Source organism: Nodosilinea sp. LEGE 06152 (assembly GCF_015207525.1).
In the GTDB taxonomy this organism is placed as follows: Bacteria; Cyanobacteriota; Cyanobacteriia; order Phormidesmidales; family Phormidesmidaceae; genus Nodosilinea.
In genome coordinates this window covers 171,434-228,072 of the sequence record NZ_JADEWR010000003.1, presented here as the reverse complement: position 1 = coordinate 228,072, position 56,639 = coordinate 171,434, and the positions used below count along the sequence as shown (strand labels likewise).

General features: G+C 58.1%; 54 protein-coding genes, 2 tRNA genes and 1 pseudogene (2 of these 57 running past the window's edge). 28 read left to right on the top strand and 29 right to left on the bottom strand.

All coding sequences use genetic code 11. The annotated features are described in order from the left end of the window. Both hemB and IQ265_RS05820 read right to left on the bottom strand, forming a co-directional pair. Positions 1-163: the start of a porphobilinogen synthase gene (gene hemB, locus IQ265_RS05825; RefSeq protein WP_194051473.1), read on the bottom strand. It extends 818 nt beyond the left edge of the window; only the first 163 of its 981 coding nucleotides appear in the window; the start codon lies at positions 161-163; its stop codon lies beyond the left edge, outside the window. Positions 164-321: 158 nt separating this feature from the next. After that, the gene (locus IQ265_RS05820; RefSeq protein WP_194051472.1) at positions 322-822 is read right to left on the bottom strand and encodes a hypothetical protein; all 501 of its coding nucleotides are present in this window, start codon (positions 820-822) and stop codon (positions 322-324) included. Positions 823-992: 170 nt separating this feature from the next. Between IQ265_RS05820 and IQ265_RS05815 the strand changes: the two genes are divergently transcribed. From IQ265_RS05815 to IQ265_RS05805, 3 genes are all read left to right on the top strand, one after another. Continuing rightward, positions 993-1,064, top strand: a tRNA-Lys gene (locus IQ265_RS05815). A gap of 241 nt (positions 1,065-1,305) precedes the next feature. Beyond that, complete coding sequence (fba, locus tag IQ265_RS05810; protein ID WP_194051471.1) at positions 1,306-2,385, top strand: class II fructose-bisphosphate aldolase; 1,080 nt, start codon at positions 1,306-1,308, stop codon at positions 2,383-2,385. Positions 2,386-2,655: 270 nt separating this feature from the next. After that, complete coding sequence (locus IQ265_RS05805) at positions 2,656-3,537, top strand: inositol monophosphatase family protein (RefSeq protein WP_194051470.1); 882 nt, start codon at positions 2,656-2,658, stop codon at positions 3,535-3,537. A gap of 13 nt (positions 3,538-3,550) precedes the next feature. Here the strand turns inward: IQ265_RS05805 and IQ265_RS05800 are convergent, their stop codons facing one another. From IQ265_RS05800 to IQ265_RS05790, 3 genes are all read right to left on the bottom strand, one after another. Next, positions 3,551-7,537: a hypothetical protein gene (locus IQ265_RS05800; RefSeq protein ID WP_194051469.1), complete on the bottom strand. Its 3,987-nt coding sequence runs from the start codon at positions 7,535-7,537 to the stop codon at positions 3,551-3,553. 85 nt (positions 7,538-7,622) lie between these two features. After that, entirely contained in the window at positions 7,623-8,588 is a 966-nt protein-coding gene (gene hpsN / locus IQ265_RS05795; protein WP_194051467.1) for a hormogonium polysaccharide biosynthesis glycosyltransferase HpsN, read from the bottom strand. A 388-nt stretch (positions 8,589-8,976) separates the two neighbouring features. Continuing rightward, complete coding sequence (locus IQ265_RS05790) at positions 8,977-9,894, bottom strand: NAD(+) kinase (RefSeq protein WP_194051465.1); 918 nt, start codon at positions 9,892-9,894, stop codon at positions 8,977-8,979. 293 nt (positions 9,895-10,187) lie between these two features. On the opposite strand from IQ265_RS05790, the gene IQ265_RS05785 reads away from it, so the two are divergent. Beyond that, positions 10,188-10,448, top strand: coding sequence for a DUF3146 family protein (locus IQ265_RS05785; RefSeq protein WP_017297340.1), 261 nt, complete (start codon positions 10,188-10,190; stop codon positions 10,446-10,448). Between the two features lie 176 nt (positions 10,449-10,624). Here IQ265_RS05785 and IQ265_RS05780 read toward each other — a convergent pair whose 3' ends face one another. The 3 genes from IQ265_RS05780 to IQ265_RS05770 all read right to left on the bottom strand — a co-directional run bounded on the left by IQ265_RS05780 (position 10,625) and on the right by IQ265_RS05770 (position 13,498). Continuing rightward, entirely contained in the window at positions 10,625-10,885 is a 261-nt protein-coding gene (locus IQ265_RS05780) for a hypothetical protein (protein ID WP_194051463.1), read from the bottom strand. A 230-nt stretch (positions 10,886-11,115) separates the two neighbouring features. Beyond that, complete coding sequence (locus tag IQ265_RS05775) at positions 11,116-12,249, bottom strand: glycosyltransferase family 1 protein (protein ID WP_194051461.1); 1,134 nt, start codon at positions 12,247-12,249, stop codon at positions 11,116-11,118. A gap of 94 nt (positions 12,250-12,343) precedes the next feature. After that, a complete protein-coding gene (locus tag IQ265_RS05770; RefSeq protein ID WP_194051459.1) occupies positions 12,344-13,498 on the bottom strand; it encodes an NAD-dependent epimerase/dehydratase family protein in 1,155 nt (384 codons plus the stop codon). Between the two features lie 261 nt (positions 13,499-13,759). Between IQ265_RS05770 and IQ265_RS05765 the strand changes: the two genes are divergently transcribed. The 5 genes from IQ265_RS05765 (at position 13,760) to IQ265_RS05745 (ending at position 17,397) form a co-directional block, all read left to right on the top strand. Continuing rightward, the gene (locus IQ265_RS05765; protein WP_347404917.1) at positions 13,760-14,233 is read left to right on the top strand and encodes a MarR family transcriptional regulator; all 474 of its coding nucleotides are present in this window, start codon (positions 13,760-13,762) and stop codon (positions 14,231-14,233) included. A 113-nt stretch (positions 14,234-14,346) separates the two neighbouring features. Next, on the top strand, positions 14,347-15,144 hold the full coding sequence (locus IQ265_RS05760; RefSeq protein ID WP_194051457.1) for an ATP-binding cassette domain-containing protein: 798 nt from the start codon (positions 14,347-14,349) through the stop codon (positions 15,142-15,144). 10 nt (positions 15,145-15,154) lie between these two features. Then, entirely contained in the window at positions 15,155-15,937 is a 783-nt protein-coding gene (locus IQ265_RS05755) for an ABC transporter permease (RefSeq protein ID WP_347404926.1), read from the top strand. Between the two features lie 121 nt (positions 15,938-16,058). Further along, positions 16,059-16,640, top strand: a complete 582-nt coding sequence (locus IQ265_RS05750) for an NAD(P)H-dependent oxidoreductase (protein WP_194051455.1) — start codon at positions 16,059-16,061, stop codon at positions 16,638-16,640. Between the two features lie 202 nt (positions 16,641-16,842). Beyond that, entirely contained in the window at positions 16,843-17,397 is a 555-nt protein-coding gene (locus tag IQ265_RS05745; RefSeq protein ID WP_194051453.1) for a hemerythrin HHE cation-binding protein, read from the top strand. A 197-nt stretch (positions 17,398-17,594) separates the two neighbouring features. Here IQ265_RS05745 and IQ265_RS05740 read toward each other — a convergent pair whose 3' ends face one another. Together IQ265_RS05740 and IQ265_RS05735 are read right to left on the bottom strand one after the other, a co-directional pair. After that, positions 17,595-18,776 carry an esterase-like activity of phytase family protein gene (locus IQ265_RS05740; protein ID WP_228037617.1) on the bottom strand — a complete coding sequence of 394 codons (1,182 nt, stop codon included), beginning with the start codon at positions 18,774-18,776 and terminating at the stop codon, positions 17,595-17,597. 103 nt (positions 18,777-18,879) lie between these two features. Continuing rightward, positions 18,880-20,787, bottom strand: a complete 1,908-nt coding sequence (locus IQ265_RS05735; RefSeq protein WP_228037616.1) for an FAD-dependent oxidoreductase — start codon at positions 20,785-20,787, stop codon at positions 18,880-18,882. 341 nt (positions 20,788-21,128) lie between these two features. Between IQ265_RS05735 and IQ265_RS05730 the strand changes: the two genes are divergently transcribed. The 3 genes from IQ265_RS05730 (at position 21,129) to IQ265_RS05720 (ending at position 23,106) form a co-directional block, all read left to right on the top strand. Continuing rightward, entirely contained in the window at positions 21,129-21,578 is a 450-nt protein-coding gene (locus tag IQ265_RS05730; protein WP_228037614.1) for a PPC domain-containing protein, read from the top strand. Positions 21,579-21,664: 86 nt separating this feature from the next. Then, a tRNA-Phe gene (locus IQ265_RS05725) sits at positions 21,665-21,737 on the top strand. Between the two features lie 325 nt (positions 21,738-22,062). Continuing rightward, positions 22,063-23,106: a pentapeptide repeat-containing protein gene (locus IQ265_RS05720; protein ID WP_194051449.1), complete on the top strand. Its 1,044-nt coding sequence runs from the start codon at positions 22,063-22,065 to the stop codon at positions 23,104-23,106. Positions 23,107-23,311: 205 nt separating this feature from the next. Here the strand turns inward: IQ265_RS05720 and IQ265_RS05715 are convergent, their stop codons facing one another. From IQ265_RS05715 to IQ265_RS05695, 5 genes and pseudogenes are all read right to left on the bottom strand, one after another. After that, on the bottom strand, positions 23,312-23,548 hold the full coding sequence (locus IQ265_RS05715) for a hypothetical protein (protein ID WP_194051447.1): 237 nt from the start codon (positions 23,546-23,548) through the stop codon (positions 23,312-23,314). Positions 23,549-23,817: 269 nt separating this feature from the next. After that, positions 23,818-23,946: pseudogene (locus IQ265_RS29830) on the bottom strand (MFS transporter); the annotation flags it as partial. Positions 23,947-23,957: 11 nt separating this feature from the next. Beyond that, complete coding sequence (locus IQ265_RS05705) at positions 23,958-24,575, bottom strand: ABC transporter substrate-binding protein (RefSeq protein WP_194051445.1); 618 nt, start codon at positions 24,573-24,575, stop codon at positions 23,958-23,960. Continuing rightward, positions 24,539-24,979 (bottom strand): ABC transporter substrate-binding protein, encoded by a 441-nt coding sequence (locus tag IQ265_RS05700; protein WP_194051443.1) that lies wholly within the window; start codon positions 24,977-24,979, stop codon positions 24,539-24,541. Before IQ265_RS05700 ends, IQ265_RS05705 begins: the two co-directional genes overlap by 37 nt. Before the next feature lie 108 nt (positions 24,980-25,087). Then, positions 25,088-25,903, bottom strand: a complete 816-nt coding sequence (locus IQ265_RS05695) for a TonB-dependent receptor (RefSeq protein ID WP_347404925.1) — start codon at positions 25,901-25,903, stop codon at positions 25,088-25,090. A gap of 59 nt (positions 25,904-25,962) precedes the next feature. On the opposite strand from IQ265_RS05695, the gene IQ265_RS05690 reads away from it, so the two are divergent. Both IQ265_RS05690 and IQ265_RS05685 read left to right on the top strand, forming a co-directional pair. Then, positions 25,963-26,118: a hypothetical protein gene (locus IQ265_RS05690; protein WP_194051439.1), complete on the top strand. Its 156-nt coding sequence runs from the start codon at positions 25,963-25,965 to the stop codon at positions 26,116-26,118. Between the two features lie 589 nt (positions 26,119-26,707). Continuing rightward, on the top strand, positions 26,708-27,460 hold the full coding sequence (locus IQ265_RS05685; protein ID WP_194051437.1) for a fatty acid desaturase: 753 nt from the start codon (positions 26,708-26,710) through the stop codon (positions 27,458-27,460). A gap of 69 nt (positions 27,461-27,529) precedes the next feature. On the opposite strand, the gene IQ265_RS05680 is transcribed toward IQ265_RS05685, so the two are convergent. Further along, positions 27,530-27,808: a hypothetical protein gene (locus IQ265_RS05680; protein WP_194051435.1), complete on the bottom strand. Its 279-nt coding sequence runs from the start codon at positions 27,806-27,808 to the stop codon at positions 27,530-27,532. Between the two features lie 861 nt (positions 27,809-28,669). On the opposite strand from IQ265_RS05680, the gene IQ265_RS05675 reads away from it, so the two are divergent. The 5 genes from IQ265_RS05675 to IQ265_RS05655 all read left to right on the top strand — a co-directional run bounded on the left by IQ265_RS05675 (position 28,670) and on the right by IQ265_RS05655 (position 35,163). Then, a complete protein-coding gene (locus IQ265_RS05675) occupies positions 28,670-29,455 on the top strand; it encodes a peptidoglycan-binding domain-containing protein (RefSeq protein WP_228037612.1) in 786 nt (261 codons plus the stop codon). 68 nt (positions 29,456-29,523) lie between these two features. Beyond that, complete coding sequence (locus tag IQ265_RS05670) at positions 29,524-31,068, top strand: hypothetical protein (protein ID WP_194051433.1); 1,545 nt, start codon at positions 29,524-29,526, stop codon at positions 31,066-31,068. 96 nt (positions 31,069-31,164) lie between these two features. Next, the gene (locus tag IQ265_RS05665; RefSeq protein ID WP_194051431.1) at positions 31,165-33,300 is read left to right on the top strand and encodes a carboxypeptidase-like regulatory domain-containing protein; all 2,136 of its coding nucleotides are present in this window, start codon (positions 31,165-31,167) and stop codon (positions 33,298-33,300) included. A gap of 383 nt (positions 33,301-33,683) precedes the next feature. After that, positions 33,684-34,277, top strand: coding sequence for a DUF1517 domain-containing protein (locus IQ265_RS05660; RefSeq protein ID WP_194051429.1), 594 nt, complete (start codon positions 33,684-33,686; stop codon positions 34,275-34,277). A gap of 61 nt (positions 34,278-34,338) precedes the next feature. Continuing rightward, positions 34,339-35,163: a hypothetical protein gene (locus IQ265_RS05655; RefSeq protein WP_228037611.1), complete on the top strand. Its 825-nt coding sequence runs from the start codon at positions 34,339-34,341 to the stop codon at positions 35,161-35,163. Positions 35,164-35,304: 141 nt separating this feature from the next. Here IQ265_RS05655 and IQ265_RS05650 read toward each other — a convergent pair whose 3' ends face one another. The 3 genes from IQ265_RS05650 to IQ265_RS05640 form a co-directional block, all read right to left on the bottom strand. Then, positions 35,305-35,802, bottom strand: a complete 498-nt coding sequence (locus IQ265_RS05650) for a hypothetical protein (RefSeq protein WP_194051427.1) — start codon at positions 35,800-35,802, stop codon at positions 35,305-35,307. A 20-nt stretch (positions 35,803-35,822) separates the two neighbouring features. Next, positions 35,823-37,130 (bottom strand): tetratricopeptide repeat protein, encoded by a 1,308-nt coding sequence (locus IQ265_RS05645; RefSeq protein WP_194051425.1) that lies wholly within the window; start codon positions 37,128-37,130, stop codon positions 35,823-35,825. A gap of 163 nt (positions 37,131-37,293) precedes the next feature. Continuing rightward, entirely contained in the window at positions 37,294-38,451 is a 1,158-nt protein-coding gene (locus IQ265_RS05640) for an aminotransferase class V-fold PLP-dependent enzyme (protein WP_194051423.1), read from the bottom strand. 6 nt (positions 38,452-38,457) lie between these two features. Here IQ265_RS05640 and IQ265_RS05635 point away from each other — a divergent pair, with 6 nt between their 5' ends. Next, positions 38,458-39,027 (top strand): hypothetical protein, encoded by a 570-nt coding sequence (locus tag IQ265_RS05635; RefSeq protein WP_194051421.1) that lies wholly within the window; start codon positions 38,458-38,460, stop codon positions 39,025-39,027. A 46-nt stretch (positions 39,028-39,073) separates the two neighbouring features. Here IQ265_RS05635 and IQ265_RS05630 read toward each other — a convergent pair whose 3' ends face one another. After that, entirely contained in the window at positions 39,074-41,128 is a 2,055-nt protein-coding gene (locus IQ265_RS05630; protein WP_194051419.1) for a diguanylate cyclase, read from the bottom strand. Between the two features lie 604 nt (positions 41,129-41,732). On the opposite strand from IQ265_RS05630, the gene IQ265_RS05625 reads away from it, so the two are divergent. Continuing rightward, positions 41,733-43,181 (top strand): Rieske 2Fe-2S domain-containing protein, encoded by a 1,449-nt coding sequence (locus tag IQ265_RS05625; protein ID WP_194051417.1) that lies wholly within the window; start codon positions 41,733-41,735, stop codon positions 43,179-43,181. 105 nt (positions 43,182-43,286) lie between these two features. Here the strand turns inward: IQ265_RS05625 and IQ265_RS05620 are convergent, their stop codons facing one another. Then, positions 43,287-44,063, bottom strand: a complete 777-nt coding sequence (locus tag IQ265_RS05620) for a DUF2993 domain-containing protein (protein ID WP_194051415.1) — start codon at positions 44,061-44,063, stop codon at positions 43,287-43,289. A 2-nt stretch (positions 44,064-44,065) separates the two neighbouring features. Continuing rightward, a complete protein-coding gene (locus tag IQ265_RS05615) occupies positions 44,066-44,242 on the bottom strand; it encodes a hypothetical protein (RefSeq protein WP_194051413.1) in 177 nt (58 codons plus the stop codon). A gap of 335 nt (positions 44,243-44,577) precedes the next feature. Here IQ265_RS05615 and IQ265_RS05610 point away from each other — a divergent pair, with 335 nt between their 5' ends. The 4 genes from IQ265_RS05610 (at position 44,578) to IQ265_RS05595 (ending at position 48,476) form a co-directional block, all read left to right on the top strand. After that, positions 44,578-45,891, top strand: a complete 1,314-nt coding sequence (locus tag IQ265_RS05610; RefSeq protein ID WP_194051411.1) for a DUF4912 domain-containing protein — start codon at positions 44,578-44,580, stop codon at positions 45,889-45,891. 176 nt (positions 45,892-46,067) lie between these two features. Beyond that, positions 46,068-46,799 carry a 2-phosphosulfolactate phosphatase family protein gene (locus IQ265_RS05605; protein ID WP_194051410.1) on the top strand — a complete coding sequence of 244 codons (732 nt, stop codon included), beginning with the start codon at positions 46,068-46,070 and terminating at the stop codon, positions 46,797-46,799. Positions 46,800-47,176: 377 nt separating this feature from the next. Beyond that, positions 47,177-47,905, top strand: a complete 729-nt coding sequence (locus IQ265_RS05600) for a 16S rRNA (uracil(1498)-N(3))-methyltransferase (protein WP_194051409.1) — start codon at positions 47,177-47,179, stop codon at positions 47,903-47,905. Between the two features lie 115 nt (positions 47,906-48,020). After that, the gene (locus IQ265_RS05595) at positions 48,021-48,476 is read left to right on the top strand and encodes a Fur family transcriptional regulator (protein WP_106922745.1); all 456 of its coding nucleotides are present in this window, start codon (positions 48,021-48,023) and stop codon (positions 48,474-48,476) included. A 191-nt stretch (positions 48,477-48,667) separates the two neighbouring features. Here the strand turns inward: IQ265_RS05595 and IQ265_RS05590 are convergent, their stop codons facing one another. After that, positions 48,668-49,123, bottom strand: a complete 456-nt coding sequence (locus IQ265_RS05590; protein ID WP_194051408.1) for a hypothetical protein — start codon at positions 49,121-49,123, stop codon at positions 48,668-48,670. Positions 49,124-49,300: 177 nt separating this feature from the next. Then, a complete protein-coding gene (locus IQ265_RS05585; protein WP_194051407.1) occupies positions 49,301-50,797 on the bottom strand; it encodes a cryptochrome/photolyase family protein in 1,497 nt (498 codons plus the stop codon). A 166-nt stretch (positions 50,798-50,963) separates the two neighbouring features. On the opposite strand from IQ265_RS05585, the gene IQ265_RS05580 reads away from it, so the two are divergent. Together IQ265_RS05580 and IQ265_RS05575 are read left to right on the top strand one after the other, a co-directional pair. Beyond that, positions 50,964-51,635: a hypothetical protein gene (locus IQ265_RS05580; protein ID WP_194051406.1), complete on the top strand. Its 672-nt coding sequence runs from the start codon at positions 50,964-50,966 to the stop codon at positions 51,633-51,635. 76 nt (positions 51,636-51,711) lie between these two features. Next, positions 51,712-52,266: a pentapeptide repeat-containing protein gene (locus tag IQ265_RS05575; protein WP_194051405.1), complete on the top strand. Its 555-nt coding sequence runs from the start codon at positions 51,712-51,714 to the stop codon at positions 52,264-52,266. Here IQ265_RS05575 and IQ265_RS05570 read toward each other — a convergent pair. The 5 genes from IQ265_RS05570 to ureE form a co-directional block, all read right to left on the bottom strand. Continuing rightward, the gene (locus tag IQ265_RS05570; protein WP_194051404.1) at positions 52,263-52,883 is read right to left on the bottom strand and encodes a precorrin-8X methylmutase; all 621 of its coding nucleotides are present in this window, start codon (positions 52,881-52,883) and stop codon (positions 52,263-52,265) included. The two genes, IQ265_RS05575 and IQ265_RS05570, sit on opposite strands and share 4 nt — an antisense overlap. 233 nt (positions 52,884-53,116) lie before the next feature. Beyond that, entirely contained in the window at positions 53,117-53,455 is a 339-nt protein-coding gene (locus IQ265_RS05565; protein WP_347404916.1) for a beta-eliminating lyase-related protein, read from the bottom strand. A gap of 1,099 nt (positions 53,456-54,554) precedes the next feature. Beyond that, complete coding sequence (locus IQ265_RS05560) at positions 54,555-55,124, bottom strand: DUF3124 domain-containing protein (protein WP_194051402.1); 570 nt, start codon at positions 55,122-55,124, stop codon at positions 54,555-54,557. A 59-nt stretch (positions 55,125-55,183) separates the two neighbouring features. Then, positions 55,184-55,897, bottom strand: coding sequence for an urease accessory UreF family protein (locus IQ265_RS05555; protein ID WP_194051400.1), 714 nt, complete (start codon positions 55,895-55,897; stop codon positions 55,184-55,186). Further along, positions 55,884-56,381, bottom strand: coding sequence for an urease accessory protein UreE (ureE, locus tag IQ265_RS05550; protein ID WP_194051398.1), 498 nt, complete (start codon positions 56,379-56,381; stop codon positions 55,884-55,886). Before ureE ends, IQ265_RS05555 begins: the two co-directional genes overlap by 14 nt. Positions 56,382-56,565: 184 nt before the next feature. Here ureE and IQ265_RS05545 point away from each other — a divergent pair, with 184 nt between their 5' ends. Continuing rightward, positions 56,566-56,639 carry the 5' end (the start) of a hemolysin family protein gene (locus IQ265_RS05545; protein WP_194051396.1) on the top strand. 1,285 nt of this gene lie beyond the right edge of the window, so the window shows 74 of its 1,359 coding nt (coding positions 1-74); the start codon lies at positions 56,566-56,568; its stop codon lies beyond the right edge, outside the window.

Here is a 56,639-nt window from a genome sequence, read left to right as displayed (position 1 = left end):
GCTGGTAGACTCCCGGCATCGACGATACTTCTTTGGCGAAACCTTCGCCGGGCACGGCAAACAGCGGATAGATCAAATCGGCCTGGGTGACCAGGGTTTCTTGCACCATGCGGCGAAGTTGCGGGTGCTGGCGCAAACGGCGAGGGCGATGGGTGGGGAACATGGCCTGGGGTGAGAGGTCTCTAAGAATGAAGCTTCATTAAACTAAAGCTTCATTTTGGAACGAAAACAAGCGCTTGGTTACGTTCCGTAACGTCTATTTTAGAGATGTAGGCCGTCAGCATTCCCTTCGCCCTGACTTTTAGACTAAGCCGGGAAAACCTAAAAAGTGGGGTCGTGCTCAAAGTCGAGGCATTCGCCGTTTTGCCAGGTGCGGCCACTGTGTTCGCAGGCGGTGCGATCGCCTAAAAAAGGAACAGCCGCCGGGCTGGCCTGGGGGCGATCGCCCGCGCCAGTCTGGTGCTGGGTGAGGTGCATCAGCACTGCCAAAAGGCCAAGGCTAAGGCTCGTAACCGCTACCGCCACCGCCATCTGCCCCGAAACCGATCGCGTGGTTTGGTCCTGCTGGCGGCGCTCCTGAGAGCGTTTTTCTGGACCCGCCACCACGACCAGGTAGTACCGCCTGAGCACCAGGGGAATAGATAGGCGAAGATCAATCGCATGCTTTTGCCAAAAGGTAGTGACTAGAGCGGCCTGGAGCGCCTCTCGCTGGCTCTCAGTGAAGGAGCGGGCAATTGCCGGGCTCATTTGCCCCAGCAGCCGCTCCAACGCCATGCTAGCTTGGGATGAGGACTGGTCAGAACCGCCGGGTAGTTTATCCATGGGGGGTGGTTGGAGCCGATCTACAGGGAAGGGTGTGCCTAAGGTTTCCCTCCCCGCGAACCTGCGATCGCGGCTTCACCCAACATTTATTTTTCTGTCAGCGTCATTAAGCGAAAACTATGTGCTAGGATTCTTAATCGTGCTCAGAGATGAGTACATCACCAAATCACGGGTCGCTAGCTCAGCGGTAGAGCACTCGGCTTTTAACCGATTGGTCCTGGGTTCGAATCCCAGGCGACCCATTTTTTCCTTGCCTGCTTCCTAAACGGTAGAACTCGTGGTCTGTGTCCCACAGTGTTTTATGATGGGGCAGAGTGGAGGGGTGAACACATCCCTACTAGGTGGGGAGGTCTTTTAAGCTTGACTTTAGCTTTTGCAAACATTTCGTCATACATCATCCGATCTATCCTAAGATTGATGAGTAAGGCTACCTACTTAAACGACTCAAAGGCCTAACGGCGAGAACACACTAGGAGGAATTTTATGGCGCTTGTCTCACTGAGGCTACTGCTGGATCATGCCGCTGAGAATGGCTACGGCATCCCGGCTTACAACGTAAACAACCTGGAGCAAATTCTAGCCATCATGAAGGCTGCGGATGAAACCGATAGCCCCGTGATTCTGCAAGCATCTCGCGGTGCCCGCTCCTACGCTGGCGAAAACTTCCTGCGTCACCTGGTGCTCGCCGCGGTTGAAACCTACCCCCACATTCCCGTGGTCATGCACCAAGACCACGGCAACTCTCCTGCCACCTGCTACTCGGCTCTGCGCAACGGCTTCACCAGCGTCATGATGGATGGCTCTTTGGAAGCTGACGCCAAGACCCCCGCTAGCTTTGACTACAACGTGGCCGTTACCCGCGAAGTGGTGAAAGTGGCTCACTCCATTGGCTGTAGCGTTGAGGGTGAACTGGGCTGCCTCGGCTCCCTCGAAACCGGTGCTGGTGAAGCGGAAGACGGTCACGGCTTTGAGGGTACCCTCAGCCACGACCAGCTGCTGACCGACCCCGACGAAGCGGTACAGTTTGTCGAAGCTACCCAGGTGGACGCTCTGGCCGTTGCCATTGGCACCAGCCACGGCGCGTACAAGTTTACCCGCAAGCCCACGGGCGAAATTCTGGCCATCAGCCGCATCGAAGAAATCAACCGCCGCCTGCCCAACACCCACCTGGTCATGCACGGGTCTTCTTCGGTGCCCCAGAAGTGGCTGGATATGATCAACCAGTACGGTGGTCAAATTCCTGAGACCTACGGTGTGCCCATCGAAGAAATTCAAAAGGGCATCAAGAGCGGTGTGCGCAAGGTCAACATCGACACCGACAACCGTCTGGCCATCACCGCTGCCATTCGTGAAGCCGCTGCGAAGGATCCTTCTAACTTCGATCCTCGCCACTTCATGAAGCCTTCGATGAAGTACATGACCGAAGTGTGCGCCGAGCGCTACGACGCCTTTGGCACCGCCGGTCAGGCCAGCAAGATCAAGCAAGAGCCTGTGGATGTCTACGCCGTTAAGTACGCCAAGGGCGAACTCGACGCTAAGACCGCCAAAGCTGCTGCGGTTTAGAAACTGCGCGATCGCTTGGATTCTCTAGGGAATCTGGTCTAGCTTGAAATGAAGCAGGGTTTCTTCGTTGAGGAGGCCCTGCTTTTGTTTTTTATGAATGTTGGAGCGAAGTAAGTGGGTCTGATTATCTATAGGCCGCATTTCGACTCCGCTCAATGCTCGATCCGCTACTTGGCCAGCCTACAAATTGGGGGCTAAGATCCACAGCGGGAAAACAAATTTGCCGCCCTTGGCGTACATTAGGGGTGCTCTGCCGCCAAAACATGTTCTATGCTGCCCCCGACTACCCCCCGAGAAATTCTGGCGGCTCTGCTGCCTTACCTCAAAACGGCTGGTGCCTATGCCCAGCAGATTCAGGCTCAGATTGTGGCCCAGCCCGACAAAGACGGTAAGGGCGACAATTTTTTTGCCTCGGCGCTCAGTGATGCCGATCTGTCGATTCAAACCATGATGGAGGTGGTGCTGCTGGGGCTGTTTCCCCAGGTGCGCTTCTACGGTGAGGAGTATGAGCAAACCTACAACACCAAGTACTTTCGCGCCATTGACCTCGGCCCAGCGGGTGACTACCTGATCACCCTTGACCCCATCGATGGCACTCAGTTTTACCTGGATGGCCACTCGAACTATCAGATTATTTTGGCGGTTCTCAATGCCGATGAGTACGAGGCGGCGATCGCCATTACCCCCGGCCAGGGCATCTACTACTACACCCTGCGGGGCGAGGGCACCTTTAAAGGCAGATTGGATCAATCCCTAGAAGACTGCACTCGGATCGAGGTTGCTGATCCGGCCCCAGCGATCTGTCTGGGCTGGCAAATGGGGGCGGTGGTACCGCATATTGGCGATCGCTACCGGGTTTACCACACCAAAACTGACTATTCCAAAGAGACTCAGATTCCCAACTTTAATGGGTTGCTCAGCGGCGACCTGGCCGGGGCGGTGCTGGCCAAGGGGCAATTTATCGATGGGGCAGTGCTGGCCTTTATGGCCCAGGAGATGGGCTACATTGTGACCACCTTTGCGGGCGACCCGCCCCCGCCGCTGCACACCTGCCGCGATTACCTCCGCCCCGGTATGGTGATCGGCTGTTCTAAGGCTGTGCATGCCGATCTATTGGCTGCCGTCACCGCCGCTAGGGTAGTGGGATGCTAAAGACTTGGCTTTCTCACTGCCACTGATCTAAATCTTGGCCCCAGCTCTGGGTGAGCTGTAGCCACTGGCCGCGGCGGCGCTCGACATCGGCGGCAGCCCAGATCAGGGCAATGCCCACGACAATGCCCACCACCCACTTGATGAAGGGAAAGGCGGCGTTGAGCAGCACCAGCTGGTTGAGGGCGTTGAGGGCGAAAACCAGGGTGCCGACGTAGAGCGGAGCGCGCATGCGGAGCAGCAGGCCCGCCGCGATCGCCCCCAGCGCCAGCGCCCCCACCGGCAGCCCTGCCCACCGTTCGGTGACCAGGGCGGTCAGCAAGATTAGCGCCAGGGCGATCGCGCGCAGCCAGTGGCGCTGTTCCTTGCGTTCGGCCAGCTTTAAACCTGGGTCTACCTGGGCGATGTAGAGCAAAGCCAGCCCCAGGGGCAGTACCCAGGCCACGCTGTCGTCTATAGATTGGGTTTCTAGCCAGACCCAGATCGCCCAGGCGGCGTAGAATACCGACAGGTATGAAATCCGAATTTTGTAGCTGTGCCAAGCTAGCCAGCCGTAGAACCCGACCAATACCCACAGGGTAGGAATGTGGTCGAATCCTCCCGTCAGGATTGCGATCGCTAGGGGCACCCCCACCGCCATTACGCGCCAGGGTCGCTGGGGCCAGCTCCAGGTGCCCCAGGGCACCCAGTACACTGGCACCGCCACGGCACAGGCCACCACGCCCCACCAGTTGTCGAGAACGTTTAGGGCAGGAAAGAGCGATCGCCCCAGGGCAAACCAGCCGACCAGCTCTAGGAGTCCGGCGTAAACCCAGGCGTGCTGAACTGGGTCAGACTCACCCAGTCGCCCCTGGCTGAGGGCGTAGAGGAGGAGTGCAGCCGCGATCGCTAACCCCAGCCAGCCCAAGGTCGCTTGACCAGAACCCATCCCTATACCGCCACCCAGCATGAGCAGACTGCCGATCAGCCAGTGCAGGTGCGCCGCCCAAATTAACTCTGTCTGGGGCAGACCCAGGGCGCGATCGAGCTGTCCGGCGAGCAGACGGTAAACGGCCATAATTAACGCTGCTACTCCAGCCAGTATCAGCAGGGCATCCGCTGCTTCTCCCCCAGAACCCAGCAGCATCTGGTAAATCACCAGCTCGTACCAGCCCACCGATAGCAGCCCCAGGGCCAGCCAGCGCGTCAACGGAGTCTGAGTACGCCGCCCTACTTCCAGGATGAGCAGGGCGGCTGCGACTACCAGCCAGCCCGTCCAGGCTGTAGCCGTGTAGCATCGCAGCGCCAGGGCCAGTCCAGCATAGGCAATAGTAAGCGTGTGCAGGGGAGCGGCTAGAATAGGCCGCGATCGCCCTGTGGTAGCGGCAAAAATCAGGGCGATCGCCCCCAAGCCCAAAGTTGGCACCGCCAGGGAAACTGGAGCCGGGTAGCGATCGACCAGCAGCCCCGCCACCAGCAGTTCTACCCCCCAGCCCGCCAGGTAGATCGTCACGGGGCGCAAATTTCCCCAGTAGCGCAAGCCTAGGGCCACCAGAAAGCTGGCGAGAACAGCGACGATCAGCGGGCGAGGGTCGCGCAGCTCTAGGTAATAGAGGGAAATTGCCGCAGTGGAGAGGGCCAGGACGCCAACGGCGAGAATGTGACCCCAGCGATCGCAGGCTACCCGATACAGCGTCGCCAACGCAGGCAAATTGTCAGCATGTTCTGGTGGGCTGGACCGTTCAAGGGCCAGGGGCGCTGGAGGGAGCGATTCGCGCAGCGCTCCCTGCGGGAATCGCCAAATTCCCCAGAGCACCGCCATTAGCCCCACCGTCACCAGGCCCCAATCGGCCAGGTGGCGCGGAAAACTGGGCACCCAGTCGGCCAAACTGCTGTAGACCCAGCCCAGGGCAAAGGCCACGGCCAAAAACGCCACCCCAGGCCGCCGATAAAAGGCGCTATTCACCCCCGTCAGAGCCGTAGCCGTACTCAGCCCCACCAGCCGAGTCCAGGGCAAGCCCAGGGTGAACGGCAGCGCAATTCCTGTGGTCAGCACGCTAGCCGGATGACGGCCAATCAACGCCAGCACCACCGGAATCACCAGCCCCAGCCAGCTCAGCCCAAAGCCAAAGCCATCGTCAATGAAGTAGCCCCACAGCAGGGCGTAGGTCATCGCTGAGAGCCCCACGCCGTAGAGCCAGGCGCTGCTGCCCCAGAGCCCAGGCAGCGCTTTGCTCAGCAGCAGGGCAGCCGTGGCCAGTGCGACAATTACCCCCAGCCAGCGATCGAGGGGCAGCGTTGGCCAGTAGTTACCAATCGCAACCAGAATGCTTACCAGGGCCAGCCCATAGACGACGACAATGCGCCAGCGGGCTAGGGCGCGACGCAGCGTTACCACCAGGGCCGTGAGTGTAGACGCAATCAGGTTTACTACCAACACCGGGCCGCTGAGCACGCTGATAGTTGTTAGCAGCGCGTTAGTACCCAGGGCAATACCATCGCTCAAGTGGCTCAGCTTAAGCTTGCCTCGGCGCAAGTACCAATCGCCTAGGGCCACCATGCTCACGACGTAGGGAAACAGCGAAATTCCCAGGAGCGCGTCGGGGCTACTGTCGGGGCCAATCCAACCGACCAGAGGAGCCATGATCGACTGGCGTAGGGACAGGGGAATTAGTTCCCAACCGACAAAGGCCAGCTGGACGGCGATCGCATAGGCGACCAGCAAATCGCGCCGCTTACCCAGTTTGCCAAGCGCCTGAATCCGCAGGGCCAGCCCCAGCAGACCAATGCCGAAAGCCTGCAAAAACCAGTTTGCGAGCGCAATCAGCCAGCCCCACCACAGCAGCCCCCGACCAATGGCAATACCCCAGCGAGAGGTGCGATCGATCGGTGTTTCTGGTGCTGGCGCTGGGCTTGTAGACGCGTCTAAATTTGCAGCTGGCTGAGGTTTTGGCCGCAATCGCCGCTGCCCCAGCCAAACCCAGGTCGCCCCGTAAAGCCCAAAGGCCAGCCCGAACTGACCAAACTGATATGACGGTAGCGTGGTTAACCCCCGCGCCAGCAGCAGCCCCAGAGCCGCGGTAATGGCAATGGTGGGCCAGCGCAGACCGGGGGATACTCCCCGCCGTCGCTGGTCGTAGATCGTAGCGGCGGCACTGCCCAAAGTTCCGGCATAGACCGCCAAAATGGGCACCGAGCCCAGCGCCCAACCGGTGTGCAGGTAGGCCAGCCCCAGAGCGTTGGCCTGCTCTAGAGAAGTGCTGGCTTGCTGGCGCAGCACGTGCAGCGCCGCCAGGGTGAGCAGAATGGTGGCGATCGCCCCCACAACCAGGCCCCCGCCCCGCCATACCCCCAGCCCATCCAGCGCCCAAAAGTTGAGCGGCACCAGCAGCAGGGTAATCATTTGCAGGGTTTTGGCCGTGAGCTGCAAATTGGGGCGGCGATGGCACCACAGCCCCACTGCCCAAAACACCAGCGTGTAGGCCAGCAGCACCAGGTACTGGCCTACCGCGCCAAACCGCTCCCACTGGGTAGCCGCCAGCACCGCCGACGACAGCACGACGAGAAATACTCCCAGCCCCAGCAGCCACACCACGCTCAGCTCGCTCATCAGGCGGTTGAGCCACTGCTGAGTAGGCGAGGGGGATCTGGGCTGAGTTGGAGCCGACTTTTGACCTTGTTCAGGGCGCGAAGTGGGGCGCGAAGTGGGGCGCGATTGACGCGACCTCTGGCGGGGCGGCGCTGGTGCAGCGGGGACGAAATCAGTGATTGGGGCACGACCCGCGACGGCCCCAGCAGTTTCTTCAAAAGGATTAACCGTATCGGCTAAAGTCGGTTCTGGTGCGGCTACCGGGTCTAGCTCGGGCGGCAGGTCACAACTGAGCCGCGTTTGGGCAATCTCTCGCACCTGTGACTCAGAGATTAGCCCCAGTTGCAGCCAGGTATCTAGCCCGGCAAGCAGCCCTGGCTGATCGGGCAACAGATCCAGCTGTAATCGAATCGTGGGGTCGCGATCGTCAGCCATGGGCTGCCTACAGAAAAGGTTTTTAGAATTATGATCGCTGACAGAGCCAGCCGATTCTTCCCCCTGAGATTCTTAACTTCTGGTTCTACTCTACATGGGGGTAAATGCGCCCGTGCTGGCCTGCCGTAGTGAGCAGGGTATAAACCGTATAGAGCCAGCCCACCACAAAAAATATCCCCCGGCTAAGCACTTTGAGCGGATGCCCGTCTTTATTGCAGGGGGGGTGCCCCAGCACGTGGCAGTCGAACAGGCGGCCGTAGAGGCGCAGGTTTTGCCCCAGGGTGAGGTTTTTGAGGGCCAGCAAAAAGTGGTTGTGGTAGAAGTTCATTTGGTAGCTGAGCGATCGCGTTGTTATGTCATGGCAGCCGCCAGTCTCCTCGCCCAGATGTACCAGATGGGCCGCTGGGTTGTACCAAATGATGTAGCCGGTGGAGCGAATGTGCAGGCAAAAGTCAGATTCTTCGCGCACCGCACTGCCGTAGAAGCGCTCGTCAAACCGCAGCCCGTGCTGGTCAAATAGTTCGCGCCGAAACGACATATTACACCCCCGCGCCGTCAGCACTCGCTGGGGCTGGGTGGTATGCACCAAATCTAAGTGGTACCAGGCAATGCCGGGGTCCATCGCCTCTGGCGGCAAGTAGTCGATTTCGAGTTCCTTTTGTTCCGCCAGCTTCATGCGGTCAAACACCCGACCCGCCACTGCCCCCACCTCAGGCCGTTCCACAAAGGTGCGGGCGTGGGCGTAGAGGTAGCCGGGGGGCAGCACCACATCGTCATCGAGAAAGAGGACGAGATCGGAATGCGATCGCTCAATTCCCACATTGCGCGCCGCTGGCAGGCTGGCCCAGGGTACTTGGTACCAGGTAATTTCCCCTGCCTTGGCCCAGGTCTCTAGCTGGCGCTGGGTGTCGCTCTCGTGGATCTGGGTTTGGTCTACCACCACCACCCGATAAGCCGGATAGTCCTGGGCCAAAACGCTGCACAGGGTGTCGCACAGCACCGCCTCCCGCTGGTAGGTGGGGATGATCACAGCAATGGTAGGCCAAGTCATAGCGGTGGGGGCGTAGGGGTTGACAGCAGTATTCCCACTGAGATGAGCTAAGGACAACCTATGGGTGTGGCTGAATTGATGTAGTTCCTTTCGACTTCGCTCAAGGAAGGGTGATTCCTATTGGCGCTGTTCCTTTCGACTCCGCTCAAGGAACGGGGACGCCGCTCAAGGAAGGGTGATTCCTGCTGGTTCCTTTCGACTCCGCTCAAGGAACGGGGACGCCGCTCAAGGAAGGGTGATTCCTATTGGCGCTGTTCCTTTCGACTCCGCTCAAGGAACGGTGACTTCGCTCAAGGAAGGGTGATTCCTGCTGGTTCCCTTCGACGCCGCTCAGGGAAGGGTGACGCCGCTCAAGGAACGGCTGAGGTTACTTACCTCGGTGGAACGGCTAGGGCAGCTCCACCGAGGTTGGCTTGGCGATGTGGGGCAGCCCCCAGCCCAGTTTCTCCCGCAGCACCTTGAAGAACTCTGGCGGCTGCAGGCGAATAAACCGAGCCGGGTAGGGGGCGCGACAGGCGCTTACCCGGTCTTTGGGCATGACGTAGCAGCCCGCATTGCCGTCCACAATCAGCACCAGGGGGTCGGGGTTGGCCGAGTGAATGGTGACCTGCTCGCGATCGGGAAACACCAGCCCCCGCGACGCCAGCGAGTGAGGGCAAATGGGGATTAGCTGGGTGACCGACACCCCAGGGGCAATGACTGGCCCCCCGGCCGAGAGCGAGTAGGCGGTTGACCCCGTGGGCGTAGACACAATAATGCCGTCAGCGGCAATATCGACCGGGGCATGATAGCCAATTGCGACCTCAAAGTGGCACATGCTGGTGAGCGGTTCGCGGTGCAGCACCATTTCGTTCAGGCACAGCGCCTCCCAGACCAGGTCAGCGCCATGAAAAAGCTTGACCGCCAGCATGCCCCGCTCTTCGACTTCGTAGTCGCCCGCCAGCACCTGATCCATCGCCTGGGGCAGTTGGTTCAAGTAAGCTTCGGTCAAAAAGCCCATGTGGCCAGTGTTTACCGTTAGCAGAGGTACCCCAATCGGGGCCAGCTGACGAAAGGCCGATAGCACCGTGCCATCGCCCCCTAGCACCACCGCAAAGCTCATGTCGGCGTCGAAGTGGGGCGGCACTAAACTGTCGAGCGGGGTATGGCAAACGGGGCGTTCGGGCTGGGAATATCCCAAAATGCCGCCCATACCTGTGGCCAGCCTAACGGTGTAGCCAAGGCCAGTCAGCTTTTCCTCCCATTCGAGAGCAGCCTGGCAGGCTACAGGCTTAACGTCGTTGTAAATAATGCCAACCTTGGGCACAGGCAGGGTCCAACCTTAAAATCGGTGAGGCTAGGGTAAACAAAACGTGCTCTACACCGCTAAGATGCCGAACACGCTACTGGGGATCGTAGTTTACCTTTTCCCTAGGCTACCGTTTTTTCGTCTACGGTTAAACAGCCTGCCTCGAATTGCTCGGTTAACCCTACATATTTAAGGCCTAAGGTCGTATCGTTGCCCACACTTTTGGGGTAGACCACGGCCTACGCTACGGTTATCGTACCTGTGAGGGCTGATTCAGCCCCGCCAACTGCCCACTGCTTGCTTTTACCACTGTGACCCGTCGCCAATCTGAAACCACCGCTTACGTTCGCATTACCCACCAGTCGTGGAGCCAGGGCCGCATCGAAGGGGAAGTGCGGGCCAGCACCTATGAATGGCAGTTTCAATGGCGCTTCCGCCAGGGCCAGCTCAGGGTAGAGCCTTCGCTGGGGCGAGCGCTGATCTGCGAACCGCTCAGCCGCTTTCTAGAACGCTTCGACTACCAGCTCGAACCCGGCGGCGACTACTCATTTACGATTCGGGCCAAGCTGTAGGGGGCACTGCGATGCGTAAACTCCATGTTCTAAGCTAACTAAGCCAGGGCAAACCCCTTAACTGTGGGGACAGCGCAGTATCTCATTGATTGAAAAATGATGACCACTGTTAGCAGGGTTTGAATAATCAAAGGTGGCTAGCGCTCGCTAACCACCTCTAACTTGCACGGAATCTATTAGCAACCCGCACTGGTTGCTATACCAAGACTGTTAAGCCCGCTCTCAAATTTGCCGAAGTTCATTGAGCAGCAGGGCCGGATGTCTTGATTTCGTTGGGGAGGCAAAATTTTTTTGGTGGCTGAAAACACTGCGCCTGCCACTTCTTCTGGAGAAACCTCTTCGGGTAGGGTACCTTCCTGCTTTAGGCGCAGCATAAAGGTGTCGGGCTTAATATGCAGATTTTGGGCAGGACTAATACGGCTGAAGAACGCAACCATAACGCTAAGATCTGGACCTGGTATCGTCCCAGGACTCAGCTTTTCAACTATTAGCTGATGGCCTTAGCTACCAAGCTAACTCGATGGGTAACACTGACCCAAAAACCTACTACGGAAGCTGGCAAGCTAAACATTGGGGCGCTATCTGACTCGATAGCACCCCTCCAAAGTCGCTGTCTTCAGCTTGTACTCACCGCGAAATGACGATATGACTAACCCACTGAGGCGGGCTAAGCCGCCATTGGCAGCGATCGCTGCGCCAGCACCTGCCGGTAAAACTGCTGTAGCTGACGGGTGGCAGCGGCCCAACCCCACTGTTCGGCCTCGGCGACAGCGTTGCGGCGCATCAGCTCGCGCTCGGCCTTAGCCTCAATTAGGCGGCGGGTAGCGACAATCGCCCCCTCTTCATTCGTCGGGTCAAACAAAAAGCCGTTGACCCCGTCAGTGACGATATCGGGAATGCCGCCCGAGTTTGCCGCCACCACCGGACAGCCTGCCGCCATCGCTTCTAGCAAAACCAGCCCCAGGGTTTCGGTGCGGGAGGGGAAGACAAAGGCATCGGCGGAGGCGTAGGCCGAGGCCAAATCTTCTCCGGCTAAATAGCCAACAAAGTTAGTGAAGGTACCCTCAAAGTGGGCCTCTAGCTCGGTGCGGTAGGGTCCATCGCCCACCAGCGCTAGCCGCGCGTTGGGTATAGCCTCTAGCACGGGTTTAATGCGGTCAATTTCTTTTTCGGCGGAGAGGCGACCGATGTAGAGGAGTAACGGGGCTTCGGGGTGACCTTGAGAGAGGCGATCGCGCATCTCGGCACTGGCGAGTTCTGGGCGAAACAGCTCGGTATCCACGCCGCGCTGCCACACCTCAATATTCTCGACGCCGTGCTCTGACAGCTCGGTCTGCATGGCGGTAGAGGTGACCAGGTTGATCTGGGCCTGGTTGTGCATCGCCTTGATCAGCTCCCACATCAACCCTTCGAGCATACCGAGGCCGTAGTGCTCCAGGTATTTAGGCAAATGGGTATGGTACGAGGCCACCAGGGGCAAATCTAGGGTTTTGCTATAGTAAATGCCCGCCAGTCCTAAGACTGCCGGGTTTACCACGTGCACCAAATCGGGCTGAAAATCTTCTAGCGCCTCGCCAATGGAAGGTCGGGGCAGCGCTAGCTTTAGCTCTGGGTACAGCGGTAGCGGAAACCCAGACACGCCGTGAATTTTAGCTCCCCGGTACTCGGTCAGACCGCCCTCGGGAGAAAACACTAAAACCTGGTTGCCCTGGCGCTGCAAATGATCAACGGTGTGCTTGAGACGGGTAACAATGCCGTCAACTTTTGGCAAAAAGGTCTCGGTGAAGAGAGCAATCCGCATAACAATCGAGGGGTACTAAAGAAAATGATTGAAAATGAGAGGGTAAACGAGTAAATGGGCCAAAATCAACGCGTGATTTTGGCCCATTTACTTACTAATCGCGCCGCCACTGAACCTTGGGCAGAATTTGATTCTTGTCAACGCGATCTTTGTACTTGACGGCGAAGTTGAGCAGGCTGTCGAGCAGCGAGTCAGACAGCAGGTGAGGCTGTAGACCCAGCTCTAGCAGGTTGGTGTTTTTAGCGTTGAAGTAGTGCTCTTCGGCCTCAACGCGGGGGTTGTCGATGTGGTTGATTTCGACATCAACGCCCAGGGTGTTGCCTGCTTTCTTCACCATCATGGCCAGGTCGCCGACGCTAAACATTTCGGTGAACTGGTTGAACACGCGGAAGACACCGGGATCGCCGGGGTTGGCGATCGCAATTTCGACGCAGCGCACGGTATCGCGAATATCTAGGAAGGCGCGAGTCTGGCTGCCCTTGCCGTACACGGTGAGGGGGTGCCCCACCGCCGCCTGCACGCAGAAGCGGTTGAGGGCGGTACCAAACACGCCGTCGTAGTCGAGGCGGTTGATCAGCAGCTCATCCATGCCGGTCTCTTCGGTGAGCACGCCGTAAACCACGCCCTGATTGAGGTCGGTGGCGCGCAGGCCCCATACCTTACAGGCAAAGTGAATGTTGTGGGAGTCGTGCACCTTGCTGAGGTGGTAGAAGGAGCCCGGCTGCTTGGGGTAGGGCAGAGTGTCTTTGCGACCATTGTGCTCAATGGTGATGTAGCCCTCTTCGATATCAATGTTGGGGGTGCCGTACTCGCCCATGGTGCCTAGCTTAACCAGATGGCAGTCAGGGAAGTGGTCGCGCAGCACGTAGAGCAAATTCAGGTTGCCCAGCACGTTGTTGGCCTGGGTAAGCACGGCGTGCTCGCGGTCAATCATTGAGAAGGGTGCCGAACGCTGTTCACCGAAGTGCACTACGGCCTCCGGCTCAAACTCCAGCATCGTCTCTTCTAAGAAGGAGTAGTCGTTGATGTCGCCGACATAGAGGTCGATGTGCTTGCCGGTGAGGTCTTTCCAGCGCTGCAGGCGGCTTTGGATGGGGGCAATCGGGGTCAGCGTTTCGATTTGAAGCTGAGCGTCCCAGTGACGCCGCACCAAACTATCAAGAATCCCGACTTCGTAGCCGCGATTGGAAAGATACAGGGCAGTTGCCCACCCGCAATAGCCGTCGCCGCCAATTACAAGGACTTTCATATCAATGCTTCAATCTCTTTGCTGATACCAAGACAATCTACCAGGTTTAGCGGACCTGTAAACCACTGAATAAAAGATTGAGGAATCGGAAGGATTTTTTCTGCAGCCGCCAAATTGAGCGTTAACTTAAGCCGTTCCCAGAGTTTTGCGGCTGCCTCAAATTGATGAGGTGGATGGGCTGCAACAGGCCCACAATCTAAAAGTAGTCAGCTAAACTAACTATTAGTTAAGCTAACTATTGCTCGAGCGAGCACCTCACCCGTGGTTACCCAAGCCCTTACGCCCGGCCCCCTTACGCCTAGCCAGTGTGCGGCAGACCTGATGACGACGGTACCGGCGGTGACGCGATTTTTGCGGGCGGGTATTCGTCGCCACGGCAAGCCCCACCTGTCGCTGTCGCAGCTGCGAGTGCTGTACTTTTTGCGGCGGCGATCGCGGTCATCCCTCTCAGAGATTGCCGACTATTTAGATGTCACCAGACCTACCATGTCGGCTATGGTGGAGCGCCTGGTGCAGCGGGGGCTAGTCAACAGAATTAGCGACCCCGTTGAGAGGCGGCGGATCATTCTTACCCTGACTGCCGAAGGTGCTGCGCAAATGGAGCGGGTCTACGATACCACCTTGCAGACTGTGGCCGATCGCCTGGCAGCGCTGTCAGAAACCCAGCTTCAGCAGGTGCAGGCAGGCCTGGCGATCTTGGCTGACCTGTTTGATGAGCCCGGAGGGCAGGAGTAAGAGACGTTTTGACTGTTGAATCGAAGCCCCTGCCCAACTCAACACTCAACCTTAAAAGCTCCCCCGTCTCCTCATCACCCCCATCTCCCTCATCCCTCCACCGACCTCCACCCATGATCGAAATTCAGGAACTCACTAAACGCTTCGGCCCTAAGCCAGCGGTCGATGGCTTCTCCCTCACCGTAGAGCCGGGCGAAGTCTTTGGCCTGCTGGGGCCAAACGGGGCGGGCAAGAGCACGCTGATCAAAATGCTCACCACCCTGCTGCCCGCCAGCGGCGGGCGGGCCACCATTGCCGGGTTTGACATTGGCCGCCAGCGGCGATCTGTGCAGCGGCGCATTGGCTACGTGCCCCAGGCGCTCTCGGTGGATGGCACCCTGACCGGCTACGAAAACCTGCTGATTTTGGCCAAGCTCTACGGGGTACCCCGCAGGCAGCGGCTCGATCGCATCCACGCCGCCCTGACCTATGTGGGGCTCGATGCCGTGGCCCACCGCCTGGTGAACACCTACTCCGGCGGCATGATTCGGCGGCTGGAGATGGCCCAGGCCACCCTGCACCGACCCCCGGTTTTGTTCTTAGATGAGCCGACAGTGGGGCTCGACCCGGTGGCCCGCAAAACCATGTGGGACTTAATTTTGCAGCTGCGGCGCGACTACGGCACCACGGTGTTTCTCACCACCCACTTTATGGAAGAGGCCGACGTGCTGTGCGATCGCATTGCCATGCTCTACCAGGGTCAGCAGGTGGCGATCGGTACCCCCGCCGCCCTCAAGGCCACCGTGCCTCATCCTGAAGCCACCATGGACGACGTATTTATTCACTACACCCGCAACTCACTCAGTACTGAAACCGAAGGAAGCTATCGTGACACGTCAACCACACGCCGTACCGCTAAACGACTGGGTTAATCGAGGCCGAGTGACCGCCCCCGTCGAAGACTTTATTGCCCAGGCCCTAGTCGCCGCCGAACTGGAAGTGCGCAAGCTGCGCCACGACCCCATTCAGCTGTTTACCCGCGCGGTGCAGCCGGTGCTGTGGCTAACCATTTTTGGCCAGGTCTTTACTCAAGTACGGGGCATTCCCACGGGCGACCTCAGCTACATCGACTTTATGACGCCGGGCATTCTCGCCCAGAGCGTGCTGTTTATGTCGATCTTCACCGGGCTGCTGGTGATCTGGGAGAAGGATTTGGGGATTTTGCACAAGCTGATGGTCAGCCCTGCGCCCAAGTCGGCCCTGGTGCTGGGTAAGGCGATCGGGGCTGGGGTGCGGTGTCTATCGCAGCTGCTAGTCATCTATATTGTGGCGGCCCTGATGGGGGTGGGAATTAACTGGAACCCCCTGGCGATTCTCGGTGTGGCTCTGGTGGTGATGCTGGGGGCGGCGCTGTTTTCGACCTTCTCGCTGATTGTGGCCTGCTGGGCGCAGACCCACGAGCGGGTGATGGGCGTCGGGCAGCTGATGATGATGCCGCTGTTCTTTGCCAGCAACGCGATCTACCCGATCGCGATTATGCCCGTCTGGCTGCAGGTAGTGTCGCGGCTCAACCCGCTGACCTACATGGTCGATGCCCTGCGCCAGCTGATGCTGGTAGAGCCGGCGGGCAGCTACAGCCTGGGGCTGAGCCTGTCGATTTTGGTGGGCGTGGCTGCTGTGCTGATTGCCTTTTGTGGGCGGCTGTATCCACGGCTGGTGCGGTAGGGGCAGCGCCTGGATAGGGACTATATGCTGGGGCAGTTGCCTCACTGAAATTTAAGGTTTGCGCCCTAAGATGGGGCGGTGGTTCTAGTAGAGCCCACGTCCTAATTGAGGTTGCTTGGCCATGGCATTCAAAACAGTGGTTTTCTACGGTTCGTACAGACGCGATCGCAACGGTATTCGGGCCGCCAAATTTCTGCTAGAGCACCTAACTCAGCGCGGCCACACCACTGTCTTTGCTGATGCCATGGAGTACGATTTTGGCCTGCTCGATCGCATGTATAAAGAGCATGAACCTGGCCAAGCCCCGGCCAAAATGGAGGAGCTGGCCGAGCACATTCGCACCGCCGATGGGTTTGTGGTAGTGACGGGCGAATACAACCACTCCATCCTGCCGGGGTTGAGTAACTTGATGGATCACTTCCTTGAAGAGTACTACTTTCGCCCGGCGGGAATAGTCTCTTACTCCGTGGGTGGTTTTGGGGGTGTGCGGGCCGCCGTCCACCTGCGAGTGTTTCTGGGCGAGATGGGCATGCCAACCATTTCGTCGATGTTTGCCATCCCAAAAATTACCGAAGCCCTCAATGCTGATGGAGAACCTCAGGATGAGTCACTGATCGAACGACTCGGCTCCTTTTTAGACGAGCTGGAGTGGTACGAGGAAGCCCTCAAGCGGCAGCGAGACGAAAAGGGCAAACCCTTTTAGGAGGGTTTTTGGGAGCATTGGGTAGCTGGGCGGGTCTTGCCTAAGGGGTCGCTATAGGGTCAGCCGCGAAAGGAGCTGGGTGGCGCAGACGGCTTTCGACTCGAACCTCTCCAAAGAGAGAGGATGCCCCTAAATTCCTACGGAATCATAAAAATTGTGAGTAATGAAACACTATCAAACTTTTAGTTAGGAAATACATCTAATGACTGATATGACAACCTTGACCACCAAACTTGCTGACCTGAAGCTTTTCCAAAATGTCTTGATTGACAGCGAGCAAAAGCTCATGACGGCCACCGACGATCACACCATTCGTGAGCGCCTGGAAGGGATGCTGAAGAGCGATCGCGCCAACCTCAGCAACATTGAAGAGGCCGCGACTAAGCTGGGTTCTGCAGCAGAGCCGCGCGATATTACCCAAAAGCATGCTGAAGCCGTCACCCAAATGATGAACGGTTCAGAATTGTCTCTATACGACAAGTTCTTTCAGCTTGAATTGCTGAAGCACCAGCAGACAATGAATGGTTTGGTGCTGCACAAGGTGGGTCAAACCCTGAGCGATGACCTTCAAAACGCTATGGAGCCGCTCAACAAAGTCAACTTTGAGAATCGGGCTCACCAGGAGGTGCTCAAAGGCGTTCTGTACTTTGTTGGCACCCGTGAAATAGCTGGTCAAGAGCCTGATATGGGTCTGTGGGCCAGCGTCGAGCAGGGTATTGCGGCTCTCAAAGGGGCGATCGGCAGCGCCGCTAGCTAATTGGCGTCTCTACGACCGTTGGCAATCTTCTCTGAGTAGGGGGTGGGCGAGGGCCTACCCCTTATTTTGGCGTGATATAGCAGCGGTCGATTGAGTAGGACACTTTAAAATGGGCGAAATCCTCTGGTAGGGGCATTGCACTGCAATGCCCCTGCGCCGAACCTGTCCTAATCCAGTAGACATTTGCAATAGAAGCATTACATCTGCAACCGCAAAAGAAGCAGCTGGGTGGCGCGATCGCTCTCAAAGTTGTTGTCGCTGACTATGAGCAAACTCTGGCTGCCGTCGGGCAGGCGTGGTCCCAGGGTCATGCCCTCCAGGTTATCTACTGCCAGGGGCGTCTCAGCAAAGTCGAGCACCAGCTGCTTGCGAATGGGCGAGATCCCCGCCACATCCCCGGCCAGGCTGGGAATGGTGGAGGTATCGGTGGCACCGCCAGTGGCCAGCTGGTAGAGCTTGACCTGCATGCCCCGCAGGCCAAAGGCGCGCTCTAAGGCCAGAAAGTGCCCGCCGGGGTCGATCGCCAGCAGGGCAGTCAGACCGTTCACCACTGCCCCGGAGGGTTCTAAGTCGAGGGGATAGCGGTGCTCGGCAATCAGCGTTGACTGGTCGTCGCCGATTAAGTAGTGCAAGAAGCGGCTGTTGAGGGGCTGGCTGGGGTCGTTGTTGTAGTCTTGCACCAGGGCCGACTCGGTGGCGGCAAACAGGCGAAAGGGCTCGATCATGCCCGCTCCGCCAGAGGTTCCAGCCACCGTCAGGGCTTCCAGGCTGAGGTTGTTTTGTACACCTCGGGTGGCCTGGTCGGGGTCGTCGGGCAGGTAGCGCTCGGGCAGGGGCAGCGTGGCGATCACCCGTCCGGTCTGCCGGTCAAATTCGCCAATGAAGGGCGGTGCATTTTGCTCCACATCGCCCTCACTGCCGATAAAGAGCGAGTCGCGGGGCGATAGGGCCATACCCTCGGGGTCGATGCTGCCCCTGGGGTAGGGGTTACCGGCGGCATCGAGTAGGGGGGTGACGGCCTCAAAGCGAACGGTGCCGAACTGGGGCTGGCTGGCACTGCCCCCCAGGGTAACGGCCAGGGTGTAAAAGCGGGCAGGGCCAAAGCGGCCGCGATCGTCGGAGAGGGCGTAGATCCGATCGCGGGGGCGATCGTAGACCAGCGCCGATATTCCCCCCACGGTAGTGCCCTCAAACGACTGGGGCGGCAGATTGTAGACATCCAGCAGCTCAACGGTGACAGGGATAAACAGCCGGTCCTCCGCCTTGATCTGCGGGATGGCGCAGCTGGTGACCAGCAGCAGTAAGCCCAGGGCTAGCGCCAGGGCCTGCGATCGCCGCCACACCACTTGCCACAGCCTACGGCGCATCCCCTTTGCCATCTTCACACCCTTTTCGTATACCTTTCTGGCTCTGGTTCTTTCTCTGGGCCAGCACCCTCTAGGATAGGCCAAGGTTGCGTGTCCCAGCCCTGGCCCGCGATCGCTACCAGGTAAACCGCAGGCCCTGCTCAATCAAAAACGTCTGGAGCGCTGGCATTTGCCCCGTCACCACAATCTGAGCCGGAGTTAGATCGTACGGCCTGCCGTAGCGCAGGAGCCATCCCGCTGTGCCCCCCGCCGCGCTGCCAACGCTCCACTCGCCGTAGTGCACCCGCGTTACCCCATTGACAATGTGGCTAACGGCAATGCTTTTGCCCCCAATCAGCACATTGTCGACCCCCTGGGGCACCAGCGCCTCCAGGGGAATTTGCAGGGGCCGCACCACAAACTCTTTAATGCTGGCCCCCGCCGCCTCGTAGGAGGGCCGCCAAGACCGGTAGCGGCAGCCGTGAATGTCGATGTCATAGTGGGCCAGGGCAACGGCGGTAGCCCTAAAGTCACGCCCGCCCGTCATGTCTTCGCGCAGGTCGGCTTCCACCGCCATAAAGCTGTCCTGCCCGTAGGCCGGGCGACCTAAAATGCGCCGCCCTTCGCGAATATAGGGCGCAATGCTGAGGCCCGACTGGGTGCCCAGGGGAGAGGCACTGCCGCTTAGATAGGTGAGCGGCAGTTTGTTGGTGGCTTCAGTTTCGATCAGCCACTCGGCAAACTTTAGAGCATGAACTTCGCCGTAGTTGAGCGATTCTGTCGACAATCCTCCCAGCCAGTCCTGGCGCTGCCCCGAGAGGCGAATGTCCTCTTCGGTAAACACCAGGGGTGGGTCCATAAAGTGCCAGTCGTTCCCCTTGTTCCAGTTGATCAGGGTCATTTCACCCAGACGGGTCAGGTTGACATTGGAGTTGCCCGCCACCTGGCTGACAATGCGGCGGTAGTTAAACACGCTGCCAAAGTTGAAGAATGGAAACCCCTCCAGGTTAAATTCGTTGCGGTGCTCAGCTTTGCTCAGGACGGGGTCTATTTTTTGCAGTTCCCTCAGGCTCTCGTTTTTGTCGTTGAGGGTGGCCAGCACAAAGGGGTAGGTGTAGGCCTGGGTGCAGTCGGGATTGTCTTGAGCTGGGGCGTTGACTTCGCCGGTAAAGGCCTGGCCGTCAGACCCTAGGCGATGGGGAAAGTTAGCCCAGCCCACAAGTTCGCCAGTATCGGTGGCGTCAATCACAATCATGCGGCGATCGGGGGGCGACTGCAGCCGAATCGGAATTTTGTTGTAGGCCTCATCGTCAGACCAGGCATACCAGCGCTCTAGCTCTTGGGAGAGCCGCCCGGTAGGCACATAGTCTGGATTCAAGGGAATGCGGCGCACCCCATAAACCGCCGTCACATAGCGGCCTGAGGCGTCAAAGGCGGCCCCTTTAAAGGCTGTAGAGGTGGCCCAGCGGCTCTCAGGCGCGCTCTTGGCAGCCTCCCGTAGCCACATCTCGGCGGCGGTAGCTCCGGCACGGGGTGTAAAGCACAGCTCCCCCACCCAGCAGCTGTTGGTTTGGTCTACCGGCATCTGGGCAGGCAGCCCCGTCCACGGCGGCAGGTACACAGGCTGACGCCTGATCAACGCCTTAAACGCTTCCCAACTGGGGGAAAAATTGCGTCGCCACCGCATTGCCCGCGACTCATCGATTGCCGACACGCCCTGAGAACTAATCTGCCCCCCCATCCAGGGGGTGAGCTCAATTAAGCAGGTCGTGACACCCGTCTTCATGGCCTGGGCCGCAGCGGCAACCCCTCCCAGGGTGCCGCCAATTACCACCACTTCGCAGGTCCATACCTCTTCGGCCAGGGGCAGGGGGGTGAGGGTTGGGCGACCGTTGGCGGTTTGAATCTGGCGAATGCCGGTGGCCACCTCAGCCCGATTGACAATTTGACCCACCGGGCGCTGGGTGAACTCTAGGGGCTGTCGCCAGTACTCGCTGGCCCCGCGAAAGGCCACCAGCAGGAGGGTACTGCTAATTAGGGCCATGGTCATCAACGCCCGCCGACGCGGAGCTTGTCGTCGCCTGCGCCTGGTTCTGGGCATTGAGGGTAGTGAACGATGGCGGCGGCGCTCCAGCATGGACAAAGGCGGCATACCTACGGCGTTGGTCGTCTGTGAGTGTAGCAACGAAATAGCGAAACGACGCAACCAAAAGCCCAGTTTTCAGCGTCCGTAGTCAGACTGGGTCAACGCTAGCCACCGCGCAGGGTAGAGCGGTTGGGTATGTGTAGACTTTTTTAGTTCCCGGAGCAATTTGGAGATCTAGGCCATAATGAGCACGACCTCGTGCCTTTGGGCAATGTTTACCTCCCATTCTCCCAGAATCTATGCTCTTTCACCCTCGCCTCTATCGCCGCCTGCTGCTGCCCTTCGCGTTGACGACCCTGGCCCTAACGTCGCTGCCAGCCAGGGCACAGACCGCCGTCTATACCCCCATCGTGCTACCGGCCTCGCGTGAAGTTAATGACGCTTTGAGCGATCGCGATATTCCCACGGGTACAGGGGGGTTTGCCCGCGACTATACGGTAAATCTTGAGGCCGGTGACCAGGTTGCGATCGATGTCGTCTCTGACGAATTCGACACCCTGGTGGTTTTGATGAACAAGGACGGCGTCACCATGGGCGAAAACGACGACGGCCCCGATGGCACCACCAATTCTTTGCTTTTCGCCCGTATCGAAGAGTCTGGTTCCTACACCGTGCGGGTGAGCGCTTACGCCGGGCAAGGGGCAGGCAACTTCTACCTCAAGGTAGCTCGCCTGCGAGAGGTGCAGTAGAAAATATCAGCATTTTTTCCCTGCAGTCTTGTCAGGTGTGACACCGGCTTGCTATCTTAAGTGAGCGCTGAAGTTTGCGCTCCCTCGCCGGGATAGCTCAGTTGGTAGAGCAGAGGACTGAAAATCCTCGTGTCGGCGGTTCAAGCCCGCCTCCTGGCATACATTCTAGACGTTGGCTAATGCAGGGAATGTTAATTTCCCCCAACGGTTCCCCAAAAGAACGACCCCCCTTAGCTGCAGCGTTGGCTAGGGGGGCTGTTGATATCATCTACGGTGGAACTTACTTTCAGGAACTCGCTGCTCGCTTATGGTGCCCTTGTCGGTGGGGCGCGATCGCCGGGGCAGAGTGCAGTCAGCGATCTAGCTGAGCTGGGCACTTGGGTTAAAGTTGCTATGCCGCCCGGTAGGGTGGCCAGAGCCACCCTACCGGGGCAGTACACTTAGCCAATGTGATTTGCCCAAATATCATTAGCCACAAGCCAGCATGCTTAAGCTTCCAACAGGCAACATAAGATTGTGGGTGCTGGGTTCAATAGCTGGTCTTTCATTTCTAGTATTTTTCATCTGGAGAGTTCCTCAGATGGGTGTTCCCCCATCTATTACTGATGAGAAAGCAAAAGCCGAACTACTAAATGCTAATCGAGACAATGCCCTAAAAGTCATTCAGACCATAGCAGGGCTAGGCTTTATCGTCACAGCCGTTCTGGCTTGGAAAAACTTACAGCTTACAAAGGATAAAAACGTCACAGACCGTTTCAGCAAAGCTGTTGAGATGTTAGCTGATGAAAAGCTAGAAGTCAGGCTTGGCGGTATCTACTCCCTTGAACGAATCGCAAGGGACTCTAAAGCAGATCACTCTGTTGTCATGGAAGTCCTAACAGCTTTCGTTAGGACTAGAGGGGCACCTAAAGAAGAAGGGGAGAAGCCCTTATCCCAAGACATTCAAAGTACTCTAACTGTCATTGGACGGCGTACACCTATAGAAAACGAACAAACAATAGACCTCAGCGGTGCCAACCTCAGCGGTGCCAACCTCAGCGGTGCCAATCTCAGTAAGGCTAATCTCAGCGGTGCTAACCTCCTCAGTGCTAACCTCCTCAGTGCTAACCTTTTCGGTGCTAACCTCTGCGAAGCTAACTTCTTCAGTACCAACCTCAGTGATGCCGACCTCTTCAGTACCAATCTCAGCGGTGCCAATCTCGGCGGTGCCAATCTCAGCGGTGCAAAACTCTTCAGCGCCGACCTCAGTAATGCCAGCCTGCTCGGTGCCAACCTAGTCGGTGCCAAGCTGCTCCGTGCCAACTTCAGCGGTGCCGTCCTCACCGGGGCGAACCTCCATGGGGCTTACCTCACCGAGGCGAACCTCCACGGAGCTCACCTCTACGCGGCCAACCTCGAAAACATCATTGGGGAGAAAACAATTTGGCCAGACATAACCGAAGTCGCCCAAGCAATAAATATCCCAACTGCTCTCAAAACACAGCTAGGCATCGAGGTTAAACCGCCTGCTGGGCCTAACCACCCTTGATTGCGCCGCTGTTTGTCTCATAGTCCAGCGAGCCTAGTTGCGTGGGACGGCAACTATTCAACGGTGCGCTATGCGGTCTAGGCCCCTTCTCTAAAGGGGCTTTTGCCGTTTTGGTGGCGATGTCCTCTGCTCACTCTGGGCCAACGAGGTTTCAAGGGTTTTGCCCCTGTGCCAGTTGGGTGTTTTAGGCCGGGCTTAGTCCAGGTCAAAATTCAGGGATGATCGGACGCCTGGCCCTGGCCGCGTAGTGCTTATAAATTATCGCGGTCGAGACCCTGACTAAGTAGCTCACATCCTGCACTGAAACGCCAGCTTCGAGTGCTCCGGTGATCCAGGTGTGGCGGGTGTGGTACTGGGTCAGGTAGAAGGCGACGTGGCCCTGCTCGGCCAGCTCCTTCACGATGGGCCGCCAAAAACGGGTCTGGAAATTGGTGTAGTTCATACTGCCCCCCTCTTTGCCGGGGAACACCCACCCTTCTCGACAGCCTTCGTGGGGCCGCTGCTGGCGCAGCAGGCGGGCGAGGCGGTCACCACAGGGGAACTGGGTAGTTTTTACGTTTTGGTGTGCTGGGCCTCTTTCTGGGCCTGGGACAGGGCCTCAGCGATTAACACCTCTCGGCAGTCTGGGGCCACGTGTCCCCAATTGAGGGCGGCTTCCTCGGCGCGGCAGCCAGTCCAAGAGGAAGCGTACCCAAGGGGGCGTAGTAGGGCCAGGATGAGGGCGATCGCCGTGGCCGACTGGGTGCGCTCCCACACCCATAGGGTGAGGGCAAAGTAGGTCATGGCGCTGCCGACAGACGAGGCCAGCTGCCCCAGCCAGAGAATGATAAAAGTATGCATAGCGGTAAGGCTCACTCGGGGGGCAACAGCTGCCGCTTCAGTTCGTTCAGGTACAGCTCGGTGCCGATGGGGCCGGGCAGCCCCAGACACAGGTAGGCGGGCAAAAAGTAGACCTGCTCGGCCTGGCTCACCGGCAAAGATTGGGCGATCGCACTACCCTGCCAGGCCCGCTGCAACGGCCCCAGCTGGTGCTGCTCAAACCGCTCGCCGTCGGTGGGCTGGCCCAGCACCGCCCAGTTGACCCCAAACAGCAGGGCCAGATCAGCGTCCTGAAACTGGGGCAGCGCCTCCACCGATAGGGGAGCAGCTTCCTGCCCCGGACGGGCCATAGACTCAAAACCCAGGGTTTCTATCAGTTCAGCGCAGTAGTTTTCCTGGCTGGTGAACAGGCGAATTTCTTTGAGATCGGTGGAAGAGAGCATCAACACCTGGGGTGATTGGGCCACCAGCGGGGCAAAGGTCTGGCGGGCGGCTGCCACAGTCTGGTTTAGATCGGCCAGGGCCGCCTCGGCGGCAGCGGGTTTGTCTAGGGCGGCGGCGATCGCGCTCAGGTTAGTCTCGGTCTCGAACCAGTCGAGCAGCAGGGTGGGCGCTATCTTAGCCAGGGCGACCTGCTGTTCGGGGGGCAAGTAGGGGGTGCCAAGATCAAATCGGGCTGGCTTCTGAGCAGGGCCTCCAGGTTGGGCGTGAAGTCTGACCCCAGGTTGATGGGCTGGGTCGTAATGCGATCGCCCTGGTAGGGAATTTGCGTTGCCGGGTCGGTGTAGTCTTGGGCGTGGAACAGAATGTGGTCGCCAAAGGCCACAGGCTGGCCCCCCAGCACCAGCAGCAGCTCCAGCAGGTTAGGCCCCAGCACGGCCACCAGCTGGGGGGTGCCGCAGATCTCGGTTTCCCCAGCAGCGTGGGGCACGGGGCGGCAGGCGGTAGAGGGTATCTCAGAATCGCTCGCGCCATTGCCCCCAGGGCTTTGACAGGCGGCTACACCCCAGAGCATCAACGCCACCGCCAGCCATCGCCGGTTTAGTAAACCCATACGCGCCATCCCATTAGTCTGCTGGTTCAAAATTCAAAGAGGTCAAGGCACAGCTAGGAAACACACTCCCCGATGGTGGGCTGTGGTGGGCATTGCCCACCCTACGGCTTAGAAGTTCACCGAAACAGACCCCACAATCGATCGCGGTTCCCCTGGTCGAATGCCGGTATTGCGGTCAGAGCCGCTGGTGCTGCTGATGTAGTTGGCATCAAATAAGTTGTTGATATTGAGAGCCAGTTGCCAGTTGGGACGGCGATAGAACAGGGCGGTATTGGTAATGAAATAGTTGCCAATCTCGAAGTCGTTATCGAGGTTGCCAAAGCGGTTGCTGACGTAGTTAACCCCCAGCCCAAACCCTAGCCCCTGCAAACTTCCGTCCTGAATTTGGTAGGTTGTCCACAGTCCAGCGCTGTGCTGAGGGGCATTAGACAGGCGATTTCCCACCGGAATCACGTTGTCTTCGGTGATGCGGGCGTTGGTGTAGGCGTAGAAGCCAATCACGTTCCAGCCTGGAAAAATTTCACCCTGCACGTCTAGTTCAACGCCCTGGCTGCGCTGGGCTCCAGTGGCAATTGAGGCTCCGGTGAGTGGGTCGGCCACCGTGGCCACGTTGCGTTTGGTGATGTCGAAAAAGGCCAGGGTGGCAAACAAATTGCCGTCCAAAAATTCGGCCTTGGCCCCCACCTCAAACCCGCCCGATGTTTCGGGTTCTAGAAAGTCGCCATCGACGCCCACAGACAGGCTGGGTACAAAGGACTGGGCATAGCTGCCGTAGAGAGCCAGTTCCGGGATCAGTTGATAGACCAGCCCCAGCCGTGGGCTGAGGGCGCTGAGGTTTTGGGCAGAATTGCCTGCTGGGTCTGAGGGGCGCGAGGCGGTGGCTGCGATCGCCTGGTCAATTAGGTCGTAGCGCTGACCTGCCACCAAGGGTCAGCGCCTCGCCAAACTGCACCTGATCTTGCAGATAGAGCCCCAGGGTGCGGGTGCGAATAAAACTCATTCACCAGGGGAATCTGCGGCGCTGGGTTACGTGGGAAGGCGTTGTAGACCGGGTTGAAAATGTTCAGCGGCAGCGGCGCAAACGGGTTGCCGCCGGTAAACAAGCTGGCACTAAACTGGCTCAGATCGACTCCCGCTAGCAGAGTGTGGGCCAGTCTCAAACTCGCCCACCACATTGGTCTGTAGCGACACCCCTTCCCGGTAGTTATCTAACGACACATCGGCCCGCAGCACCTTCTTGCAGGCCAAACACGCATTCTTTCCTCACCTACCCTCCGTTGCCTTATCCGTAGTAGCCAGATTCATTAGATTACAAGCGTTACGGCTAGGCGGATGATTCGCTGTTGTGGCAGAGCACACCAATCTAGAACGGTGTGTTTTCAGGATGAGTACCACGGAAGAAGGAGATTAATGTAATGCCTTCAACGAAACGTTACATTAACTAACGTAGCGTTACTAGCAATAGCTAAGGGAATGTCACCCGTGGGTATTCGTGATCAACTGTCTTTAGAGCAGAAGTTTGAGTTTCAAGCTTTTGAAACTTGGGTTCAACACCTCTCTTAAGCAGATGATTAGCCTCTCCTTATTTAACTGTGAGAGATCATGCTGAACCAGTCACCACTTCCCGTGAACTTCTGAAAGAGGCCTGGGGTTTTAGCAGAGATGTTGATATCGCTTCGGCAGTACTTACAGAAGACTAGCTTGTTCAGATTGGAAACATGATTAGATATGGTCAGTCAATCACCATCACACCCCTTCAAAAGCTTTAGCCAATCTCAGTTGAGTCTGTACTGGGCTGGCTTAATCGGATTGATGTGGCTTGTCAGTTTAGCGGGTACCTTTACCCTATTCGATGCTCAAACTCCCTTGTTTTGTTGGCTCTGGGCAATTCTGGTCAGAACATTTTTACACACTGGTTTATTCATCGTTACCCACGAAGCCATTCACAGAAATATTTCTGGTTTTCATAGGCTGAACGACGCATTCGGTTATGTGACCTCGTGGCTATACGCACTATTACCCTATCAGCTACTGGCTAAGAACCACCGACTCCACCATCGCTTTCCCGCGACCGAACAAGATCCTGACCATCATGATGTAGGTATGGGGGAATTCTGGCTCTGGTACATCCAGTTTATGAAAACTTACCAGACGGGTGGGCAGATTTGGGTGTCGCTAATTGGCATTAGTTTGATTTTCGGTGCCTTGATGGTTTGCGGCATTCCAGCGACTAATCTGATTCTTTTTTGGATTATTCCCATGGTGCTCAGTTCATTACAGTTGTTCACCTTCGGCATCTTCCTTCCCCATCGGCAACGCGACAACGCACCTGAATATGGTCAAGATATTAAAAGCATTCATCTACCAGTTTTCTGGTCGCTTATTGCTTGCTACCATTTTGGGTATCACCGAGAGCATCATCTAAATCCTCATTTACCCTGGTACCAGTTGCCTCAAGCTTATAAAGACGGCAAAGCATGACGTTCCGCCGGATATAGCAACCTCATTGACTAGTGCATGGGACTATTTAGCCCGTCGCTTGCGATTCCCCTAGCCGCCTGGTTTCCTTTCACGGCAATGGAGACCAGCGTGGCTAAGGATTAGCTGATGGCCTTGAATGTGGTGAAGTTTGCCGCTCACGACGCCTTCCCAGTAGTCATACTCCATAGCCATCTCAATAAAGCGTTTGAATGTTTTGGTCTTGATATTGGCCAGGACAGTGTAGCCATCACAATACACTTCGATTCTGGTATTTCCACCAGGAGCAGCAGTGGCTATTGGGATACCGCTAAATTTAACCGTGATGTTGATTTCACCTTTTGCAGGCATGGCCTAAAACACAATAGGGCTTGAATTAATGGCGAACTCAGCAGAATACCGCGATCCGTGCCTCTAGGAAAACCTTATTTCTGAATTTTAATGAAACCGACTGCGCTCCAAAGACTCTATGTAGCCCTTCCCCATTATCGTTCCGAGATGCCTTAAACCCAAATTCACAAAGCCTTGGCGTAGCGCTGCTCACCGTCGGTGAACCACCGAATGTACCGACAAGCTTGCGCTCACTGCCAAGCCTGCTGAGTCCCCATGGAAACAGCAGTTTGTCTTTGTGACTTGCCCTGGGGGAGAGACCAGTAGCGATCGGTGCGTTTGATGAAGTTGATGGTCTAACCTCATGCCTGTGATAACGCTTCACGAGCGGAACTAGGGGGGAGAAAGCTCTCGCTGACACGGATGTAAGCTTCATCCTATTCTAATGTCACCTCTCGTTCCACACTCACGGGAGTGATCGCTTGTCAACCTGATGCGCGAGACGCTCTTCCCACCGCAAAATTGACGCATGAGATTTACCAAAGGTGCGGCTTGTCTCGGCACCAATATTGCTTATTACCCGTTTGGGTAATAGGCGCGACTATTTTCGTCGCCTATGATGAATTCAACTCAAGCAAGACGAGGGTTACCTCCAAGAAACTTTTCCTGAAAAAGCTCTGTTGAGCTGATTTATTCAGGATTTGATTTTGGCTTTGGAGCTGTCTCAGTTCGGTCAAAATAAAAGTTATTTGAAACAAATGCTGTCGAATCGGCTATTTTTTGCCGTAGGTAGACCGTCATTTTCTTCATCTAAGCCGTTGTCAGCCCTTCATTGTTTGACGGTTTTGAATAACTTACTTTGCGTTTAAGGAATGGCGAAAAATGTATACTTTTGAAGGCCAAACTTTGGGTTTGGCACCTTGGATTCAGGACGAAATCGATCTTGATAGCGATATTTCTGTCGGGGCAAGGGGCTTGCTAGCCCGTCGTGTGCAGGAATGGTTAACCCTTCGCGGATATTCCGTTGCCATTGATGGTAATTACGGCCCAATTACAGCAGAACTTGTAGGTCGTTTTCAAGAGGATATGTTCTTGCCTGCCAATGGTCGAGTCAATCAAAAAACCTTCGATCATCTGGTTGAACCCCTAAGGGAAACCCTGCGTCAGCGGTTAACCATATCAACGTCGTTAAACTCAGCGGTACTAGATTACGCTAGAGCTCATTTAGCCCAACACCCCCGCGAAATTGGCGGCCAAAATCGCGGCCCATGGGTGCGAACCTATATGAAGGGCAACGACGGTACCTCCTGGGCCTGGTGTGCCGGGTTTGTCACCTTTGTATTGCAGCAGGCTACAGAATCTTTGCAAGTGGATATGCCCATTAAGGGTTCGTTTTCCTGTGATTCTCTAGCCGCTCAGGCCAAGGCCGCAGGGCTCTTTGTGTCAGAGGCAGAGGCCCGACATCGGGAGATCCCTCCTGGCAGTTTGTTTTTGGTGCGGCGTACCAGCACCGATTGGACTCACGTTGGTATTGTCGAAGAAACTCATGAATTGTTCTTCGACACCATTGAAGGTAACACCAACGATGAAGGGTCACGGGAAGGCTATGAGGTGTGTTCCCAATCCCGTGGATATACCAACAAGGATTTCATTTTGCTATCTCGCTAGAGGCTAAGCCACAGGCGTTTTGTTCATGTTTTTGCCTGAAATTTTTGTAATTACTAAGGACTTTTGTCATGCCTAAGAATGTTGAACCTGAAGTAGTGATGAATTCAGTGCTGGGAAAAATCAGTGATGTGCTGTTAAACGGTGATGGTAAAGCCATTCCTAAAAGTGATGATCACTACTTGGCATTTTGTAGCCCAGGTTATCCCCTGACCCAAGACTTTTTTAACTATGCCCTGGAGGGGTTTGGGGGAGTTGTTCGGCGTGGGGCTGATCCTAACCAGCTTGATCAAGCTGTTGGCCCTGATAAAGCTAACGCCGAAGATGAAGAAGCCCAGGTTGATCCGTCTGCCCTGGCTGCCGATGCCCGCCGTAAATATATGGCCGCAGAAACCTTTTCTGCCCTTTGCGATCTGGTGCCCGACACCAGCGGCATCGTTAACTCTGGGCGCATCAATGTCTGGAACCCGGAAACTCGGATCTCCCATGCCTATGCTATGGCGCTTCAGTTTTCACAGGTTTACAACGTTGAACCCGACGAAGCAACCAAGCAGAAAATTGAGCGCTGGCGATCGCTGTTGCAGGAAACCAAGACCGAAGTTGACCTAGTGACCGACGAACCCGTAGAGGTTACGCGCGAAACAGCGCTGGTGCAGAAGTATCGCGAAAAAATGCTGGCCTACTATGGCGAAGCCCTAGCTTATAACAACCTGCGCATTTCTGCGCTGGCCGGTCAAGACCAGCAGGCCGTGCACCAGTTTGCAATCAATGCCCCCCTCATGCAAATGAAGGTGCGAGCGGCTGAAAATGACTGGATCAGCAACGGCTACCGGGACACCTACGACCGGATTAATGCTGCGATCGCAGCCGTAGAAGGCCGCAGCTTTGCCCTGTTGAAACAGCGTTACAAGGAAGACTTCTTCCGCAGCCTGTTAACCAACCCCTCCTCCGGGGCGAACTTCCTCTATACGGCCCCAGCCCCCGCTGAATTTGCCCGTTCCGACTCCGGGTGGACTGAGTTCTACTTCAACAGCGGGTCTTTTAACAGCAACCACAAGTTCTCCGCTAGCCGCACTAGCGGCGGTGGCGGCCTGAGCATCGGCCCCTTTACCATCGGCGGTGGCGGCAGCGTTGACAAGAAAAAGTGGGAAGGCCAGGTGAACGCCGAAACCTTCAGCCTCAGCTTCAAGATGTGCCGCGCCACCATCTACCGCCCTGCCATCAACCTGGCCTTTGTCAAGAGTGGCTTCTGGCGCTTTGACCAGCAAAACGAAGAGTACAAAAACACCCTGCTCTCCGATGGCAGAACCCCTCCCAACGGGTTAATGCCGGCCATTACCACCGACTGCGTCTTCATCAAAGATCTGTGTATCAACTTTGGCGAATATAACAGCCAATACGAGCGCAGAGCACAGGAAGTCAGCGGTCGAGGCGGATTGTCCTACGGGCCATTCTTCCTGGGCGGTAGCCATAGTAACCGCGAAGGTGAAAGCAACTACAACTACAGCTTCACCCGCGAAGGCATGAAAGTTGAGGGCCTACAGCTCCTCGGCTTCCTGTGCCACACCTTGGATAAGAGCCCAGATCCCAATCCTAAGGTCAAGGATTGGATCTAATCCCACAAAGCAAATGTCGGCGGGTCAAGGACAGGGGAACCCCAATGGTCCTGGGCCTGCCGACCTCACCCATGGAGGCACTACAAGGAGGCTCCTATGTCTACTCAAAAGGCCAGCAAAGCACTGCTCTCTAAGCTGGCAGAGACCGTTATTAAAGAGTTCCGTCGAGACGATCTCTATGTGGCCCAAGTGCCCTTAGGGGTCGTTCTAGGGAAAGAACATTTCCAGGTTTTGCAAAAGCTTGCTGCCGATCGCCTAGATCAGCCTGAGTCGGTAGCCCGTTTAGTCGAAATCTCTCGTCTGGTCGACTGCATTCAGATCAACTCAGAAACGGTAGTTTCCCCAGATGATTCCCCAGGTTTTTTATCGGAGCGTTTCCCACAAATTTTGGCCAACGTTCAATTTGTTAGACCCCCTCTAGGCGAGGCCGAACAACGCCGTTACGATCAGGCCCAGGCGTTGCTTTATGAGGAGCCGCAAATCATTAAGCGACCCGACTACCAGGAATTTTGCCTACTACGGGCTGATCTTGAAAAAAAAGAAGTCGCCTTGATGGCTATGCGCCTGAACCATCAAAGGGCCCAAAGCATTCAAGAGCAAACGGTTTTGGCAGGGGAACTCAGCGCCCTGGAGAGCCTGGTTAAAGAGCAGCGCGAGGCCCTAGAGGCGATTGATCGAGTTCACAACTTCCGATCGGCGGAAGGCATTATTGACGCAGCGGAGCGAGACATTGACAGCATTCCCCTGGCTGTGCGCGACATGGTGGCTGCTATCCCCTTGATGCGAATTGCCGACCCAATTTCCCATGCTACCCATGTTGGTTGCCACTTTTCGCCATCTCATCTGTCGGAAGACAACTGGATTCCCCTCAAACTGACCCGTGAAGACATCGCCCAGTGGCAGAGCAATGGCACCTCCTCCCCCGGCGGAGCAGCGGGGCTTGACGACAGTGAAATTGAGTCCATCACCCTAGAAGTGCAAACCGTCACCTGCTCCCGTCCCTGGCTGTGGCCTGCCCTGTTTGAGCACCAAAACTGGAAATGGCGTAACCCCTCACGGCCCGTTTCGGACGGTGTCTTAAACGGTAATACCGAAAAGTTGATTCCTGGCTACGTTTTTGGTCTGGTGCTTGCCCGCAACGTGGTTGTTAAAGGAGTGCCAACTTCGCAAAAGCACTTTGCCCAGGCCCAGGCCGCAACTGCCAAAGTCGCAACGGTTCAGGCTGCAACGGTGGATAGCTCCGATTTGCTCACCTATGCCATTACCCCCAACGAAATCTTGGCAGCTCAAGTTATGCAGGTCAATTCCCTACAGGTGAACTCGGCTTTGTTAGAACACAAAACAACTTCCGCCTACAATTTGCGGGTCAAATCGGCAGTCGCATCGGGGCAGGTCGCTCCACTGATTAGCAGCCATTCTATTCAGCCAGCCCTTGCCCAAGCATCTCAATTCAAAGTGGCCAAAGCCATCCAGTCTTCGCCTTCCCAAATGGATCTTTCAAAAAACGCTCAGCTGCAAGTAGCCGATGCAGCGAAGTTGAGGCCTGTAGACATCCAGCCAACAGGTCAACTAAATAGTAAGTTGTTTCCTCAGCAGTTCAGGCATCGGATTGATTTACTTCAGCGCGAAGCTCTGATGATGCCAGCTCGAGGGCAGGTAGTTGATCCTCAAGGTCGAGGGTTATACCAGGCTATGGTGACGATACAGACACCACACGGTACACGGTTTGTGCATACAGGTCAGAATGGCGATTTCACGGCTCGGCTCCCCCAGGGACGCTACGCCGTCAAGGTTGATAAACCAGGTTTCATCACGGCCAGCGGATTTGTTACCGTTCCTCAGACTACAAACCCGCCCGTCATTACTATGGTCCCTGAAGCCACCGGGCAACTAAAGATTTGCCTACTGGAACAGGTTGCTGGCAAAACTTATCCCTTTACAGGGGCAGCTAAGGTGATGATCGAAGGGAAACATTCTCAGCAGGTTGAGGTTTTGAACAATCGCTCAGAAACGATTGTGTCTCTCAGTCCTGGTCGGTATCAGATCATGCTATCGAGCGAAACTGCTGAGAAAATTATCCCGGCTACTCAAACGGTGGAGATTGCGTCCCAGGCTAACTCCAGTGAAACTAGGGTAGAGTTCACCCTTTATCCTGCTCCGCAAATCAGCAACCCAGAAGTTCAGCTTTTGGGCTTTATCTGTAAACGGGTTCCAGCCTGCCCAACTAAATGAACTGAAGGGGTGTTGGGAGGCGAATTCACGTCCTACTCGCCTCCCTGAGGGTATTTGTCAAAAAGGGTTAGTTTGCCCTGATGCTGCCTGTTATCAAGAAAACTCCTCTAAAAAAGCTGTAACCCTTATTAGCATAGCTATCGTCCGAGCGGTTAGGACATGACTGTCCCCTGAAGCGATGGCTATACGCCATGGCGTTGTCCTAGTTTTTGCCACTGGAAGAGGCCGATGTCCTAAGCGCGATGGCCATCGCTACTCCCCTTGAGTTATCGGTCTGCCCACGATAGCAATCGCCCCATCAATCAGCCTTTAGGTCAAGACAGCCGTGAACTTGGCTCTCTACAATGAAGCTTGTACGCTTCTCTTGATCAAAGTAAATTGCTATGGGTTTGCGCGATCGCTTCAACCAGCTTAGTGGACAGACCCGCTTTGTTGTATGTCGCATTTTTGTGCATCTTTCTGGCCGAGAAGTAGCACCACTCCTGGGTGTGCTCAATCAAGCGGCACGTAAAGCGATCGATTCAGAAGGTGACATGCAGGTGTTGGGCGAGCAACTCGTGCGGGTTTGTGAAAGCTTGCTGGAGTATGAAACTTTTTGGCAGTCGGCAGCTAACGAAGGAGATGTTGTTTGGGATGAGGGCGAAGCCGGGGATTACGTCAGCGAACTATTTACTGACTCAGCTGGGCGTTACGGTAGTGCGGTAGACGTTGACTCAAATAACAGTGAAAATTTTGCTATTCCCATGACACAAAATGTGGTTGTCATGATCGCAGTTGCCTGTGAAGGCGAAGTATCTGAATTGGAAACCAATTTGGCCGACATCACTGCATTAAGAGCTGGCTTGAAAGCGCTAATTGATCTGAACTACAGGGGAACTTTAAGGGCGATTCAGATACATTTTTCTCCTGCTCAATTGGGAGACGAACTCACATCGGATCAGCTAATTGAAAATTTTCCTGAACTTATTCCGCTCTAGTCTTTAAATTCATCACGCTTAACCTTTGACTACAATGATACGCAAACTTTCTGCTTCTTTAATGGCATTGGCTCTGGTGTGGTCGTCGGTTGCCTGCACTAGCCTAGAAGATTACTCCACTTCGCAACCAGCACCGCAACTGCCGCAAGAAACAACTGCCCCTGCTGCTGCTAGCTCCATTGCAGACGGAGCTTATTCTGTGCAGCAGGCTACCTACGACGACAGTTCGGGTGAATACAGCTTAATGTTGCTCAACACTGAGCCTGGGCAGTCGATGTTTCGCAGCGCCAATTTGCCGTTGGCTCGTCTAACAGACGAAGAAATCTCTGCGGGCAAATCGAGTGAACTGCGCGTTGAAAACGGACAACCAGCGCTGTATCTAACACCCGATTTTCGAATTGAATATGTTCACAACGTAACTGCAACGCAAGTCGATCCACAGACTGGGCAGGAAGAAGTTGTCATTATTCGTCAAGAACCCAGCTTCTGGACACCGTTTGCGGGAGCGCTAGCGGGTCAGGCGGTCGGCAGCTTACTTTTCCGTCCGCATTACTACATGCCGCCGTTGTATCGGCCGGGTGTAGCCCTAGTTGGCCACGGCGGCTATGGACGCAGCTATGGCGAAGCCGTTTCGCGCTATCAGTCACGCTACCAAGCGCCTCCGGCTGAATATCGGAACCGTCAGTTTCGAGCGAGCGGCAGGCTCCGCTCGACCGGCGGCACTGCCTCGCGTGTTAACACCAATAGACCTTCAGGCAACGGCGTTGGCAATAGCAATCTGCGACGCAACAATCGACGGAATGAGCGGGCTCGGCCTTCAGGGGGTAGTTTTGGCAGTTCACGCCGCTCGGCCCCACGTCGTAGCTCTGGCCGCAGACGGCGGTAATATTTTCTATTAAGTCCGAGTTTCAAAGACCCGGCTCAAAACAGGTGTCCCGTAGGAGCAAACGGCTGTTTGCCCTTACCTAATTGGGTTAAGTAACCAGGACTTAGGATTAATTCTCTTTTTCATTCGGCCAGGCCGTTCTCAACGGGGAGGAGTTAAGGTCGTGGAAGGGAGTCTTTTTTTGACGGCAGCGGCACAGGTGCCTGCGATCGCGCCCCAGACCACAGTTGCTACCAGGCTGAGGGCAATGGCTTGCTTGTCAGTTGAGTAGTCGGTAACGCCACCGCCGCTCAGTCTAATCATGCCGTTGAGCGGCACCACAAACAGCGCCAGATAGAGCAGACCAATCGTGCCGCCGCCCAGGGCCGCGCCCCTAGCCAATCGTCGTGTTGTGCCGCCCAGGGCACCGCCGAGCCCCCCCAGCCCGGCGGATAGGCCAAAAAATCGCCAGGCTGGATCAGACGTCAATAGGGTAGGCAAACTAACGCCCGCGTGATTCCGAAAAAACGGCCCGCCCCAGTTGAACACGTAGTAGAAAAAGAGCACCGTAATTAAATATTGGCCTGTGCCACCCACTAAGGCCCCAACCACGCTGCCCAACCAGGGGCGTTTGCTGCCTGCTGAACCCTGTTTGCTCATAGTGTTTGCGGCATGGCTATCTAGAGCGGGCGCGATCGCTCTGATTTGCGGCTGTCCCACGACAGGTTAAGGGCTTTGCGAAAGTCATCCATCGCGGCATTGGCCCCGTGACCTAGGCGGATGCTGGTGTGGCCGCGACCAATGTAGGCCTCGGCCAGGGTGGGGCTGAGTTCAATGGCGCGGTTAAAGTCTTCGAGGGCAATGTCCCACTCGTCGAGAAAGTAGAGGGCATAGCCGCGATCGCAGTGGGCCAGAGCATCGCCGGGGTTGAGTTCCAGGGCGTGGTCAAAGTCGGCGATCGCAGCCGGGTAGTCTTCCTGACGGCTATACACGCGGCCTCGATTGGCCCAGATGCGGCCGCTGTGGGGGTTAAAGCGCAGCGCCAGGGTGTAGTCGGCGATCGCCCCCTCCATGTCGCCCACCTGGGCGCGCAGTAATCCCCGGCTGTCGTACAGGTCGGCCAGCCGAAAGCGCAGGTTTAGGGGCGTGTCTTCGCTCAGGGTGGCATCGGGGCTGTCGAGGGCCAGGCCCACCAGGGTTTGGTTGTAGGAGCGGTCTTGCAGGTCGGGGTTCAGCTCAAGCACCGTGGTGTAGTCATCGATCGCCCCCTGAAAGTCGCCCAGCTCGTGGCGCAGCATGCCCCGGTTGACGTAGGCCTCCACGTAGTCGACCTGGCACTCCAGGGCGCGGTTGATGTCGAGGGTGGCCTGGTAATAGTTGCGCAGCTGAAAGTAGGCCACCGCCCGGTAGTTGTAGGCCTCGGCGTGGTGGGGCTGGCTGTGCAGCAGCCGGGTAAAGTCGGCGATCGCAAACTGGTAAGCCTCTCGCCGGGGTTCGGCCAGGGCCGCGATGGCCCCCTGCTTGAGGTAGGCCAGCCCCCGCCACAGTAAAATTTTGGCAAATTTGGGCTGCTCGGCCAGCACGACGGCAAAGTCGGCGATCGCCCCGCCGTAGTCTTCTAGATCGAGCTTGATTCGGCCTCGGTTGCCGTAGCCTTTGATTGAGCCGGGCCGCAGCGCGATAGCTCGGTCTAAGTCGCCCAGGGCCTCGCTCAGCTGCCCCACCAGGCGGTAGACGCTGCCCCGATTGATGTAGGCATTGGCAAAGGTGGGCTCTAGGCACAGGGCGGTCGAAAAATCGTCAATGGCGGCGGCATGACTGCCGCGATCGCGGTGGGCGCAGCCCCGGTTGTAGAAGGCTTTGGCGCAAGTGGCATCGAGCGCTATGGCTGCAGAAAAGTGGGCGATCGCCGCCTCAAAGTAGCCCAGCCGGGCCTGCTCAATGCCGGCTTTGAGAAGATCGCCGAGCTGACGGTTTGGGGTTGTCATAAGCCTGTCGGGGAACTAGACACTCTGTTGCGCCCTTTGGCGTCACGCCCTAAGGCGTGTGAAACGGTGTGTGAATTAAACTCGGGCACTGCTTAGCTGCTGTAGATGCCCCTGACCCCAAAGCTAATTTTCATTATGCCTTATCGCGCTCGCCTTCGTATGGCTAAACGGCTGACTGACGTAGGGCCTGCACTGTCGCAATCACCGCAGCAACTACCTGGTCGATCTCATCGACGGTGGTGAAGCGGCCCAAACCAAAGCGCAGTGAGGCGTAGGCCAGGGCATCTGCTCGGCCCAGGGCCTTGAGCACGGGGGAAGGGGCGGTGCTGGCGGTGCTACAGGCAGCACCCGACGACAGCGCCACGGTACCCCGCAGCCCCAGCAGCAGCGCCTGCCCATCCACCCCCTCAAAACTGACGTTGAGGTTGTTGGGCAACCGCTGGGTAGGGTGGCCGTTGAGGTGCAGACCCCCCAAGGGTTGCAGCCCCTGCCAGAGGTGCTGCCGCAGCGCGATCAGGCGATCGCGCTCGGCCTCCAGCTCCTCCAACCCCAGCTCCACCGCCTTGGCAAAGCCGACAATTTGCGGCGGATACAGCGTGCCTGAGCGCAGCCCCCGCTCGTGGCCGCCGCCGTGGAGCTGGGCCGCCAGGGGAACGCGGGGTCGCCGCCGCACGTAGAGCGCCCCAATGCCCTTGGGGCCGTAGATTTTGTGGGCCGTCAGCGATACCAGATCCAGCTGCATGGCCTGCACGTCGAGGGGAACTTTGCCGATTGCCTGGGCCGCATCGCTATGGAAGAAAACCCTGCGATCGCGACAGCGCGCCCCAATCTCGGCCAGGGGCTGTAGCACCCCAATCTCGTTGTTGGCCGCCATCACCGACACCAGCACCGTGTCGTCGCGAAAGGCTTTATCCAGAGCGTCGAGATCGATCAGACCGTTGGGCTGCACGGGTAGGTAGGTGACCTCAAAGCCCAGTGATTCTAAGTACCGGCAGGGGTCGAGCACGGCGCTGTGCTCAGTCTGCACCGTAATCATGTGGCGGCCTCGGCTAAAGCAGGCCTCGGCGATGCCCTTGATCGCCAGATTGTTGGCCTCGGTGGCCCCGCTGGTAAAGACGATTTCCTCGGGCGTGGCGTTGAGGGCAGCGGCCAGGGTTTGGCGCGATCGCGCCACCGCCGCTTCTGCCTCCCAGCCGTAGGCGTGGGTAAGGCTGGCCGGGTTGCCAAACTGCTCGGTAAAAAACGGCAGCATCGCCTCCAGCACCCGAGGGTCGACCGGCGTAGTGGCGTGGCAGTCTAGATAAATTGGGCGGTGTACCATAGCCCCATGAATACTCCCAGTCACCTGATTCTCAATCTGGCCCTGCTGCGTCGCCCGGTTGCTCCGGTGATGACCTGGCCCATTCTGATCGGCGCGTTGATTCCTGACGCGGCCATGTTTGTATTCTACGCCTGGGCTCGGTGGCAGGGCCTGCCCGAGTCAACGATTTGGAGCACTGCCTACTACAGCCAGCCCTGGCAAGATATTTTTGCTGTCGGCAACTCGATGCCGCTGGGGCTGCTGGCGATCGCCCTGGGCTACTACCTTAAGCGGTACTGGCTGGGGTTTGTGGGAGCCAGCATGGTGCTGCACCACCTGGCCGATCTGCCCCTGCACCACGACGACGCCCATCGGCACTTTTGGCCCCTCAGCTCCGTGCGTTTTATCAGCCCCGTCTCCTACTGGGATGTGGACCACTTGGGGCGACTGGGCGCGACCCTGGAGCTGGTGCTGGTGCTGGTAGCCACCGTCTACCTGCTGCCCCGCCTCAGCACCCGGTTCAGTCAGGCCCTGCTGGCCGCAGCGGCGGTGCTGCTGACTGGGGCCTACCTGCTGTTGGTCAGGCCCCAGGGTTAGTGGTCTGCCCTTGCGATCGGCGGCGATCGCCTTTTCTCGCGCAGCATCAGCCCTGTCCCTGAAACACCTGGTACTGGTTGCGGCCAGCATCTTTGGCCGCGTAGAGAGCCTGGTCTGCGGCGGCCAAAATGCTCTCCGCCGGGCTGCCGGGGGTCGGCACCAGCGTGGCAATGCCAAAGCTGAGCGTAATCGTCGTGCTGCTGGGGCTGGCACCGTGGGGCAGGCTCAGAATTTGCAGGTGGTGACGCACCATCTGCACCACTCGAATCGCGCCAGCGGTGTCGGTGTCGGGCAGCACCAGGGCAAACTCTTCACCGCCGTAGCGCGCTGCTAAATCGGCCGGGCGACGAACGCCGTGGTCAATGGCGCTGGCAATGTCAATCAGGCACTGGTCGCCAGCGGCGTGGCCGTAGGTGTCGTTGTAGGGTTTGAAAAAATCGACATCGGCCAGCACCACGCTGAGGGGTTTGCGCTCCCGAGCCAGCCGCTGCCACTCCTGGCTCAGGTACTCGTCGAGCCAGCGACGGTTGGCCAGCTGGGTCAGGCTGTCGACCTTGGCAATGCGATCGAGCTCCCGGTTGGCGGCCTGCAGCTGCCGGTATAGCTCGGCCTGGTGCAGCGCGGTGGTGAGCTGGTCAGCAAAATGCTGCAGCATGTTGGCCTCAAAGGGCTGCCACTGCCGATTTTCGCCGCAGGCGTGCACCACCAAAATGCCCCACACCGGCTGGCGATCGCCCCCAAAGGGATGGGCAATGGGGGCAATCATGGCCGACCTGACCATAATGCTGTTGAGAAAGGCCAGAATTTCGGACGACCACAGCGCCGTATCCACATCGTTGACAATGTAGGGCTGGCCGGTGCGCAGTCGTTTCAGGTAGTCGGGCGACAGCGGCCCGGCCGGAATCATGGCGTCGGTAATAGTGACGTAGTTGGGGTGGGTGGCTTGCTGGGCAATGCGCCGGTTACCGTCGGCCAAAATTTCAAAAATCACCGCGCGGTCGGCATTAAACACAGCCTTAATACCGGCTACCGCAGCGCTGAGAATGGTCTTAAAGTCTAGGGTTTCGCGCATGCGGGCGGTCAGCATACGCAGCAGCTGCTCTTGCCCTACCCGGCGGCTCAGGGTGGCCTCGGTAGCCCTCAGATGAGCCTGTAGCTCTCGGTGTTCGGTGCAGTCTTCGGCCCAGCCCACCATGTAGCGAGGCTGGGCCTGATCATCTTCGACCACCCGCACGTGGGCCTTAATCCAGCGCACCTCGCCGCTGGGGCGCACGATCCGATACTCCCGCCGCACCGAGTTGCCTTCAAACTGCCGTCCGACCGAGGCCTGCACCTGGGGCAAGTCGTCGGGGTGAATCTGGCGCAGCCAGAGATTGGGATCGTCGTAAAGGGCGGCTGAGGGCTGCTCCCAGATCTGCTCAAAGGCGGCGTTGACGTACAAAAACTGCTTCGACACCGCATCGCGAATAAACAGGAGCTGATCGACGTGGTCGGTAAAGAGCTGAAACAACTGCTCGGTTTGCTCTCGGTCTGGGCGAGTTTGCCGCTGCTGGGCCAGCTGCTGCTCTAACTCATTCTGATAAACGGTTTGGCCAACCTGGCGCGCCACGTGCCTGAGCAAATCATGGCTCGACTGATGCCAGTTGCAGGGACCACCGCAGCAGTGAACAATCAGCAGCGCCCACAGCTGGGGGCCAGCAAAGATCGGCACCGCCAGTTTGGCCTGCACCTGCAGACTGGTGAGCAAATCGACATAGCAGGGTTCGAGATTGTTGTGCTGCACATCGGTAACGATGCCAATGTGGCCCTGGCGGTAGCGTTCGCCCCAGCCGTTTTCGAAGCAGGGATCGTAGATCAGCTCTCCTCGCAGGGGCAGCCAGGCCGCCCCAACCGATTCGGCGGCAATGATGCCATCGCGGTTGGGCAAAAACTGATAGACCACGACCCGGTCGGTGTCGAGCAGCTGCCGCAGGGTGTCTACTACCTGCTGTAAAAAAAGGTCTAGGTCGTAGGCTAAAGCGGCTGCATCACAGACAGCCGCTACCGCCGACAAAATTGTTGCTTCACTAATGGCCGGTTGGGGTGGAAGGTTGCGCGTCATTCTTCGGACACAGCGAGAGGTAAATGATCAACACCCAGATACCTGACGGACCTGCTGCAATTGAGGGTGAAACCAGAGGCCAGCCAGCTGCGTAGCAGACCTATGGCTCTAGATTCTGACGGAACCTTAGTATAGAGCTGCCGCGCCTAACGCCTCGGCTCTAAGCCCTGCCGAGGTTTGTTCACGCTAGCTCACAAGACCGACCATGAGTACCCCTTTAGTCTGCTTTACACTACCCCAAAAACCGAGGCAACCTGGAGCTAATCTGCCACTAATCAGAATATTTGGCTCTAAACTAGCGCTTTTCACCCCAAAAAGCTTGAGTAGGGCTACTGAGTTCTTAAACGGAGTCGTAACTGATGCCGGACAAGATTAACCTGGCGCTGGGTAACCGCAATGGCTTCTCAGCTGGCCTCGTGCTTTTACACAGCTACGCTTTTGCTGAGTGTACTCTGGTTGCCCTCACTACAGCTGTGCTCACCACCGCCAGGGGCTACCCTCCCACGATAGGTGAGGTTTTCCTGTATCTAAAACCACCTGGCTGACCTGCTGCCCGGCGGGAAAATATTGCAGAATGTAAAGGAATGACCGTCAGGTATTAGCCATGACTACCGTTGCGATCGCTCCTCAGTCTGCGGGCTCTGCCGCCCCTCTCCCCGCGGGTGGCCCCGACCCCGCCCGGTTTGACTGRGCCGAGGCCTGGTATCCCGTCGCCTACCTAGACGATTTGGACCCGGCAACCCCCACCCGGTTTACGCTGCTAGATCGGGGCATTGTGATCTGGTGGGACGCCAGAGGCCAGACCTGGTGCGTGTTTGAAGACAAGTGCCCACACCGCCTCGCCCCCCTGTCGGAGGGGCGCATCAACGAGGATGGCGAGCTAGAGTGCCCCTACCACGGCTGGGCCTTTGCGGGCGATGGCACCTGTACCTATATTCCCCAGCAGCCGCCCCAGGAGCAAAATGGCCAGGGCAATCGGTCGTCGCGGGCCTGTGTGAAGTCGATGCCGACCGCGATCGCCCAGGGGCTGCTGTTTGTCTACCCCGGCCAGGCCGAACACGCGCCCCAGGTGGAGGTGCCCATCGTTGGGCCTGTGGATGAAGACCCCGATGGCTGGGTGGTGCTCAACACCTTTCGCGACCTGCCCTACGACGCCCTCACCCTGCTCGAAAACGTGCTGGATGCCAGCCACATTCCCTACACCCACCACAAAACCGTAGGCAAGCGTGAAAATGCCGCCCCTATGGTGATGGACGTGGTGGAATCGGGTAAGCAGGGCTTTCGCGGTCTGTGGCCCGAAGGCCCCCGCAAGGGCAACCTGGGCACCCAGTACACGACCTTCATTGCCCCGGCGCTGATGTACCACGACCTCACCTCAAAGCAGTTTGGTCGCACCATGACCGTGGTCTACGCCACCCCCATGCGCAAGGGCGAGTGTCGGCTGTTTGCCCGCTTTCCGTTTAAGTTTTCGTCTAAAATTCCTGCTACCGTGATTGGCCTCACGCCCCGTTGGTATAGCCACATCGGCAACAACGCCGTGCTCGAAGACGACCAAATTTTTCTGCACCTGCAGGAGCGTGAGCTAGAGAAGGCCGTTGGCCACGCCTCTCCCGAGGAGAATCGCCCCTACGCTCAGGCCTGCTATCTGCCCACCCAGGCCGATCGCTACGTGCTGGCCTTTCGCAACTGGGTCAGCGACTTTGGGGCCGATCCCTTCCCCGGTCAGCGTTTAGAGCGTGAGTTGACCAAAGAAGTCTTGCTCGATCGCTACCAGTCTCACACCCAGCACTGCCACAGCTGTCGCACTGCTCTGTCCCGCATAAAAACACTGCGCTGGGGGCTTTTGGGGGTGAGCGCGGTAGGTTGGTCGCTGCTGCCGCTTGCCGCCAGCAGCTTCACGGGCACCACGGCCGTGCTGCTGTCTCTGTTGCCCCTGAGTACCGCTGCCGCCTGGGCCGGTTTGGGCCGTTTAGAACGCCGCTTTTACGAAGGTCGAGCGGTGCCGCCCCGCAACCTGCCGGAGAAAAAGGCTAGGGCTAAGGCTGCGGGCTAGGTGATGGTTGGGGATACTACAGGCGTTACCCAAGCCAAATCTAACTTGAAAGATCAAGGCTGTGGTGGGCATTGCTCACCCTACGGTTAGATCTATCAACCGAGACTAATCAGCCGGAATTACTCGCACCATGCCCACCAGGTCAATGCCGGTGGGGGTGACGGCGAGCTGGCGAATGTCTACCTCTGACCCCAGGTCAAATTCAATCTCGTCGAGCGCGATTGGCGAGGCCGGTGCGCCGGTTGTGGGTAGCACCGTCGCCACGGGCTGACGCAGACACAGCCAGCGCCCTGCTCGCATGGCCAGCCCCATCGTGAGCTCCAGGGCATCGCCGCTGGAGGGTTCTGGGGGCCAGCACAGGGTCAGGCGATCGGTGGCCAGGGCAATGTCGAGTGCTGGCGACGCTTCACCTTCGCCGAGCCAGCGATTGAGAGGGACGCGCTGCTGAGTCTCTGCCCCCGCCAGGAGCTGCCTCAGCACATCGCGCAACCCCTGACCCAGCAGAGATGACTGTAGCGATGCCCGCAGATCGTCGGCCAGCACCGTTACCTGCCCGTCTACCGGAAAGGGTTGCAGCAGCCGCAGCGCCTTGCCGCGCAGCACCTGAGGCAGGTTGACGCGAATGTCGGCGGCGCTGACCGATACCTGGCTAACGTGCAGCCCCTGATACACCGCCTGGTGAGCCGCCAACCTTACCTTCGGCAGGTAGCCCCCCAAAATTTGCCGATCTTTACCATCGATCGCAAACTCCAGCCCCTCAATGTGGTCGAGCTGACTGTGCAGCCACAGACGAATGGCGGGCGGCAGCAGACGGCTAATGATGCGGCTGCCTTTGGCGGTCGAGACATCGGAATCGGGCGTAGCAGCAGGATCAGAGGACATGGTTAGGCGGGTGGTGACAGAGACAGGCTGGCGCGAAACCCCAGGGCGCGGCTGCACCAGTGGCGATCGCATCCCCAAACTCTAGCAGGGGATGTCGCCCAGAGCAGCACCACTGCGATCGCAGCCGCGCTAGGGGTGGCGATCGCAGGTTTAGCCCTGGCCGCACACTTTAATGCCATGAAATCTTGACGCAATAATACGTACGGGATCAGAATGTTGTGAAACCATGATATTTTGATCCCCAAACCCTTGCTTTTTCGCTGGTTGAGCCAGAAAAGCCTTGGCAGGGGCTTGATCCCGGCGGTTGTTTTTGTCATGCTACAGGGCAACAGTTGATCCCCACCTGAAACCAGAAGCTCGGTAGCCGGGCATTGAGGTTTAAAAATTAGTGCTAACGCCAGGGTGCGGGATCGGTATCAGCATGGCGGCATTGTCCTGTCCTGCTGCCTCCCTGCCGTAGCTCATTTGGTTGCTAACTGTCTGCCGTCCTGGTCTTTATTAAGGAGAGTGCTCTATGCCATCGCCCCGTCCCCCCTTAGAAGAAATGACCCTGCGGCAGCTCCGCAAGGTGGCTAGCGAATACGAAGTGTCCCGCTACAGTCGTATGCGCAAGACCGAGCTGATTGAGGCCATTCAGGCGATCGATGCCAAGCGCGGCGCAGGCCCTGCGGCGGTCCCCACTCAGGTGTCTCCTGCTCCGGTGACCCCCGTGCCTGACCCAATGCCTGCTCCGGCAGATGTGGCCGTGGCGTCTACCCCAACGCCTGCCTACAGCGCTCCGACACCTCCCTCCGTTGAGGTCTTGGCCTCGGTGGATGACGGGCTAGCCGATTTGCCCAGTGGCTATGGCGAAAGCCGCATCGTGCTGATGCCCCGTGATCCCCAATGGGCCTACGCCTACTGGGATATTCCCAACACCCACAAGGACGAGCTGCGGCGGCAAGGTGGTTCGCGGCTGGCCCTGCGCTTCTACGATGTCACCGACATCGACTTCTACTCCCAGACACCCCACAGCCTGCAGCAGTACGAGTGCGACGAGCTGGCGCGGGAGTGGTACCTACCGATTCCGGTGAGCGATCGCGACTACGTGGCCGAAATTGGCTACCTCTGCAACGACGGTCGCTGGCTGGTGCTGGCGCGATCGCTGCCCGTCCACATTCCCCCGGTCTACCCCTCCGACTGGGTTGAAGATCACTTTGTGACTGTCGATTGGCAGGCCGACCTGCGCGGCAAGACCTTGATCACCCTCAAGCACCCCAGCCAGCGCGCGGCCGAGAGCACCAACGCCATCTACGACAGCATCTTTGCCATGACCGAGTCGGCGGAGGCCCAGCGCGTGGCTGGTTCGCTGTTTGGCTCCATGCAGCACGTACCGGCGTCGATGGCTCCCGAAAAGGCCATCAGCTCCTACGTCTTCCCCTCGGGAGCGGGGCTGTGGGCGGTGCCTGGAGCAGAAATGGGAGTGCCGACGATGTCGGGCATGGGCCTCAACGTGTCGGGGCTGACCATGTCGGGGGCGGGCTTCTCAGCCTCGGCTCCACCCATTCGGCCTCGCAAGTTCTGGCTGGTGGCCGATGCCGAGCTGATTGTCTACGGGGCCACCGAGCCCGATGCTACCGTTACCATTGGCGGTCAGCCGATCAAGCTCAACTCCGACGGCACCTTCCGGTTCCAAATGTCCTTCCAGGATGGCAACATTGACTATCCAATTATGGCGGTAGCGGCCGATGGCGAGCAGACCCGCGCCATCCACATGACCTTCGATCGCGCTACCCCCTCGCGCCGCACCAACACCAAAGACGAAGCGGTGTTGGAGTGGCTGCCCTAGGCTGCCCGACTGCTTGACGGCAGAATCACAGATCAAGGAGCGCCCTGGGGTGCTCCTTTTTTTTCAAAAATGGGGCAACTCCCCGCATAGAATGAGGTGTTGGCCAGCCAAATGCGGTAGTCCACGTTTGGCTAACCAGATTTTGGTACGTTAAGTCCTAAACAAACTCCTAAGCCGTGAAGTTATTTCTGTTCCACACTCCCGAAGAAGTTCCTGACCAGGGCAGCCCAGACTGTGCGATCGCCATCGATGTTTTGCGGGCTACCACAACCATGGCGGCGGCCCTGGCGGCGGGGGCCGAGGCTATTCAAGTCTTTAGCGACATTGACACCCTGCTCAACGTAAGCGAAACCTGGCCGCCCGAAAAGCGACTGCGGGCGGGAGAGCGGGGCGGTGGCCAGGTCGATGGTTGCGACCTGGGCAACTCGCCCCTCGACCACTCCCCCGAAAAATCGGGAGGCAAGCGGTTGTTTATGAGCACCACCAACGGCACCCGCTGCCTCAAGCGGATCGAGCACGCCCCCACGGTAATTACCGCCGCTCTCACCACCCGGCAGGCCGTGGTCGAGTTTTTGCTCAGCCAAAATCCTGAGACCGTGTGGGTGGTGGGCTCGGGTTGGGAGGGCACCTACTCGTTAGAAGATACCGTCTGTGCCGGAGCCATCATCCACGGAATTATTGCGGCGACAGGGCAAACCTTCAAAGACTTGGCTGGCAATGACGCAGCGATCGCCGCCGTCAGCCTCTACCTGCAGTGGCAAGATCAGCTGCTCGACCTGATGCACTACGCCAGCCACGGCCAGCGCCTGCTGCGCCTCAACAACGAAGCCGACCTCCAGTACTGCGCCCAGCTCGATGTGCTCAACATCGTGCCCCGCCAGCACGAGATCGGGGTGCTGGGGCTCTAAATGGCTGCTCTGGCAGATCAAAAGTGACAGGTTGGAGGGGTTCAGGGTTTGGGGTGTACGGTTCATGGCAGGCCTTGAACCTGAAACCTTGAACCCTGACCCCTAGGCCGTTAGAGCCTGTCAAAATCAGCCTGGTCAAGTACTAAGTAAGTACCGAAGGAATTTGGAAGAAGCTTCACAAACGGCTTATTCTTTCTTTACGTCGGCTCTCCTACAGTAGTTATGAACCGCTAAGGTTCTTATAGGGTACGTACTATACTGAAACATCTAAAAACTAAGGCCTCCAGCTTTCGGGCTGGGGGCTTTAGTTTTGAACGTGCCAAGGTATAAGGAATAGGTATCGACTTGGCTAGGGGAGACCGACAGTGCAGCGGTTAATGGTGGAGCCGAATCAGGTGGTGGCTAACCAGCTTCGCCTCAGCAGCAGCCAGCAGCACTACCTGTATCGGGTGCTGCGGCTGGGGGCGGGGCAGCAGTTTGTCGCCCTCGACGGCTTGGGGCAGCAGTGGCTTGCAACGCTGACGGCAGTGCCTGATCAGGCGGCGATCGCGCCCCTACCCGTATCAGCCACGGCGACTCAGGCCCCCATTACCCTAGCGATCGCCCTACCCAAGGGCAGCGGCTTTGACGATGTGGTGCGCCAGACCACTGAGCTAGGGGTAAGTACCATTCAACCGGTGATCAGCGATCGCACCCTGCACCAGCCCAACCCCAAAAAGCTAGAGCGCTGGCAGCGCATCGCCCTGGAGGCCACTGAGCAGAGTGAACGGCTGCTGCTGCCTAAAATTTTGCCCCCTCTGCCCTGGCGAGACTACCTGCAGCAGACGACCGAAGGCCAGCGGTGGATCTGCGTAGCGCGGGGCGATGCGCCTCACCTGCTGGCGGCGGCCCAGGTTGGCGATCCGCTTGTTCCTGCGGCGATCGCCATTGGGCCAGAGGGCGGCTGGACGGCGGCGGAGGTAGAGGCGGCGATCGCGGCGGAGTTTCAGCCTGTCTCCCTAGGTCCTTATATCCTCAGGGCGGTAACGGCTCCGCTGGCGGCGCTTACTCTGGTCTCCGCCGCTCGCGCTCTGAACTATTCTCTGGCGAATTCTAAAGACATCTAAACCAGTCTTCGGAGTCATTCTCAATAACAAAAAATTATTGCAAATACCCCAAAAAGTTCGCTAGTATTCTCATTAAGGATGAGTTATTGAAATCTAGCGGGGGGAAATCCAGGCTATGGCTGCTTACACTCCATCAGCCCTTAAAGCCGAGCTTAACGAGCGCGGCTGGCGCATGACTCCCCAGCGAGAGACCATGCTCAAAACCTTTCAAAACCTGCCCGAAAGCACCCACCTGAGTGCCGAAGATCTGTGTGAGCTGCTAGAGAAGGAAGGTGAGCCGATTAGCCTTTCTACCATCTACCGCAATCTCAAGCTGATGGCGCGTATGGGTATTTTGCGCGAGCTAGAGCTAGCCGAGGGCCAAAAGCGCTACGAAATTAACCAGCCCGCCCCGCACCACCACCACCACCTGATCTGCGTGCGGTGCAACAAAACCATTGAGTTCAAAAATGACTCGGTGCTCAAGGTAGGGGCCAAAACCGCCGACCGCTCGGGCTACCACATTCTCGACTGTCAGCTGCTCATCCACGGGATTTGCCCCAGTTGCCAGCGGTCGATTGTACCGATCTAAGCAGTCTCAGGTTCAGCAGAATTATTGGTGGGCAGTGCCCACCCTACAGCTGACTTAGGAGAACGTCTAGGTAGGGGCGAACGGTGTTCGCCCTAGCGACTCGAAGGAGCTAACCAGAATTCGGCACAGAATGAGCACCAAATAACCCCGGTGTGAGGATGCAGCCCCGCAGGGCAAACGACCGTTTGCCCCTACAGGACTTCGTGGGTGTATTTGTGCTGCTTCACGTTGTCGTTCTTGGAGATTTTGCGCTGGCTGTTGAGCACCCGCTTTTTCTCAGTGGTGTAGTTAAGCTCGCGGTGGATAGTGCCCGTGGGTACCAGGTTGACCGCTTCGGGCCGGGATTGGTAAGTGCGGGCGGCGGCCAAAATGCGCTCTTCGTAGTCGGCGCAGGGCTGGGCGGGGTTAGCGGCGATTTCGCCCAGATCCATTGCCAGGGCCTGGGCCATGGTGGTACCGCAGATGGCGCTGTAGGAGGTGGGTACGCCCTGGAGTACCGATTGCAGGTAGGCCGACGGAATGGGCTCCAAAACTTGTAGCTCGACCACGTCTCCCTCCTGGCGCAGGTAGCAGGTGGCGCGCCCGATCACCACGTAGCTATCGGCGGGCAGGGTGTCGGTGGGAGACTGAGGTGCGGTTTGAACCATGGAGTTTTACCAGAATCGACAGAGAAAGTGATGGTCAGAGACCGGCCCTTGCGGGGCCTGGGCCGAACAGCGGAAAACCTGCCACTGCACGGATCTGCATTCTAGCCCCGGAGGAAAAAGGGATGCGATCGCCCCTTAAAACCGTCACAAAACACAACTTCTGGAGGCTGGTTCTGGCTATGGGTGTGCCTGGTGCCACTCCTGGGCCTGCTGCTGAAGGGCCTCTAGCTCCTCTGGCTTCATGCGATCCAGATTTTTCAAAATAAAGGTCATGCGGCCCTGGGTCTGGAGTTTGTCGCGGTGGCGGTGCAGAAAATTCCAGTAAAAGAAGTTAAACGGGCAGGCGTTCTCTCCGGTACGGGCTTTGGGGTTGTAGCGGCAGCCTTTGCAGTAGTCGCTCATTTTGTTTACGTAGTTGGCCGACGAGGCGTAGGGCTTTGAGGCCAGCAGGCCGCCATCGGCAAACAGACCCATGCCAATCACGTTGGTCTGCATCACCCAGTCGTAGGCGTCGATAAACACCGCGTGAAACCAGTCTTTCACCGCCTGGGGCGTGAACCCGGCGATCAGCGAAAAGTTGCTTAAAATCATCAGCCGCTGAATGTGGTGGGCGTAGCCCGTGCGCTGAATTTGGTCGATCGCCTGGTGCAGGCAGTTCATCTCCACCTCGCCAGTCCAGAAAAACTCGGGCAGGGGCTGCTGGTGGTTAAACCAGTTGCGCTGGGCGTAGTCGGCATCAAAGTGGCTGTAGAGACCGCGCATATACTCGCGCCAACCCATCACCTGGCGAATGAAGCCCTCCACGCTGTTGAGGGGCAGATCGCGTTCGGCAAAGGTTTGCTCCACTCGCTCCACCACCTCTAACGGGTGCAGCAGGCCCAGGTTCAGGTAGGGCGACAGCAGCGCGTGCCACATGGTGTCTTCGCCGGTCACCATCGCATCCTGGTAGGGGCCAAAGGTTTCTAGTCGGTCGACAATAAACACGTCCAGCACCTCCAGAGCCTGCTCGCGGGTGACGGCCCAGCGAAAGGGGGTGGCTTGGCCAAAGGTGGTGACTTCGAGCCGCTCCACTTTGTCGATTACCGCCTGGGTGGTGGCGTCGGGCTCAAACCAGTGGGGAGCCGGAGTACTGAGTTTGCCCTTGGGGGGCTTGCGGTTGTCTTTGTCGAAGTTCCACTGACCGCCCACGGGCTGGTCGCCCTCCATCAGCACGTCAAAGCGCTTGCGCCCTTCGCGGTAAAAGCTCTCCATCAGCAGGCTCTTGCGCTGGTTGGCCCAGGCGTTGAAGTCGTTGGTGCGCCACAGAAAGAGGTTGTTGTCGAGCCGGGTGAGCTGGCAGGGCAAATCCAAACTCTCTAGCCAGGCGGTAAAGGGATGATCGACTGGGTCCATCAGCCGCAGTTCGGTAATGCCCTCGGCCGTGATCCAGTCGCGCAGGGCGGTTTCGGTGTCGTCGGCGATCGCGTAAGTAACCGGCCACCCGGCATCTTTTAGCTCGTCGGCAAAGTGGCGCATGGCCGACCACACCAGCACCAGCTTCTGCTTGTGGTACCAGCGCTCCTGGGCGAAGGTTAGCGCTTCTATCAAAAGAACCGGAACTTTGCCTTCGCAGCTGGCCAGGGCCGCCTGGTCTGGCCAAAGCTGGTTGCCGAGTACCCAAACCCCAGTGGTCATTGTCTGTTTCCCCCATACTGTCCGCTGCTCTGTGGCCTGTTTTATTGTTGCGTAGGTCAGGGCAGAGTGGGGATAGAGGCAGGCACAGCGGGGTGGGGGCAGACACTGTGGGAGGATGACTGAGAGAAAACTTGCCTACCGCCACGGCTGCCCCAGCGTTTGACCCATGATCCGCGATTCACACAGCGATCGAAAACCGACTCGGAACGAGCATCCGTCTCGGCATTGCGCCCCATCCCTTTCGGATCAAACTGTTCTACCCCCGGCCACCTGGCAGCAGGCCCCGGCCCCAGGGGACGACCCGTTGCTGCGGGCAACGCAGTATTTGGGTCTGCTGCGCGAACTGGCCGTACAGCCGAGCTGGATTAGCCTCGACCACATTGCCGACCCACCGGGAGTGGCCCTGATCTGGATTGGCCACCACATTCACCAGGTCAACCAGCAGCTCAACGCCGTTTTGAGCGATCTGCTGGCCTGTTTTGAGGCGGCCCAGCGGCCTCGGGTGCAGATTTTTGCCGCCCCCATTGCCACCCAGGCGGGGGTAGATGGGTTTTGCCGCGATCGCAGCCTCACCACCCTGATGGTTGACCCAGGCCGCATTGTGCCCGCCGACTGGCCGGGGCTGGTAGCCCACGAGCTGGCCCACGCCGTAGCGGGGGCCAGCGGTCATGGGGCTGAATTTGCGCAGGCGATCGCCCACCTGTGTCTGGCCCAAGACCTGCCAGTGCCCGCCCCCAACGCGGATGCCGAAACCTTGAGCCACTGGCCCCCCTGCCGCCGTAACCCTGATCCAAAGCAGTTTTGGCTCGGGCAAACAGCCTGGCAACTAGAGCTGTAGCTACCCAGTTGGGCTTCTCGGCTTACCCCTTGAGTGGGAGAATAGCCAAGACCCGCTTACAGGATTTTTGCAGACTATGAAACGCCTACTGGCCACGCTGGCACTCGCCCTAATGTTTTGGGGTTTCGGCTTTGCCACTGCCGACGCCGCCATTCCCGACGACGTGCAAAAGCTGCTCGACACCAAAAAGTGCCAGGTGTGCATTCTCAATGAAGCCGACCTCAGCAACACCGACCTGAACGGGGCCAACCTCAAAATTGCCGTACTGACCGGGGCCAACCTGGTCGGTGCCGACCTCAGCAATGCCAACCTCATGCTCAGCGATATGGAAGGGGCCAACCTGAGCGGGGCCACGCTGGTAGGTGCCCAGATGAATGGCGCTAACCTGCCCAATGCCAACCTCTCTGGAGCCGACCTGACCAACGTTGAGATGACCCAGGCCAACCTGTCTGATGCCGACCTGACCGACGCCGACCTCAGCGGTGCGGTTATGCTCAGCGTTACCCTGGGTACCGCCAATCTAAAAGGGGCCAACCTGAAGGGGGCTAACCTGCGCGGCGTCAACCGCAGCATGGTGCTGTTCTGCAATACTATGATGCCCGATGGCAGCATCGAAAACCGCGACTGCTAAGCATTCTCCTTGCCGTAGGCCTGCCAGGCCAGGTCTACGAGCCCATTGATAATAGCCGCCGCTACCACAGCGCTGCCCTTGCGACCATTGATGCGCACGTGGGGCACCATTGTGTCTTGCAGGCGGCCTTTGACTACGGCTGTGTCGATAAACCCAGCTGGAGTGGCGACTACCAGGGCCGGGCGCACCTTCTCGGCATCGATTAAATCGACCAGGGTAGATAGGGCGGCCTCAGAGGAACCGATCACAAATATGCCTTCGGGATAGCGCTGTGCCAGGGTCTCTACGCCCCAGGCGGCCTGGCTCTTGCCCTTTTGAGGGCGGGTCAGGGCATCCATGCTGCAGTACACCGGGTTGGCGAAGGTGTTTTGAATGCTGGGGGTAATGCCCACCTGCACCATCGGCACATCGACAATGATAGTGGTGCGAGCCGCTAGAGCCGCCGCCCCAGACTGCAGGGCCTGGTCAGAAAAATGAATGTGGTCTTTGAAGTCAAAATCGGCGGTGGCGTAAATTACCCGACGCACGATTTCGTACTCCGAGGGCGAGAAGCTGTGGTCGCCAATTTCGGAGTCAATGACTCGCAGGCTGTGGGCATCGGTCACATGCCATTCCATAGAAGCTGGGGAAGTGGGGTCAGATTGCTGGGCTAAGTGTAGCCAGGTCTGGGTAGCAGCGCAATGGGTAGAGGTGGGAAGGGAGGCGGAGAGGGTGGGGAAGATGAGGGAGGTGAGGGGGTGAAGATAGAGTAATTCAAAATTCAAAATTCAAAGTTCAAAATTGTTCCTACCCGCCTACCCGCCTACCCGCCTACCCGCCTACCCATCCACCCGTTCACCCATCCACCCATTCACCCACCCGCCGCGAGGATAGTGCGAATGGCCTCAACCAGTCGCTCCACCTGGGGACGATCGATCCAATAGTGGGTGACGGCGCGTAGGGTGCGATCGCCGTAGCCGCCCATGTACAAACCATAGTCAGCCCGTAGCGTCTTAATCAAGTGCTCAGGGGAGATCTCTACGTTCTGGGCCAAATTGAAAAACACCATGTTGGTTTCAACCACCGCCGGGTCAATCTCAATACCAGGGATGGTGGCTAACCCCTGGGCGATCGCCTGGGCGTTGTCGTGGTCGGTCTGGAGGCGCTGGGTCATGGTTTTGAGGGCGATAATGCCTGCCGCTGCCAGCACYCSSKMCTGGNCGSRTRCNYGCNCAMCGAKCWGNCYKRCSRTGNMRGCSRSCCTGGTNGAAYRRWGGCYCGACNSMSTANCCMGMRSTGRCNNSCSASSKRGRSGCWYWGCMSYYTRCNCWGGSASASMCTKMCSRMGYYGMYGYSGSYMGTGNKSKCSRTSGSSTSRASYMCGMGRKCGNGTRRTGGNCGYYGWRCAGWMKMSCKCYRTSSAGANRCRCNGCTGMGMWWRYSCSANNNGRCCWGGSYKYWGNAYCKATWCNMAGYACYYGSGMTCGWYCGCCGNCGCCNNTGYYSYYASSSRARCTGKTCTYARSNCNARGMTNRGGCGGCYRYSGGGCWGGYKSKGGTKSTCNMSCKMSAAKRRMRSCWKYGWTTGCSYYTRGCSCYAWCNCRGCNSSMRGCKGTCNGTGGSYAGCNKWYRGSYRRYSMKGCMRCCCNGCWYKRCRMTSYCTCYGGCWYYSMWGCWGAASSYSWGGSCAKCKKYSSCCWSGNTGGNNTCRWCSCYGNCGCTNRRRCSKSSSTGAKWGYSRCMAYYRRSYTGNCCTSSSYKCMGCNSSWGACMARSWKYMCCGCCTSTKKGCNCYRGCMGACNRGCGRCCNSRGTTTYTWGNNCGKTSANGKTKRRSYCYWMGSCKKRGMMGWMSWCGNMCCAGNSKMKKYKGCNSYMATGNNGCCTNGTNGCNATGGCNKSGGTGSRSMWGSTNGWCRSYGNCKGARCGGNNGNCKGYSGAKSSRYSGATKSYRGCCRKKGRTKKGNGKGTKGMWGRGTSGGNWSGTNGAKGAGTRGATNGGYRGGTGAGTGGGCGGGTAGGTGGGTAGGTGGGTAAGCAGGGGCGATCGCATCCCTGATCACCCCGATGATTTACTATATCCAGTCCATGATTTGCTGTTGCAGGGCGATTGCATCATAAAACCAAGGGGTGTTTCGCTATGTCCAAGAGGTGACATGGCATTGTATGGCGATCGCATCGTATAACCAGGCAGTGTTTTGTTATGTCCAGGGGGTGACATAGCATTGCAGGGCGATCGCATCGTAGAACCAGGTGGTGATATGCGATGTCCGAGGGGTGATATAGCTTTACAGGCTGGGGCTAACGTTATTCTTCGGGTGGCAAAGTTTCGATAACGCGGGCGGGGCTGACAAACGACATGCCCTGCTGCGAGGCGGAGCTGATCATGACGGCTTCGATCACCGGGTCGCTGACGGCGGCGGCAGATTGCCACTGCACAATGAAATTGGCTCCTACACCGCCTGCGACATCGCTGCGATCGATGACGACTTCGGTGGAGGCCAGCGGGGCAAGCTGAATTGGCTGGTCGAGGTAGGCGATAACGCGATCGCCCCCGGAGTTGTAGTAGTCGAGGGTGGTAATCACAATGGGCTGGTCGCGATCGGTGTTGCGCAGGCTGAGGGTAACGGTGAGCTGAAATCTGCGTTCTGGGTTGGCGTCAACAATTTCGGAGTAGACCGGCACGTAGAGGGTTTGGCCCTGTACGGGCGCTGCACTTGTATCGGCGGCGGCCAGTACTGCAACGCCGGGGCGACCTGCAAATCGCTGCTGGGCTGAAACACTGGGCGCGGGGCTGTTGGCCGCCGTCTGGGCCGTACAGGCCGACAGCATTGCCAGTGCCGCCCCCAGCAGCGCCACCTTCTTTAGACTCGCCATCGAATCACCTCTGCGCGATAGGGTAAGCGAAACGGTCAAGCCAACTGTAGCGCTTTCCCTCAGCTGCGAAACAGCCGGGTGTAGAGGGCCTCGTGCTGCATGGTGGCAAGCGAGGTGCCCCAGCTGCTGAGGTAGAGGTCGTCTAGCGATTGGGTGGCGAGGGCGCGATCGCAGGTTTCCTCCAGCACCGGGTACAGCTCTAGCAGCATTTGCTGACCCACTGTCTGCCCCAGCGGAATTAGCTTCACGGCGCTGGTAATCAGATTGGCGGCCCAGCTGTGCAGATAGCCCAGCACCGTCTGTCGCGCGTCGATATTCCAGTGGGCAGCGAGCAGGGCAAAGGCAACAGCAAAGTTGCAGGGGTTGCCCACCGCGCTAAACCAGGGTTTGAGGCTGGGGTGCAGGTGGGTGGCCATGCGCACCAGGGCGCGACCCATCGCCCAGCTCTGCTGGCGGGCTTCCTCGCTGTCGCGCAGGGCAGAGAGCTGGTGGTTGAGGAGGGCAAAAGGCGCTGTGGTCGGCAGCCCATCGCGATCGCCCCAGCCAGCCTGAGCAGCGGCGTGGTGAACCAGCCCCACGGCGGCCGCATCGATGACGACTAGGCCGTGGGCTAGCTCCTGCTCTAGCCAGGGAGTCAAGGCTGCTGCGGTCGTCACCAGGCCCCGCTCAACCAGCGTTTCTAGCCCTTCAGAATAGCTGTAGGCCCCTACTGGTAGGGCAGGGCTGGTCAATTGCAGCAGCCGCAGCAGCGCCTGGGCACTAGTTGTGGTCATGGCTGTGGTTGTGAATGTGGCTATGCCCCCCGGTGTGGTAGGCCCCGGCCTCGGGCTCAAAGGGCAGAGTGGCTGGGGCGATGGTTAGGCCGCCGAGCTGCACCAGCATGGCTTCTAGCACCGGGTCGGGTTCTAGCTTGAGGCGGTCTGCGGCCAGCTCTAGAGACACGTGGCGATTGCCCAGGTGGTAGGCTGCCCGCATCAGATCAAAGCTAGAGGCAGCGGTGACGACAACTACAGGCTCGGGCTTGGCCACCACGCGAATGAGAGCGTTAGCCACTCCCTCACGATCGCCGCTTCCATCACCTCCCAGCAGATCGCCCTCCCGCAGCACCGTGCCCCGCGCCAGGTTGAGGTAGAGCGGCGTGCCGTTGTCGGCGGTAAAACGGTGCCTAGACTTGGCGCGATCGCTCGCCGTAAGCGACAGCGTGGCCACCACAGCAGCGGCATCGTCGGGGGGCAGCACACGGGTAACGGTCAGCACAGCAGCTCAGCAAGGTTGGGGGCAAACAGCTTATTCCTTTTACCATAGCTGGCAGATATGCCGTTCAATACATACAGATAAACTCGCTATAGCAACCTATGGTTGCCCCTAGTGCCTAAGTTTCAGGTTCACGGCCATCGGCGGTTGCTGTCTGGCACTGCTTCATCCTCGTTACCCCCTACCTATGTCTGACATTGCCCTCGAAAGCGTCTTTATTTTTCTGCTAATTGTTGCCAATGGGGTGTTTTCAGGGGCAGA

Bases quoted from the DNA above. Each gene is read 5' to 3' on its own strand.
- IQ265_RS05820 (WP_194051472.1), bottom strand. From the start codon at position 822: ATGGATAAACTACCCGGCGGTTCTGACCAGTCCTCATCCCAAGCTAGC.
- fba (WP_194051471.1), top strand. From the start codon at position 1,306: ATGGCGCTTGTCTCACTGAGGCTACTGCTGGATCATGCCGCTGAGAAT.
- IQ265_RS05805 (WP_194051470.1), top strand. From the start codon at position 2,656: ATGCTGCCCCCGACTACCCCCCGAGAAATTCTGGCGGCTCTGCTGCCT.
- IQ265_RS05800 (WP_194051469.1), bottom strand. From the start codon at position 7,537: ATGGCTGACGATCGCGACCCCACGATTCGATTACAGCTGGATCTGTTG.
- hpsN (WP_194051467.1), bottom strand. From the start codon at position 8,588: ATGACTTGGCCTACCATTGCTGTGATCATCCCCACCTACCAGCGGGAG.
- IQ265_RS05780 (WP_194051463.1), bottom strand. From the start codon at position 10,885: ATGGTTGCGTTCTTCAGCCGTATTAGTCCTGCCCAAAATCTGCATATT.
- IQ265_RS05775 (WP_194051461.1), bottom strand. From the start codon at position 12,249: ATGCGGATTGCTCTCTTCACCGAGACCTTTTTGCCAAAAGTTGACGGC.
- IQ265_RS05770 (WP_194051459.1), bottom strand. From the start codon at position 13,498: ATGAAAGTCCTTGTAATTGGCGGCGACGGCTATTGCGGGTGGGCAACT.
- IQ265_RS05760 (WP_194051457.1), top strand. From the start codon at position 14,347: ATGATCGAAATTCAGGAACTCACTAAACGCTTCGGCCCTAAGCCAGCG.
- IQ265_RS05750 (WP_194051455.1), top strand. From the start codon at position 16,059: ATGGCATTCAAAACAGTGGTTTTCTACGGTTCGTACAGACGCGATCGC.
- IQ265_RS05745 (WP_194051453.1), top strand. From the start codon at position 16,843: ATGACTGATATGACAACCTTGACCACCAAACTTGCTGACCTGAAGCTT.
- IQ265_RS05740 (WP_228037617.1), bottom strand. From the start codon at position 18,776: ATGGCAAAGGGGATGCGCCGTAGGCTGTGGCAAGTGGTGTGGCGGCGA.
- IQ265_RS05735 (WP_228037616.1), bottom strand. From the start codon at position 20,787: ATGGCCCTAATTAGCAGTACCCTCCTGCTGGTGGCCTTTCGCGGGGCC.
- IQ265_RS05730 (WP_228037614.1), top strand. From the start codon at position 21,129: ATGCTCTTTCACCCTCGCCTCTATCGCCGCCTGCTGCTGCCCTTCGCG.
- IQ265_RS05720 (WP_194051449.1), top strand. From the start codon at position 22,063: ATGCTTAAGCTTCCAACAGGCAACATAAGATTGTGGGTGCTGGGTTCA.
- IQ265_RS05715 (WP_194051447.1), bottom strand. From the start codon at position 23,548: ATGAACTACACCAATTTCCAGACCCGTTTTTGGCGGCCCATCGTGAAG.
- IQ265_RS05700 (WP_194051443.1), bottom strand. From the start codon at position 24,979: ATGGGTTTACTAAACCGGCGATGGCTGGCGGTGGCGTTGATGCTCTGG.
- IQ265_RS05685 (WP_194051437.1), top strand. From the start codon at position 26,708: ATGGTCAGTCAATCACCATCACACCCCTTCAAAAGCTTTAGCCAATCT.
- IQ265_RS05680 (WP_194051435.1), bottom strand. From the start codon at position 27,808: ATGCCTGCAAAAGGTGAAATCAACATCACGGTTAAATTTAGCGGTATC.
- IQ265_RS05675 (WP_228037612.1), top strand. From the start codon at position 28,670: ATGTATACTTTTGAAGGCCAAACTTTGGGTTTGGCACCTTGGATTCAG.
- IQ265_RS05670 (WP_194051433.1), top strand. From the start codon at position 29,524: ATGCCTAAGAATGTTGAACCTGAAGTAGTGATGAATTCAGTGCTGGGA.
- IQ265_RS05665 (WP_194051431.1), top strand. From the start codon at position 31,165: ATGTCTACTCAAAAGGCCAGCAAAGCACTGCTCTCTAAGCTGGCAGAG.
- IQ265_RS05660 (WP_194051429.1), top strand. From the start codon at position 33,684: ATGGGTTTGCGCGATCGCTTCAACCAGCTTAGTGGACAGACCCGCTTT.
- IQ265_RS05655 (WP_228037611.1), top strand. From the start codon at position 34,339: ATGGCATTGGCTCTGGTGTGGTCGTCGGTTGCCTGCACTAGCCTAGAA.
- IQ265_RS05650 (WP_194051427.1), bottom strand. From the start codon at position 35,802: ATGAGCAAACAGGGTTCAGCAGGCAGCAAACGCCCCTGGTTGGGCAGC.
- IQ265_RS05645 (WP_194051425.1), bottom strand. From the start codon at position 37,130: ATGACAACCCCAAACCGTCAGCTCGGCGATCTTCTCAAAGCCGGCATT.
- IQ265_RS05640 (WP_194051423.1), bottom strand. From the start codon at position 38,451: ATGGTACACCGCCCAATTTATCTAGACTGCCACGCCACTACGCCGGTC.
- IQ265_RS05635 (WP_194051421.1), top strand. From the start codon at position 38,458: ATGAATACTCCCAGTCACCTGATTCTCAATCTGGCCCTGCTGCGTCGC.
- IQ265_RS05630 (WP_194051419.1), bottom strand. From the start codon at position 41,128: ATGACGCGCAACCTTCCACCCCAACCGGCCATTAGTGAAGCAACAATT.
- IQ265_RS05620 (WP_194051415.1), bottom strand. From the start codon at position 44,063: ATGTCCTCTGATCCTGCTGCTACGCCCGATTCCGATGTCTCGACCGCC.
- IQ265_RS05615 (WP_194051413.1), bottom strand. From the start codon at position 44,242: ATGGCATTAAAGTGTGCGGCCAGGGCTAAACCTGCGATCGCCACCCCT.
- IQ265_RS05610 (WP_194051411.1), top strand. From the start codon at position 44,578: ATGCCATCGCCCCGTCCCCCCTTAGAAGAAATGACCCTGCGGCAGCTC.
- IQ265_RS05600 (WP_194051409.1), top strand. From the start codon at position 47,177: ATGGTGGAGCCGAATCAGGTGGTGGCTAACCAGCTTCGCCTCAGCAGC.
- IQ265_RS05595 (WP_106922745.1), top strand. From the start codon at position 48,021: ATGGCTGCTTACACTCCATCAGCCCTTAAAGCCGAGCTTAACGAGCGC.
- IQ265_RS05590 (WP_194051408.1), bottom strand. From the start codon at position 49,123: ATGGTTCAAACCGCACCTCAGTCTCCCACCGACACCCTGCCCGCCGAT.
- IQ265_RS05585 (WP_194051407.1), bottom strand. From the start codon at position 50,797: ATGACCACTGGGGTTTGGGTACTCGGCAACCAGCTTTGGCCAGACCAG.
- IQ265_RS05580 (WP_194051406.1), top strand. From the start codon at position 50,964: ATGATCCGCGATTCACACAGCGATCGAAAACCGACTCGGAACGAGCAT.
- IQ265_RS05575 (WP_194051405.1), top strand. From the start codon at position 51,712: ATGAAACGCCTACTGGCCACGCTGGCACTCGCCCTAATGTTTTGGGGT.
- IQ265_RS05570 (WP_194051404.1), bottom strand. From the start codon at position 52,883: ATGGAATGGCATGTGACCGATGCCCACAGCCTGCGAGTCATTGACTCC.
- IQ265_RS05560 (WP_194051402.1), bottom strand. From the start codon at position 55,124: ATGGCGAGTCTAAAGAAGGTGGCGCTGCTGGGGGCGGCACTGGCAATG.
- IQ265_RS05555 (WP_194051400.1), bottom strand. From the start codon at position 55,897: ATGACCACAACTAGTGCCCAGGCGCTGCTGCGGCTGCTGCAATTGACC.